Genomic DNA, 45,138 nt, shown 5'->3' on the forward strand with positions numbered 1-45,138 from the left:
CAACGGTTCCTTTCCACAACGTCTTGAACAGCGACTCCAGAACGGGGAAGGGCTGCAAATACGGCTCTACGCAGTGCGGATCGAACGTCAGCACGGTTCGTACATAAGGCTTTCCTGTCTGCTGGGGAGGCACTTCGACTTTGTGCAGCTGATACGGCTGGAACAAAAACAGACACCCCGGCTCGAGGGCAACAGCCGTTTGTTCGACCATCACTTCGCCGTAACCTTCGTGCACATAGAGCAGTTCCATGCCCTGATGGGCGTGGAGCATGCGCCAATGCGACTGCATCGTTTCTATCCTGTACCCGAGCGTGAAGGCCGATGGGCCCAAGTCGATCGGTTCGATCAAGTTCATTCCTCAAACCCTCCACAATGGTCACGATTCGCAACAGAGCTGTATTTTCCCGCAACAGAACGTTATTCCCCGGAGCTTATACTATGGCTATGAAGCGACAATTACCCGAGGAGGAACAAGCAAATGTGGGAGAAAGCGATTGAAACGGCGTTACAAATTACTAAGCAAAATATCGAAAGGTTCGGCAGCCGGTTTCCTCATGTGAGCCAAGGGGACAAGCGTTATGATCTGAACGACAATAACGATTGGACCGACGGCTTCTGGTCCGGCATTCTGTGGCTCAGCTACGAATATAGCGGCGACGCCTCGTTCCGCAATGCAGCCGCCGCTACGGTCGGCAGCTTTCGCAACCGGCTGGAGCAGTTCATTGCCCTTGATCACCACGACATCGGCTTTCTGTACTCGCCGTCGGCAATGGCTCAGTGGATTATCGAAAACGACGAGGAAGCTAAACAGCTTGCGCTGAAAGCGGCCGACGTACTGATGCTGCGCTGGCGCGAAAAGCTGAACATTTTCCAGGCGTGGGGGCGGAAGGACGATCCGAAGAACGGCGGCAGAATTATTATCGATTGCTTGATGAATTTGCCGCTGCTGTATTGGGCGTCGGCCCACACCGGAAACCCCGTTTACAAGGAAGCGGCGCTGCGTCACGCGGAGCTAAGCAGGCGCTTCCTCGTGCGCGGCGACGATTCTTCGTACCATACGTTTTATTTCGACCAAGAGACCGGCGATGCGCTGCGCGGCGGCACGCATCAAGGCTTCCAAGACGGATCGACGTGGACCCGCGGCCAGGCGTGGGGCATTTACGGGTTTGCGCTGGCCTACCGGGGATTGCAGCGTCCGGAGTTTTTGGAAACGTCCAAACGGCTTGCGCGTTACTTTATCGAGCGGTTGCCCGACGACCAAGTCGTATATTGGGACTTCGACGCTCCTCAGCAGCCCGGGACGATGCGGGACAGCTCGGCCAGCGCCATCGCCGCCGCCGGCATGCTGGAGCTGACCCAGCACATGGACCCGTCCGACCCGGAACGGGACCGCTTCCTGCAGGCCGTTCACAGCTCGATGGCTTCTTTGGCGAGCCGCTATGCAGGCAAAGCCGAAGAGGGAGCGGAAGGCTTCCTGGAACACGGCTCTTATTCGGTTCGAGGCGGCGCATCGCCTGACGATTATGTGATTTGGGGCGACTATTTCTATCTCGAGACGCTGCTGCGGCTGGAAAAAGGCATTCCTGGCTATTGGTACGATAGAAACTAAAGCTTAAGCGCAGCCCGTTCTTGGGCTGACTTAATTCTCGCTTGCTGAGCGCTTCTCCGCCACTTCGGTCACGTTCGTGCCGTGTCATTGGGGGAGGCGCTCGGCTTTTTTATTGTACATCCGTATTTCAACCTCTGTCCATGTTGTTGACCGCTATTCTCATTTCTTCATTGGTTAAATGAGTATAGATCATCGTCGTTTGAATCGAAGAGTGGCCAAGCTGATTGCGCAGTTTCGGCACGTCATTGTTTTCTTGATGGTACCTGGTTGCAAACGAATGCCGCAGGGCATGGACGGTAAGCGCCGGCTTGCCGTACGCTGCCGCGTATTTTTCGACCATTTTTCTATCGAACGCTGCGTCAGGCGCCGGCTTTTCCCACTCGGGCCCATCTGGGAGGCGAGGAAGAGGAAGGGCATCGTTTTGTCCGGTTTATAACGTTCTTCGCGAATGAGCAAATATTGTTGCAGATCGCGCAGCGCTTGTTCGCTGAAGTACACGTACTGTTCTTTATTGCCTTTGCGGATAACCCGGACAAAACTTTTCTTCAAGTCGAGGTCCTCGATGTTGCAGCCGGCCACTTCAGACAACCGAAGTCCGGAACCGAGAATGAGGGAGACGATGGCCGCGTCCCGTTCCCGGTTATGGAGATGAAATTGGTACAGTTTTTTATTATCCTTGTACCGCTGGCCGTAGTCGTACGCCACGAATTGGCGGAACTGCTCGAACTCGTCTTCCCGCAAAATTTTGCCGCCGATGCGATTGGCAACGGTTTCCTGATCTTCCTTAACGGCGTTAAGTTCGATTTTGGCCATCACGTTGCGATGTATATACGGCTGTAAATCTTTGGTTTCGGCTTTGTTTTGCAAATAATCGAATAGCGACTTCAGCGCCGACAATTTGCGGTTGATCGTCAACTTGGAGTTGCCGAGCTTAAATTCGAGGAAGGCGAGAAAGCTTTCAATTTCTTGCGTGGTAAGTTTTTCGAGCGTTTCCAACGCAACATCGGACTTGGAGCCGGCGGAGAGGTTTTCGGCAACGAGCCAATCAAAAAAAATAATAAAGTCGTGGCAATAATTCAATAGCGTCGTATGCGAAAGCTTGCGTTTGCGCTTATCGATAAATTCAATCACATACCAAGGCAGTTCGCGAACTTTGTCTTCAATTCGTTCGAAATAACGTTGTTTGCTTTGTTTGTCCACGGCAAAAACTCCTAACTTAAATCGAATGAGAAATTGGATAGATTGGCCAGGATTGGTTAGGACCAGTATAAGCGATATGTTATATTTCGTCAAATTTATATTTTACGTAATAATGTTGCGAGCTCTCTCCGTTACCTCTGACATCCAGAATTGTTTGTACGTTGAAAATCGTACATCCAAAGTTTTCCAAAGCCGTCGTGCTTCTGGACGAACTTCCCTCCAATCTGGATCCCGGCGCTCAGTTCAAATGAAAAATAGATCAGCCTAAAGATCCATACGCTTATTATTGAGCGAATCGGAAGCTGCCCAGCAGACGGCATACCTTGAGCTGGATTGCCACCGAATCTCTCATGTCTACTAATAGCAGCCAACCGCGGTTCTAACCGGTCCTATTCTATCATATGTTAATTTAGAGATTGCTAGATATGATGAAGAAGGTGGACAGAATGAATCGACGCGCATCTGCACGGCAAATGAAGCAAGAGGAACGCGGAGGAATCGGAGTGTTCCTCCTCTCGCAGCTCAACAGAGTTGTATTCGTTCTGCTTATGGCGATGATCCTTCACATGCTCCCAATTCATAATCATTCTCTTCCCTCCTCTGCATCCGTAACTACATCAACGGAGGATCAAATTACAAATCCAACTCCCCAAACTACTTCTATTCAAAACCGGTCCATATTGCCAAATTCAGACCAAGTGGCGGGTTCCCTTCAGCCGTCCGCTACCTCTGCCCAGACGGAGGCACCAGCGACGAAAGATTCTGGAACAGTCAACTGGGTCCGGATGAAAGGAACTACAGAGATTCGAACCGAACCCGATCCGAGCAAACCTGATCTATTAATCGTTACCGCAAACGAAGCGCTGCCCGTGCTCCAGCAAACGGGGGACTGGATTGAGGTAGGTCTCAATACCGATCAGCGAGGCTGGATTCGTAAAAGTGAAGCGACAACGATCTCAGTACCTGCCGCGGACACGCAATTATTGAAAGTAAACAAGAACACTTCGGTTTACTTGGGACCGGACGAAAGCTTCGATCAAGCCTATCGGCTCAAGGCTACAGCTTCCTTTATACCGAAGATGGTCAGCGGAAAATGGATCGAGGTCGCGGAACAAAAAGACGGCAAACCGCTATGGGTACCGACAAGTCAGGCTATATGGACCTATGGCGAACAACCTGCTATAGAAGCATGGAGTCAAGATGTTCAAGCTCTATCCTCAGCTGCTAAGCTGAAACAAAAGTTACCGCTGGAAGGAAAAACAATCGTCGTCGATCCCGGTCATGGCGGCAGCGATCCCGGGGCGATCGCCTCAGGTAAGCCTGTATACGAACGCGACATCAATTTAGCCGCCGCCCAAGTACTCGCCAATAAGCTCAAGAGCGCCGGAGCGAACGTGATCATGACTCGAACGAGCAACGACCAAACCGTGTCACTTGCGCAACGAGTCCAAATATCGAATGACAACAAAGCCGATGTATTTGTCAGCATCCACCAAAATATGTATCAGCAAGACCCGAGCGTATCGGGCACGATCACATATTACGAATCCCCCAACTCAAAGCAATTGGCGGAAAAAATTGAAACGGCAACTACCGGGCAATTAAGCAGCAAGCAAGGGCAACAAAACGAGCAAATCGAAAAAGAACAGCTGTACGTGCTGAAGCATAACACACGTCCCGCTGTTCTTATCGAAGGCTGCTTCTTGTCAAATCCGAGCGAACTGAATGCCAGCCTGCTTCCGTCCTATCATGAGAAATTAGCCGCCGGCATTTATCAGGGGATTTTTTCTTACTTACATGCTTAGTCTATTTCCCGTTTATTTGAGATATTTCATTGGATCGACTGCATCATAATTCAAATACACACCAAAATGAAGATGGTACCCGGTCGCTCTTCCGGTCATGCCGACTTCACCGATCTTTTGTCCGCGTTTCACTGTATCGCCTTTCTTAACTACCATTGAGTCGTTCAGCATATGGCCGTAAAGTGTCATGATGCCGTGACCGTGATCAATGATCACGCAATTTCCATACCCGCCGTACCACTGGGCAACCGAAACAATGCCATCCTCTGCAGCCAGAATATCGGTTCCCTTCGGTGCGCCGATATCGGTCCCGTCATGGAAAGCTCTTTCTCCGGTAAATGGATCTGAGCGATACCCAAACGGTGAGGTAATCGGATAATTGCGGCTGAAAGGCCACGCCAGCTTGCCGCCTTGATAAGTCAGTGTCACCTTCTTGCTCTCTTCAATCAATTTCGATTCCTGGGCGGCAAACTGCATCAGTTCTTTCTCTTGCTCAGCGCTTTGTTCGGCTAAAACCTGCTCCTGCGAATTCAAAGTTGCTAATTCAACCGTCTTCTGAACTTCTTGCGCAGCCAGCTGCTGTTTCAAATTCTGTTCCTGCGTGACTAGAGCCTTTTGTTGTTCTTGATCCTTTTCTTGCTGTGCCTCGACTTGCTCAATTTGCTGCTTGTCACGGATGTTAGCAGCGAGCAGCTCCTTCTGTTTCCCAGCCAGCAAGACTAAATCTTGAACTCGATCCAGGAAATCATTGAAGGTCGTGGAGCCCATCAACACTTCTAAATAGGATTGCGGCCCATTCACATACATAGACTCGATCATCTGCTTTAGCTGCCCAGAGCGGGATGTGATGCGCTTGTCAGCTTCCGTCAGTTGTTCCTTCGACTTGCTCAAATCGTCATCAAGATGCGATAAGTTCGTTTCCAGTGCTGTGAGCTGAGCTGAAGTAGCTTCGAGCTTTTGTTGCAGCTGATCTGCTTCCTGCTGGGTAGCCGCTTTTTCTTGTTTGACGGATGAGAGCTGCTGCGAGGTCTGAGCTTGCTGTTTCTTCACTTTTTCCTTCTGATCGATAACTTGTTGTAGCTGTTGGCTCACTGCGCCATTCGCCGTATTCGCTTCCAAGGCAGCCGGTAATACCAAGCTGATTGCAATTATAGTAGAAATAAGTTTATTTCGAGTCATGAATAAAAGTGCATCCTTCCAATTCTACTATTCCGCTTCTCCCCCTCTCTTTTCGACAATAAGAAGCAAATTCCCTTGTTGTCACGCTGATTTCAACAAATTGTCATTTATCTCTTGCGTTTCTATCCGCCACCTCTCTTCATATTATTTTGGAATTTGCAATCATACAATTACACCTACTAAAATAAATGGTGATGCTTCGACAATCATTCCCGAAACTTGTTTTTTCTTGTTCAGGAGGTTTTATGTTGTTTAAAAAATGGTATTTACTACCACTGTTTCTTTTAACAAGTTTACTTATTTGCTCCCCGGTGTCTGCACATTCTTATAGCGTGGCCTATACTAAAATTGATATATCATCCTCTCAAACCTCGGTCCAGTTTGCTATTGATGACTTGTCCATAATCGAGTGTTTGGATGGAATCGATCTAAATGGCGACTATAAGTTAGATGCGAACGAACTTGCTGAGAGTCAGGCTAAGATAGCAAAATGGATAGATCAGAATCTCGAGGTTCAAATTAATGGGCAAAAAGTAAGCTTGCTTGGAGTTCAGCTTTCATTGGATGACGAACTCCCGTTCAAGAACGACTTTAAGTTTTGGGATGACAAAGGTTATGACGTTCATAGCATACCCGATGTCAAAATAGTTACGGCCAAGATAAATCTCGATAAGATTCCTCCAGGTGAATCGATAACGATTACAGATCACTTTCATGATTCCATTCCTGCTCAATACGGAAATTTTCTCAATATCCTTAATGACGGGCACTTGGAAGTAACGACAGTATTATTTCAAAATATGTGGAGTTATACGTACAACACGCCGGCACAAGCGTCTTCTTCGAACAATTCTGCAACACCTGCACATGCAAATGTCGATTGGCTTCGATTTCTGAAGCTTGGATCCAATCACATCTTGACCGGTTTGGATCATTTATTATTTCTGCTTACTCTCATTTTGTTAAAGATGAAAATTAGAGAGTATACTAAAATCATTACTTCCTTTACCATTGCTCACAGTTTGACCTTGGCACTTACCGTTCTTGGCATCATCCATTTGCCTTCCAAATTTGTTGAAACGATGATCGCGGTCAGCATCATGTACGTTGCGCTTGAAAATTTATTTTTTCGAAAAATGCAAAGTATCGTTGGTCGCTCACATTCTTTTTTGGCCTTATTCACGGAATGGGCTTTGCCGATCTTCTCATGGAGATGCACCTCCCCCCAAGTCAGATAGCGGTTTCGTTACTGAGCTTTAATCTGGGGATTGAGATAACCCAACTAGCGCTGGTTGCCCTTGCCTTCCCCATTTTGTGGTATTGGCATCAAAGTCGATGGTATCCTAAAACATTTAAGATTTTGAATTTGTTCGCGGTCGCAACAGCTCTTATCTGGATAATTCAGCGCATATTGGCGTAAGATATCTTCCGGTTCCTTCAGACTACAAGTGGTTGTATTTGTCAATCGTCAAAATTACCAGCGAGTATGGACGGCAACCGGTGACGGACTTTCCAGTACCGAAATTGCCCTTTTATGGGGCAGAAGTTTTTGGCCTGCATGCGATTGGTAAGGAAGCTGTCGAGCAGCATAATGCCGCCTTGGTCAGTCTGGCAAATGAAGTTCGTTTCGGCCCTGGCATTGGTTTTATCCTGTTCGGGTTGCTGTTGACTGCAGTTGGCTCAATCATGATTGCCTATGCAATATGGAAATCTCGCTTCATGCCAAAATGGAGCGGCATTCCGTTCGGTCTAGGTTTTCTGTTGTACATTCCCCAGTTTGTGGGAACTCAGCCGATCCGAGTGGCTCATGGGTTATTGGTTGCAGTTGGCTGTTTGTGGATCTCGATAGGCATGTGGAAGAAAAGCTACAGAGGACGAAGTGTTGAATAAATCGTATCCTCGTATCGGACTAGCCAGTCCGAGTTTTACTCTCCGAATCCGCCTCTGACATGTCACATGCAGAGTTCCGGCGTTGACCAGTTTTTCTTATTCCCCCTTAGCCTCTCCAGTTGACCCATTTATTTTGAATCTATGGGATCAGTTAACGGAACTAACGGCTTACCGTTCTGAACGCTCCATACCTATTTCTCAAATACATCTTTATCTCACAACTAGCTTAGCGTGTACGTCCATCTATTCCTTAATAATAAAAATTACTACTTGACTGTTTTAATCATAAAGTTTACTATTATCATGTTCGTAATAATTACTAAATAACAAATACATAAAGAAATGCAAGCAATTATTTGGAGGGAGATCCGAAATGATAATCAGGTCTAACATTAATGCCAAAATTACTCTAACATGTGCTACTGCAGCAATTTCTACTGCACTTCTATTGTCGGGCTGCGGCTCAACGGGAACAAAACCAAATGATGCAGCCAGCAAACCTGCGGAAACGAAATCAAACAATCCGGCAAGTGCACCTGCAGGGAAAATTAAAATCGTTGCTGCTGAAAATTTCCTAGGCGAGGTAGCGACAGCTGTTGGCGGAGACCGTGTAGAGGTTACCTCCGTGATAACGAATCCTGATGCGGACCCGCATGACTTTGAGCCCACTGCAGATACCTCGAAGGCGGTAAATGACGCTCAAGTCGTTGTGTATGTAGGCATTGGCTACGATGAATGGATGGACAAACTCGTCAAGGCGAGCTCCGCTTCCAAAAAAGTAATTAACATAGGCGAAGGACTGCTTGGCAAAAAGGATGGCGACAATCCGCATATCTGGTACATCCCAGAATCCATGCCGAAACTGGCGGATGCGCTTGCCGAGCAGCTGGGCACAATTGATGCCGCACAAGCGGACGCCTTTAAGAAACGTGCACAAGATTATAAAACAAGCTTGACACCGCTAACGGACTTAGTAAACAAACTAAAGCAGCCTTCTCCTACGGATATCGCTGTTTCCGAGCCCGTCTTTGATTATATGGCCGCAGCACTTAACTTGAATATCGTCGATCCGAAGTTTGCCAAAGCTATTGAAGAAGAAAGCGATCCGGCTCCTGGCGATGTTGCAGGGCTGCAAGATGCTTTGAAAGGAAAGAAAGTGAAGCTCTTCGTGCAAAATACTCAAGCGGACAGCCCGACTGTGAAAACGATGGTGGATCTTGCTTCTTCCAATCAAATTCCAATCATTCATGTTACGGAAACAGAGCCGCAGGGCAAAAACTATGTACAGTGGATGACTGATCAGCTGTCAGAACTTCAGAAAGCAATTGGCTCCAAATAAGATCGTCCAACCGAATATTCGTTATCGGAACTTCTCTCTTTACGAGAGAATTCTTTTTTTCATACATCATGTTAATATTAGAATTAGGCTTTGTACGAAACTGCGGAAGGAATGAATTGACGATGGGTTGCGAATTGGCGGCACGAGAAGTCAGCGTTCATATAAATGGCAAACCGATCTTGGACCATATTTCATTCTCGGTTAAACCCGGACAATTTATGGGGATCATCGGACCGAATGGCGCGGGTAAAACAACGCTCTTTCGTGTTTTGTTAGGTATGTTGGATCCGACTCGGGGGTCGGTATCGTTCCTGAACGACGATCAACAGCCGGTAAAAAGGTCCTCCGTTATCGGTTATGTTCCCCAATCCCGGCAAATCGATCCGGAAATTCCGATGACGGCGGAAGATTTTATAAGTCTGGGCCTCCCCCATCGATACAGATTCTGGTCGACTTCGAAGGATCGCCAAGCGATATCGGAAGCGCTCCGGCTCACCGATTCATTCCGCTTGGCCAATCAGCCTGTCGGAAAATTGTCCGGAGGTGAACGGCAGCGTATTTATTTGGCTCAGGCGCTTGTACGTCAGCCGCAAATTCTCCTTCTGGATGAACCTACCTCTAATCTGGATCCTGGCGCTCAGGAGCAAATGGCTTCCGTCGTTGACCGGATTTGCCGTGAACGTAATGTTAGCGTTCTGTTTATCAGTCACGATATTAACTTGATCGCCAAATATGCCGATCGCATTCTATATTTAACCCGCGGGCATTATGCGGAAGGACCGGTCGAAGAAGTGATGCGGACCGAAGTGCTTAGCCGATTATACGGAAGCCCTGTGGAAGTAATGAAGGTCGATTCCAAGCTGCGCGTCATTTCTACGGGCAAGAACGCTGCAGTACCAATTTGTTACCACGGCGAGGCTCAGTAGCCAGCGCAAATTAGGAGGCTTCTGTACATGTTTGAGTATGATTTCATGCGACATGCATTCGCGGCCGGTACGATCGTCGCCGTGATGTGCGGCGTCATCGGTGTATTCGTCATTGCCCGCAATTTGTCGTTCATCGCACACACCTTTTCGCATATCGGATTTTCCGGAGCGTCGTTTGCCGTCTATATGGGCTGGCACCCGCTTGCAGGTCTGCTGTTATTTACGGTATCCAGCGCGCTTGCGGTAGGACGAATGGGCATTAAAGTTTTTCGCAGGGATGTTTCCATCAGCGTTGTGCTGAGCATATTTTTGGGCTTAGGGCTGCTCTTTCTTTCTTTATCCAGCAAACAAGCGAGCACAATGTTCTCTCTGCTCTTCGGCAGTGTCGTCGGCATCAGCACGAAGGATGTTTGGGAACTTACATCGCTATCTCTTGTCGTACTGCTCCTGCTGGCTGCCGGTTATCGCATGCTGAAATTCGATTCCTTCGATCCGCTTGGCGCTCAAGCAGCCGGCCTGCCCATCCGCTTCATCTCCGTGGGATTCCTATTGCTCTTATCCGTAGCGGTAGCGGAGGCCGTGCAAATTGTCGGGGCACTCCTTGTCTTCACCCTGATGACGACTCCTGCCGCGGCAGCACGTTATCTGACCCAATCGGTAGCCAAGATGATTTTATGCTCTGCTGGGCTTGCCGTATTGGGAGTTTGGCTGGGACTTACACTCGGTTACTACACCAACGCACCTGTCAGTTTCTATATCACAGCGCTTGAAGGCATCTTCTATTTCGCCGCTTTGGGCTGGTACTCCATGCGGGAAAAGATGCAGACGAATGACGCGTCGCCTGCTCCTTCAACTGCTCCCGGAACTGTGGAATAAAAAACGCCGCGGCTTACAAATACATGTATAGCCGCGGTATTTGTTTTGGCATATACAAAAGAAGCATCCTCGGCGTGAAGCCGACATCTTCATGGAAACCTCTCCACGATCGATATTTTTAAAGAGCAATTCTGTGGCAAGAAAATCGAACTTAGCGGCTTCGTATACCGCGAGGACGATCTGAAGCCGGATCAACTCGTAGTCGGACGGTTCGCCGTCTCCTACTGCAGTGCCGATGCGTCGCCTTACAGTGTTCTTAAGGAGTTTCCTAATGCGAAAGCCTTTGCCAAAGACACATGGGTCAAGAGGACCGGCACCATTGAACAGGGGCATTACCACGACAACGATATCATCAAGGTGCATGCGACGAAAATCGAGAAAATAGCCGCTCCCGCATCCCCATACGCGTACCCTAATATGGATCCGGTAACCGAACTGAAGAAGCAAGGATAAACGACTTCCCTGATTGACATTCAAAAAAAAGAGCAGATGCTATGCGCATTTGCTCTTTTTTTTTGCTATAAAAACAAGATTTTATGACTTGGCCGGCTTCTTGGGAATACCGACTACGGAACTGCCTGTGGGTACTAGCATATCCGAGTAGGAAAAGCTCATATGCTCCCGTAGCGGCTCTCCTTGCAGCAAATGCTCGCTCACAATCCTTCGGCCCAGCTCGGGTGTGACTGCCTTGAACCATGCTCCTTCCGGATAGACCGTCACAACGCAAGTATCTTCACATCGGCCTTGACAGCGGGTGCGAGTCGTATGAATGATGCTGTCTGCACCATTCGCCGTTATTTCGTTCCGAATCGCCTGCGTGACGTCTTCCGCTCCATTGCGCATGCAGGTGCTGCCATTGCACATAAACACATGATGCCGCGTTCCCGTAAGATTCCATGTCGTCATAAACCTGCTCCTTTCCCGTGATTTTAGCGTGTCTCACGATGAAGTGTTACTTTACGTAACCGCGGGCAATATTTTTTCAGTTCCAAACGATTCGGATGCGTTCTCTTGTTCTTTGTCGTCGTATAATTGCGGTCTCCGCATTCGGTGCATGCCAAGGTGACGATAACTCTCATGTTCCCTGCTCCTTCATCATCAGATTTTATTACAAGATAGGCTCTAGCTCTGCAGACGGCATGTTGGGAAACCGGTCAGCAAACGCCGAAGCGTCGAGCGTCATCTCTTCCTCCGTCAACAGACAAGCATCGAGCGACGCAATCAGCTGCGGGCGATCCATATCGATCCCGATAAAGACGATTTTGTTGATTCGATCACCGAACTTGGGATCCCAAACAGCCGCAAGTTCGGGATTTTCGAGCAGCGTTTGCTGCTTTTCCTGCTCGGGCAGTACAGCTACCCAATATCCGGCTGGACCGAATTGGATGGACGGCCCTGCTTGGCTGAAGCTCTGGGCCATATCGCTGCGGCTCGCCAGCCAGACGGTTCCTTTGGCGCGGACGATTTCAGCCGGCCAATCTTCCATCCACGCCATCAAACGCTCAGGATGGAATGGCCGCTTCCGTTCGTAAACGAACGAGGAGATGCCGTACTCCTCCGTTTCCGGCGTGTGATGCCCTTTCTCCATTTCTTGGATCCAACCCGCAGACTGACTGGCATCTTCGAAGTTGAACAACCCCGTATTCAAAATCTCGGCAGGATTGATTCTTCCATACTCCGTTCGGATTAGCTTAGCCCGCGGCTGCAGCTTGCGCAGCACCTGCTCGAGTTCATTCAGCTCATCCGGGTCCACCTTATCGCATTTGTTCAGGATAAGAACATCGCAAAACTCGATTTGGCTGATCAGCAGATCGACTACATCGCGCGTGTCGTCGCTTCCTACGGCTTGCTGGCGATCAAGCAAGCTTTCGCCCGAAGCGTAGTCATGCCAGAACCGATTGGCATCCACAACCGTAACCATGCAGTCCAATCGGCAATATTGCGACAGATCGATGCCCTGCTCCTCATCGATGTACGTGAACGTTTGCGCGACAGGAACCGGTTCCCCGACTCCGGTTGATTCGATCAATACGTAGTCGAAACGTCCCTCCTTCGCGAGCCGCTCCACCTCCCGCAGCAAATCTTCCCGCAACGTGCAGCAGATACAGCCGTTGGACATTTCCACCAGCTTCTCATCCGTACGGGAAAGCCCGCCGCCGCCCTTAACCAGATCCGCATCAATGTTGACCTCGCTCAAGTCGTTCACGATAACGGCAACCTTCAATCCTTGCCGATTATTAAGAACATGGTTCAAAATGGTCGTCTTGCCCGCACCCAAGTAGCCGCTCAGGACGGTTACAGGAATTTTGTTTAATGGTTGCATTTGATTCATAGCCCCTTTGATTATATTGTAATATTTACGAATAACGATAATTTTAAAACCGGACTAAAGCCCGGTTAATAATAGTAAATATTACGAATTAATGACTATTTTACTCGTTCTCGATTCCGGCGTCAAGAGTCCGAATCCAATTGAGGTTGTTCGCTTTCCCGGCGTTTCGCGGCGCATTCGGGGCAATATCCGAAAATCTCGAATCGGTGGTGCATCACCTCGAAATTGCCGGGAAGCTCCGACATTTGAGGCATCGGACAGTAATCGAACGTGACGGTTTTTTCGCAGTTCATGCAAATCAGGTGGTGATGGTGGTGAGCCAGACAGCTCGCCCGGAACTTGAGACCGTCGTTGAAATAAAACTGCTCGAATACCCCCATTTCGCTTAGCAGCCGGAGATTGCGGTATACGGTGTCAAAGCTGACACCAGGGTATTTTTGCCGCATATGCTCATAAACATCTTTCGGAGACAAGTATCCCTTCGCTTCAGCGAATAACGCCGCCATCGTTTTACGCTGCTCAGTCACCCGCCATCCCTTGCTTGCCATGCCTCTGACGATTTGTTCAACAGTTGGTGTATGTGCCATGCCAATATTCCTCCGTACCTATAGTCATTATGATTTCTATAGTGCAGCATCACGGTACGGGAGTCAAGCAGCGGTGAGTGTTGAACGTCGGGCTTTATTCCGATGTTGAATGATCACTTAGTTCCTGAATGGCCTTCTCCACTTGTTCTTTATCGAAATGCTCCCCGATAAAAACGGCAACATTTTGAACTTCCTGTTGTGAATCCAATTTGACAATCTCCATTTCACGGTAAGCGTACTGGAATAAGAAACGATCTTTGCTTTTGGCAAACTGGAGAATGCCTTTCGCGCGGTATACTTCCGCAGGCAATTGCGTGAACAGCTTTTCAAACTTTTTATGATCGATCGGATGCTCAAAGTAATGAGTATAAACCATCACATGGTCATGGGAATGATGCTGTTGCCCGCCGCTCGGTTGTACATGGAGAACCTTTTTCATCGCTATTACGTGCTCGCGGCCGGAAGATTGTTTTGCGGGATTACTGGTCATTTGAATCAGCGAAGTCATGTCCACTTTGCAGCGTATGGTCTCCTCGATTCTTGCCTTGGGATTCAAATCGCGAAGTCGAATGTGAACTTCACTAATATCTTTTTCTTCAATCAAATCGATTTTATTGAGCACGATCAGATCTGCACAACGGAGTTGTTCTTCCATCAACCGGGCTGTTTTACCCTTTTTCCCACGAGATGCATCAAGAAAATGCGGCGCCGAAACCATCGTTATGACTAGCCGTAAATCAATCCCCACAATTAATGAGGTATTCGTTATACCCTCGATAAGCTCTAACGGGTTGGCTATACCGGTTGATTCGATGATGATCACATCCGGATTTTCCTTTTTTACAATGGAAAGCAGGCTCTTGCTTAGATCTTCCCGTATCGTACAGCAGATACACCCGTTAAGCATCTCCGCCAACGGCACATCATCGTCGACCAGCATTCCATCTAAATTGACATCGCCAATTTCATTCATGATGATCGCAGGCCTCTTGTTCTGCTGCAAAAAATAATCCAGCATGTTGGTTAACAATGTTGTTTTCCCGCTGCCTAAAAAACCCGAAAGAACAAATACAGGAATTGTCTCCATCCAGTTCAACCTCACGATAGGCGGATTTCATCTTCATCAACGATCTAAGTGGCACACTCGCTACAGTAGCCGTAAATTTCAAACTTGTGCCTGACAACTCGAAAATGATCGGGAAGCTCGGCGACATAAGGCATCGGACAAAATTCGAGCGGATAGATGCGGTCACATGACAGGCAGATCAAGTGGTGATGATGATGGTTGTGATTATGGGTAAAGCAGCCGATCCGAAACTTGATTCCATCCTCGAAATGAAACTGCTCCAGAACACCCAATTCTTCCAGCACCCTTAGATTTCGGTATACGGTATCAAAGCTCAGACCACTGTGCCTGGATTCAAGCCCCTCGTACACTTCCTTTGCCGTTAAATAGCCTGGCGCCTCCGCAAACAGCCGTGCCAACGTTCTGCGCTGTTCCGTAATCCGAAGGCCCCTTTGCCAGCCATCGTACGGAGCATCTGCTCGATCCTGGGTTCTACCAAGCCGCCCTCCTCCTTTTCATACTATAACCGTTCCAGAGCCGCTTTCACTGTCTCCTTGGAGAAGCTTTCACCGATAAAAACCGCTACGTTCGGGACGTTGGCTTGTGGGGTAATTTTCACAAACTGCATCTCCGGGTAGGCATATTGAAATAGAAAACGGCTAGCCGTATCCGTAAACTGCAAGATGCCCTTGGCGCGAAAAATCTCTTTAGGCAGCTTGCTGACGACTTCCTCAAATTGTTCGCTATGAATGGCGCGATCAAAATAATGCGTATAAGCCATCACATGATCATGGGTATGATGGTGACCGTGGGAGCGGTCATGATCGTGATCGCGATGATGTTCATGGACGTGGCCATCCGCATGCACATGATGATCGTGATGATCGTGCTCATGCTTGCATCCTTCGCCGCACTCGTGCCGCTTCTCCGGCTTCTTCGTCCCGGCATCGTAAACCAAGCCTTGTAATACGCTGAGGTCAACCTCGGAATAAATCGTCGCTTCGATCGGTGCATGCGGATTCCACTCGCGGATGACGCCTTCCAAGCCATGCAACTCTCCGGAGGTGATCTTATCGGACTTGTTCAGAATAAGCCAGTTCGCACAGCGAATCTGATCCTGCATCAACCGGTACGTCTTCCCCTGTTTACTCCGGCTAAGCTCCAGCAAATGAGGCGCGTCAACGACCGTAATGATCGATTGGAGATTTACTTTCAGCAGCAAGGACGCATCCGTGACCTCGTCGATGATTTCTATCGGATTGGCCACGCCGGTACATTCAATAAAAATAACATCGGGCCGATTCTCCAAATACAAGTTATGAATCGTCATCCCCAGATCGCCGCGAATCGTGCAGCAGATGCACCCGCTCAGCAGCTCGGCCGTCGGCACTTCCGCTTCTATCAGCAAACCGTCCAAATTCACATCCCCGATCTCATTCATGATGACGGCAGGCTTCAGACCGGATTCGTTGCAATAATGGATGGCTTTCTGTAATAGCGTCGTTTTGCCGCTTCCGAGGAATCCGGACAAAATATGGATCGGAATGGTTGTCGTCATTCGGTTAAACCTCCAGCACAGTTCCACTAATAGTAAATTTTACGAATATTGATTTTACTATACCTTTGTCGAATGTTGGCTGTCAATACATGGCCTAGCTATACTTATAAATTTTACGAAGGTGACAAGTCTAAACGCTCGTCCGCATAAGATGAACAGGAGGTGAATCTGTAATGGATGTTATGTTTTCTATTCCCGCGGCTATTGGGCTCGGTGCTCTGCACTCGCTGGAGCCTGGTCACGGTAAAGGAGTGATTTCCGCTTATTTGATTGCAACTCGCGGGAAAACGAGAGACGCCGTACTGCTTGGTTTGATCTCTGCTGTCACCCATACACTGTCGATCGTTATCTTGTCTGTGGCAGCAAGTTCCGCCGTCAAGCTGTTTGCACCCGAAAGATTGACACATTGGGTGGAGCTATTCTCCGGGGTTCTGATTACAATCATCGGAGCGCAAATCTTGTACCGCCATGTTCGACCCCGCATCGTCTCCATGGGAAAGCTATCCGCCAAACATCACGATGTCTGCGAGCACCACGACGGACATCATCACCATCATCACGATCACGGGAGACCTTCTTCTCTGGCCGGAATTGTATCGGTCGGCCTGCTGACCGGACTGATTCCATGCCCCAGCGCAATGGCTATATTCCTGGCCTCGCTTACAGCGGATCGCATTCCGCTCGGCCTCGGGCTGGTCGCCGCTTTCTCGCTCGGCAGCGCAGTCACGATGTCGGTGATCGGCATCCTGATCGTCCACGCCGGCCACACAGTCAAACGGTTGGAGCGCATCGGGTTCGTACGCTCTCTGAACCTGCTCTCCTCCTTCCTTATCTTAAGTCTGGGCGTTGTGGTGACGTTGCAGGCACTGATAGAGGGATAGTTTGATATCTCTACACATCGTAATTTTTACTGTTATTTCAAAGGAGCCAGGCCTTCTCGCGCGTTCAGACCGTCGCACTTCCTGTCCCTTCGCTTGGTGTCTTACCTCGCGAACAAATCGAGCAGTTCATCCATCGCTGGAAAGAAACGCTCCTGAGAGCCAAGGGTTATCTGCCTTCTTCCCCGAACGGAGCGGTTCAGCTTATGCAGTATGCAGGCAAGCGGCTGACTTGGACTTCGTCTCCCTACTCAGGCCGGCCTTACATCGTATTCATCGGTCTCGACCTGAATGCCGATCAGTTAGCCGAGGATTGGGGCCGGATGACAGGAATTTGACAAACCGTACTCCATCATTTTATACTGTTTAATAGTAAAAATTACATATAAGAACCTCCATCCAATTTAACAAGGAGTGATTATCATGGCTGAGCAAAAGCTAACAGACGAACGTATTCCAGTTACCGTACTTACGGGTTTTCTCGGAGCCGGGAAAACGACACTGTTGAATCACGTGCTTACCGCCCCTCATGGGCAGAAAATCGCCGTGATCGTGAATGAATTCGGCGAAGTGGGCATCGATAACCAGCTTGTCGTGGGTGCCGACGAAGAAATTTTCGAAATGAACAACGGCTGCATCTGCTGCACGGTACGAGGCGATTTGATTCGCATTCTCGGGGAGCTGATGGATGCCAAACGCGGAATCGGGAACCGAAGCGTCGATTTCGATCGTGTACTGATCGAAACGACCGGCCTCGCCGATCCGGCGCCGGTAGCGCAAACGTTCTTCGTCGACGAAGAGATGGCCGATTTTTACCGGCTTGATGCGATTGTGACCGTAGTCGATGCCAAGCATGCCGGCCAGCATCTGGATGAAGGACATGAGGCTCAGGAGCAAGTCGCCTTCGCCGATGTGTTGCTTCTGAACAAGGTCGATCTCGTATCCGAGGACGAGCTGAGGCAGCTGGAGCAGCGCCTTCGCTCCATGAATCCGGCCGCCAAAATCTACCATACTCAGCAATCCAACATCGAGATCGAGAAGATTCTGGGGATTCATGCCTTCGATTTGGACCAAAAGCTGGAACTCGACCCAGGTTTCCTTGAAGAAGAGGCGCATGAGCATGACGACGAGGTCATGTCTTTGTTTTTCGTCGAGGAGCGACCGCTCGATTTGCAGCGGCTGGAAAAATTCCTTGGCAAGTGGCTTTCCGAGCACGGCGCAGATACGTTCCGCTACAAAGGCGTATTGAATATTCAAGGCGTCAAGCAGCGTATCGTTTTCCAAGGCATCCATATGCTGTTCAGCTCGACTGCCGACCGCGAATGGAAACCGGCCGAAACGCCCAAGAGCGAATTTGTCATCATCGGCCGCAATTTGGACGAAGCGTGGTTCCGCGAACAATTCGCCGGTTGCGTAGCGTAATAACAGAACTTGCAGACTTACGCCTCACCGCACGCGGGTTTGCCTGCCACATGCGGTGGGGCGTTTCATTTTCGAAAAGGAGTTCGGATCTATGACTACTTCTGTGGAACAGCATCGTCAAGAAGCCCCATCCTCCGTACGCTGCATGGTTATAACCGTATCTGATACGCGCACGGCGGAGACGGACAAGAGCGGGCGGCTTATGAAACAGCTGCTCATGGAAGGCGGCTATGAAATCGTCGACTACCGGATTGTCAAGGACGAATATGCGCTCATTCAGATGTTGATACGGGAAGCGGCGGCAAACGATCGCGTGGAAGCCGTACTCCTGAACGGAGGTACGGGAATCGCGATGAGGGATACGACGTATGAGGCGGTTCGCGATGTTTTGGATAAGGAAATGCCAGGCTTCGGCGAGGTGTTTCGATACTTGAGTTATGCCGAGGATATTGGACCGGCAGCTATACTTAGCCGAGCGGTGGCAGGCATATGCGGCCATACTGCCGTCTTCTCGATACCAGGGTCTTCCGGCGCTGTGAAGCTGGCTCTTTCGAAAATCATCGTGCCCGAGCTCGGCCACGTCATGAGGGAAATCTACAAAGATCTCAAGTAACCCGCTTCGGCCGGTATACGACATAACTGGTCGGCGTCTCCCTCACGATGACTTGCAGGCATTGCGGACGATTCTGCTTGCCGGCTAGAAACTGCCTGATCCGTAAGCCGATCGTTTGCGCCAGCAGTTCCGTTGTCGGATGACAGTCACGAAACTCCGGATGCTCGTTGAGCAGCGTATGATCGTAGCGGTCGCACACAAGCTGTTTAATCGCTTTGAAATCCACTAAAATTCCTGTCTCGTCCAGCTCGTCGCCGCCGATCGTGACATTCACGATATACATATGGCCGTGCGTCCGGCTGCACTTTCCTGCTGCTTCAGCAGGAATAAAGTGGGCGGCGGCAAAGTTTATGTCTTTGTTCAATTCATAGATAAAGCTATGCTGCACTTGCGGGTAATATTGGAACATCACATTCTCTTCCCTCCTGCTTTTTTCAGCATAATTCTCCTTTTCGATGAGAGGATGGTCACATCACTTTCAAAAAGGTTTGCATGCAAGCCATGGCTTCGCCCATTTCCGCATTCTTTGCAGTACCCGTATACGTCCATTTTGAAGGTAACCGGCTGAAATTGCTCCGGCACGTCAAGATCGAGTTGATCCGGCTGAACACGGATGGGGAAGTGATTCCCGCATTGCAGGCAAATGTATTGAGTACGTGTCTTCTTTAAGTCGCAATAAGCAAACTTGATTCCCTCTCCTGAGATCGCATACTCGATAATACCGAGCTCGCGAAATAGACGTAAGTTCCGATATACGGTATCAAAGCTCATTCCGGGAAAATACTTGGACATCTCCAGAACCAAATCCATTGCGGAGAAGAATCCGGATGATTCAATCAAGATAAGCGCCAGCCGTTTGCGCTGTTCCGTTACACGAATCTTATTCTTAATAAGTATTCTGATCACTTCCTGAAGCTTCAATTCCGGGGGCAAGTCCTTCACTTCAATCGTCATCATATCGCGCTCCATATTAGTAATTATTACGATATACACATCATGATAGCAGTCATTTTCTGTTTGAGTCAATATATCACCATCGTTTATTTGTAATATTTACGTTTGATATTAGTAATAATTACGTTTATTCCGTTGACAATAAATCACACTCTCTTATATAATGGGCTCGTTGTTATTCGTAATATTTACACATAAACGTAAAGGGAGCTGTTTTTCATTGCCATTCGCAAATTCATTCTCCAAGGTTCGTTCATTATCCATTGCTACTCTTTCTACGGCGCTTCTGCTAAGCGGCTGCGGCGCTGCAGGTACCGGTCCGGCTACCAATAACGCTGACTCCGCCTCAGCCCCCACCGGAAAAATCAAGCTTGTTGCAGCCGAGAACTTCTACGGAGAAGCGGCTAAAGCGGTCGGAGGCGATTATGTGGAAGTCACCTCCATCTTGAACAGCCCGGATGCCGACCCCCACGACTTCGAACCTACGCCGGAAGCGTCCAAGTCCGTACATGACGCGCAAGTCGTCGTTTATAACGGCATCGGCTATGATGAGTGGATGAAGAAGCTGATTGATGCTTCCGGGGACGCCAAGAATAAAGCCGTCATCGCCGTAGGCAGCGACATTATGGGTAAGAAAGAAGGCGACAATGAGCATATCTGGTATAATCCGGATACGATGCCGAAATACGTCGACCGCTTGGCTGAACAACTAAGCAAACTGGACCCAAGCCACAAGGATGCTTATCGGAAACAGGCGGATGCCTATAAAGCATCCCTCGCTCCCTTCACCAGTCTCGTGAAAGAGCTGAAGCAAGCCTCCCCCGTGCCCGTTGCCGTATCCGAGCCGGTTTTCGATTATATGGCCGAAGCATTGAATTTATCTGTGTCCGATAAGAAGTTCTCCATGGCCGCCGAAGAAGAGACGGATCCGGCACCTGCCGAAGTAGCGCAGCTTCAGAACGATATAAAGGGCAAGAAAATCACTATGTTCGTAAACAATATTCAAGCATCCAGCCCTACGGTAAAAAATATTGTGGAGCTGGCAAAGCAAAATGAGGTGCCGGTAATCGAAGTCACGGAAACGCTGCCGAGCGGTAAAAATTACGTGCAATGGATGGTCGACCAATTGAACCAGATTAAGGCGGCATTGAAAAAATGAACGACATTGCTTTGAATGTAAGTCATGTATCGGTCGATTTAGGCGGGAGGCGTATTCTTTCCAATTTGTCGTTTGAAGTGGGTCACGGAGAATTCATGGGAATCCTCGGTCCGAACGGAGCGGGAAAAACGACCTTATTTCGTGTACTGCTAGAACTGCTTCGTCCCACTAAAGGAACAGTGCAGCACTTTGGAGAACGCAGCGGGCAGGAACGGGAGAAAAGCGAAGTTTCGACTCGGAAAAGCACCGCAACAATCGGCTATGTTCCACAGTCTAGGCAGATCGATACGGAGCTGCCGATGCAAGTTCGGGATTTCGTTAGTCTCGGTCTCCCCAACCCGTTTCGCTTCTGGCTATCACGGCGTGACAAAGAAGCTGTGCAATCCGCCATGGAACTGACGGATTGCGCACGCTTCGGCCATCAACCGATCGGCAAACTATCGGGGGGCGAGCGGCAACGCGCCTATCTGGCTCAAGCGTTAGTCCGCAACCCTCAAATCCTGCTGCTGGATGAACCGACATCCAATTTGGATCCAGGCGCCCAGGAAGGGATGGCAGCCGTTGTACATCAGATTTGCCGCTCGCAGAGCATCAGCGTGCTTTTCATCAGTCACGACGTGAATTTGATTGCACGCTACGCCGATCGCATTTTGTACCTTACGCCAGGTCATTATGCGGTAGGAACCGTCGATGAAGTGATGCGAACCGACGTACTGCAACGTTTGTACGGAACCGCCGTAGAGCTTGTACGGATGGCCGGCAAGCTCTATCTCGTTGCAACCGAGCAGGCCATCGGGGGCGGCACCGACATATGCAATTGAATCACGCGACGCAACCGCCGGCAATAACAGCCTTGTAGAAAGGTGATGAGAACTGTGTTTCAATACGATTTCATGCAGCATGCATTTGCCGCCGGCACGGTCGTGGCGATCATGTGCGGCGCCATCGGGGTATTTGTCATTGCCCGCAGTCTTTCCTTTATCGCCCATTCCTTCTCTCATATCGGGTTTTCCGGAGCAGCCTTTGCCGTTTGCATCGGCTGGAATCCGCTTAGCGGGCTGCTCCTTTTCACCTCAATCAGCGCGCTGGCCATCGGAGGCTTTGGCGTAAAAGTGTTTAGACGCGACGTCACGATCAGTATTATCCTTAGCCTGTTTCTCGGTCTCGGCCTGCTCTTCATTGCCCTTTCCACGAAACAAGCGACCGCAATGTACGCGCTCCTTTTCGGCAGTGTCGTCGGCATCAGTATGAGCAGCGTATGGGAGATGCTTCTGCTGTCCTTATTCGTATTGGCGCTGCTCGTCGTGTTATATAAACCGCTCAAGTTCGACTCCTTCGATCCGGTTGGCGCTCAAGCCGCACGTTTACCGGTACGGGTGCTTTCTGTAGCCTTTCTAATTTTGCTTGGAATCGCCTCTTCCGAGGCCATTCAAATCGTCGGCTCCCTTCTTGTGTTCACACTGATGACTGCACCTGCTGCCACGGCCAGATATCTAACCAATACCGTCTTCAGGATGATCATGGCTTCTGCATTTCTAGCTGTAATTGGCGTATGGGGCGGGCTGGTGCTCAGCTACTATACGAATGCACCCGTTACTTTCTTCATCGCAACGCTGGAATGTATATTCTACTTCATGGCACTCGGCTGGCATGCGCTAAGAGAGCGGCGAAAAGCACGTACTGTAGAGGCGGTGACACCTGTATGGCAAAGAGCCTAATCATCGCCGATGAACATGGTACTCAATCGGCGGCTTGGTACAAGCAAAGCTTTGGCGCAGACTATTTAACGATTTATAAGCACAGAGACTGTAACCATGCCAAACAGGAAGTACGGCAAATGATCGATTGGCTGCGCTTGCCTCCAGGCGCAAGAGTATTGGATTTGTGCTGCGGCATGGGGCGGCATTCGTTTACCTTGGCGGAATTCGGCTACGACGTTACGGGGCTTGACCTCTCCGAGGTGCTGTTAAGTGAGGCGAAAGAGCAGGATAGCTCCTCTAGCGTGCGGTGGCTGCAAGGCGATATGCGGCACGTTCCGCTGCCATGCGTACGTTTCGACGCTGTCGTCAATCTGTTTACCTCTTTCGGTTATTTTGACGATGACAAGGAGAACCGCAAAGTTCTGCTGGAGATTGAACGACTGCTGCAGCCCGGAGGGAAATGGATCGTTGATTTTTTAAACCCGTATGCCGTCGTTAGCGGCCTGGTGCCACACTCAGAACGTCGGGAAGGCAACATGATAATTCGAGAAGCTCGTTACGTCAAGAATGGGATGGTCTACAAACAAATTACAGTGTTGGAAGATGGCAGGGACACCCGAACTTACACCGAGCAAGTAAAGCTCTACAAGCTTCCCGACTTCGAGCAGATGCTCAAGGGCTCATCTCTAGTAGTCAAGCAACTGTATGGAGACTATCAGGGTTCGTCCTACAATGCAGCTACTTCCCCGCGAATGATTATGGTTGGCGAGAAAAAAGCCTTTCGGTGCTGACTCCGAAAGGCTTTTGCGTCAAGTATCAAAAGTTGCGTTTCCCGAAATGTACGACTTGATCCGTTTCCCAATAAAGCTCCAGATAACCTCTCGAAGTCCAGAAAGGAAACCTCAATGCTCGTAGATAACCTGATCAATTTCCGATTCTGTATCTTCGATTTTGATCGTTTTGAAATCAAATAAATCGGATGGCTCAATTCCTAACGCTTCCATAATTTTTTCTAATGATTCAATAGAGATGTTTCTTGTTCCCCTTTCCACGTCCCTCCTAGTACGCCGCTGTTGTATTGATCGGATCGCCCCGCGAAATAAGCCCTAATCTAGCCCCTGTTGCGATCCTACATGTATTCGGAACTCAAAGCGGTGGCGTTACTCCTAACTGCGCCCAGCCTTCCTTGGAAGGACCGTAAATCGCAGGTATAGGCAGCTCCGCTTGACGCATGAGGACTGTAACCTGACCCCGATGATGAACGATGTGTTTGATCAATCCCAGGAAGATCGTCGCGTTGGATTCCAATCTTCCGAACGCATTTTGAACGTGCTTCAATGAATCGTCCGTCCACTGCTCTTGAAGAGCTTGGACAACGCGAGAGCTGATCATATTAAAGGTCTCCGCGATCTCCTTTGCGGACGGCACCTCGTTCGGATTCGATACTTTCTCTACCAGGACTCCGAAATTAGTTAAATAATCCGGGATATTCGTGACAAAGTGCCACGCAATCCTTCCCAACGTACGCCCCCCGGGATATACTTGCTGCTGGAGCGCATGATCGGTCAACCCGTCCAACACCTTTTGGGTTAGTACCGCCTCATTTTTCCATTCGACGATCAAATCCTGTACGGTAACGTACATCTTCTCATCCCTTTCCTGTCGTTATATTTCGCTTCAAGCTTTGTCTCGTTTCTCTATATCCATTGCCTGCATACCCTTATGAAATTTGTTCACCGCTAGAAAATAACCGTCTACATCATCGGCATGGACACCAACCAGGTTTGTCTAGCTCGAATCCATCTTAATCGTTAATGGTGACAGCTATCGTCACTAACTATTTTTTTCAACCGCTGATAGTCAAATCACGGATCTCAAGCTTTCGTTGCTGTTGTCCATACAAACCAGCCAACACAGCGGCAATCGCCATAAAGATTGCACTGGATGCTACGCCGAATTGTAAGCCGTACCGTTCGACCACCACACCTCCAACGATGGGACCGATAATCTGTCCAGAGGCAAAAAAGGCAGTGGCTATGCTAAGACATGCCGCATACGAGTCGTGAGGGACATGACGACGAAGAAGCGCAGTCGTCATCAGCGGCGGGGTAATAAAGGAAACCAGCCCAATCGTGGCGGCTCCGAGCACAGTAAATAACATATTATTGGCGGTTACCCCACTCACACCGATCGTCCCCAAGGTTAACCCTGACGCAAGCGTATACCCGCTCGGCCATCGGTCAATGGCTTTGCCTCCGATCCATCCGTTAAACAATCCCGCAAATCCGATTCCGGACCATATCAACCCGGCATAGAGGGACGGAACGCCTTTGCTCACCAAATAGGGAATCAAATACGTGAAATAGATGATATAACCCCACCCGAAGAAAAAATAAGAAACGATTAGGAACAAGAGCCTCTTCGGGTTCAACAGAAGACGATACACATTTTCGCTTTCTTTGTCCCGTGGCTTCGATTCGGTCTGCGAGGGTATTTTTACGTCCCCCCTTTTTCTGGTGACGAACTCAAAACCGAACGCGGCAATGACCCCGAATATACCCATGGTCACCCAAGCATACCGCCACCCCTGCAAGTGTGAAGGATCTATGGTAAAGGGGGCGAATAAACCCGTCACAAGAATGCCGGCAGATCCGCCCAGCCATATAAGACCCGATGCCACTCCTCGTTCCGCCGGTCGAACGGCATCCATTGCAATGGACAGGACTAACACTGTAGCGAATGCTGATAACAAGCCAATTGCAAACCGCCAGAGCCCAAGCCCAGTGAAATGATTACTAAATGCCGAGCCGATCAAAGTCAATCCTAGCAATAAGCACGTCATGCGATTAATGACATGTTTGCGGTCTGGAAACTGCGAAATCAAAGGAGAAAGACACAATGTCCCGACCAAATAACCGATAAAGTTGACTGTGCCCAATATACCCAACTGTCCGTAGCTCCCCCCGATCACCCTCTGTATCCCAGGCAAGAACATGCCGTAGGAGAGCCGGGAAAAACCGAGAATGACGGCAAACAAAAACGATGCCCATAAAGTAATCCAATTTAATGCGGATTTAGTACCCATATAGCCCATCTTCCCCCAAAATAATAAGTTGACCCTATTGTAAAATCTCGAGAATGTTTTGTAAAATTGAATAATATGAATAAATAGTTCGAATATCTTAAATGAAGGTGATGACAATGGATCTTCGATCTTTAAAGACCTTCGAGGCTTGCGTACGTCTTGGACATTTTCTGAAAGCCGCCGAGGAACTCCAATATGCTCCCTCTACGGTAACCCTTCAGATCCAGCGTCTCGAAGCTGATCTAGGCGTTTCATTATTCGTGCGCGACGGAAAACGCGTGATCGTGACCGAAGCGGGCCGATGGCTTCATCATGAGGCCTCGGCTTTACTGAAGTCGATCGGAGCCATGAGGCAGACCGTCTCGGATATTGCTGCGGGAGATAACGGCACGGTGCGTATTGCCGCTATCGAGCCCGTCGCAAGCCAGCAGCTAGCGACCGTTATAGCTGACTTTTGCAAGACTCGACCGAAAGTGGAGTTAACCATGGAAGTAAGCGGCAGCAGATCGATCGCGGAGAGGGTTCGGGCCGGCGAATTGGAATTCGGCGTTTGCTCGGCTCCACCTTCGAAGCTCATGCTGGAGTTTGAGCCGCTGTTCGAGGAAAGATTAGGGGTCATGTTAAACAAGAATCACCCATTAGCCGATCGAGATAGCATCACGGCGAGCGACCTTGCAGGGCTAACCGTTCTAGTCAAAGAACCGACTTGTATCTATCGAGAGCTTTGGGAAACGGCGATTTATCCGACTGGGCGAAACCTGTTCTCTTGTATGGAGGTTGGAAGTTTTTTTGTGATTCAACAAATGGTTAAGGCAGAGTTCGGCATCGGGATTGTTCCGATTTACAGCGGTCTGGAACAGGAAGGCTCCTTGGTCATAAAACCTATAGCCGATTTGAATCCTTCCATCATTATAGGCATCGCTTATAAAGACAAAAACCTCCTAGGCAAGGCAGCATTATTGTTAATGGAAGCAATTAGGGGCATCCGTGAACCCAACCCTACGCTACCAAGTGCAATTTAGCTTAAAGTGACCCGGCGGGAATGAGATAAAGTTCTTGTCATTTGGTTTTGACAAGAACTTTATTCCATAGAACAAAAAAAGCCGCGATTTCCGCGGACTTTAATAAGATAATGTTCTCGTCACTCGACATCAGATATCGCTGCGATCTGGCCCGGTATAGTAAGTCTATCATTTTTTATAAAATCATTCCGGTTCTTGCAAAACAATCTCCGCTTCGAAGCCCAGCTGTTCACACAGCTTGCGAATACGGCGCATGTCCTGTGTGCTGGTAATCCACTCGCAACCCATGGTTGATGCCTCGCGAGCCGCCCATTGCAGGATATATACCAAGGCATCCGCATGGGCTTCCTTCGTAGCGAAGTCCTCCAGCACCAGCGTGCCCCCGCGTACCGAAGCACGCACGTATGCCCAGTGCTGGTCGGCAAAGCTGCGGGCGACAAAACGCGTATCTCCATCCGAATGGACCTGCATTGAGAGCGCTTGCAGCCATTTGCTATAGGCGCCGGAACCTGTCGGAGCTTTCGGGTTCCCCCATTCAAGTGAATCGGCGGCCAGCTTCCGCAATTCATCTTCCCCAGCTACGCTCTTCCACTGCTCATTATGGAAAGAACCTTGGAAAGTCGGTTTGAAACGGACTTGCCAGCTACGTTCGCCTGTTGATATGCCATCAGCATGAAGCAGTTCAGATACGGAAACCACGGCAAGACCTTTGGCGTGAGTATGGTGTACAAGCTATTTAACGCCTGCGGCGTCTCTTTGGCGATTTCATTGGCATGAAACATAAAAATCGATCCATTGACCAGCTTAGGTTTCACCCGCTCCACAAGCTGCGCGCTTGGCGGTCCCGACCAATCGACGGTATCCTCCCCCTCGACGACCAGATAGTTCCACTCCCGGAGCCATTCCAAATTCTCCTCCCGATAGGAGGCGTAAGGAAAACGCATGAAAGTCGGAACCGGTCTTCCCGTTGCTTCTTGATAAGCAAGCTCAGCCAGCTTCAGCTCTTCGAAGAATACGGCCTTGGTCACATCTGCCATTCTACGGTGATGGTAGGTATGCGTTGTGAGCTCATGGCCCCTAGCTAGCATTTCTCTTGCTTTCGCCGGGTACCGATCAAACCACTAGCCCGTTAAATAAACCGTCCCGCACGCGCCTCCCTGCTCCAAGGCATCCAGCCATGCGTCAACAGGAATCCGCATCGGACCGTCATCGAACGTAAAGGCACAGTGAGAAATCGCTGGATTGCCGCGAGTAAATTACCAAGTTTGTCATCATAAATCCCCCTTCTGGGGTATCCTTCCATATGATACCACCTGACCCTATTGTAAAATCTCGGAAATGTTTTGTAAAATTGAATAATATGAATAAATGGTTCGATATATTTAAATAAAGATAATGGCAATAGTCGCTGACAGGCTCGGGCAAGCCTAGAGAATTATCGGAAACGACAGCCGCAACAGGCCGATTAGTAGGAATGTGAGCGACAACGACTCTTCTCGATTCGTAGTTGACAATCCAGAAGAAATCTCGCCGTTCCCGATACATTATAATGGTATAATAGTACTCGAGCCAAATTCGAAAGGAGTACGGTTATGACCAATAAGCTGCCCGCAAGGGCCGACCCACCAGCGAGGAGCTCACAATTACGTACAAACGATATGCGCAACATAATTGAGCCAAACTTGATATGAGGTAATAAATTTGTACACATAAGGAGAAAAAACTATGGAAAAAAACAAATTACTAAGAATGGACAATGTCGGCATCGTTGTAGAATCCCTTGATGATGCAATCTCTTTCTTCGAGGAGATTGGCTTGAAGCTCGAAGGGCGAGCCACTGTTGAAGGTGAATGGGCTGGTCGCGTAACCGGACTAGGTTCTCAGTGCGTAGAGATTGCTATGATGGTTACCCCAGATGGCCACAGCCGACTTGAACTTTCGCGATTTCTCAACCCACCTACTATATCAGACCACCGGACTGCTCCTGTAAACGCCCTCGGTTATCTACGCGTCATGTTCACCGTTGAAGACATTAACGAAATGGTATCCAGACTCACTAAGCATGGTGCTCAGCTCGTTGGCGAAGTTGTTCAATACGAGAACTCGTATCGGCTCTGCTACATTCGTGGAACCGAAGGACTTCTAATCGGTTTGGCGGAACAACTCGGTAACAAATAAGTAACTGACATTTTATAAAAAGCTTTTACTGAAATATACATTGCTGGAGAATAAATAGAAACAGAAAAGCAGTAAGAAAGTAACTCGAAGAAGTCGGGTACGTCATATAACACCGCATTCACGCATCGGGGCCTTTCGGCCCCTCGGTCCCCGGGAGGCATTTCGCTACCATCGTCAGTTGCGCAAGTGAACAAGGGCAAGAGCATCTTCCCGACGGACGAAGCGCTAACTCAAGATGCTGTTTCTGGCTACGATGGATGTTACCCGCAAATGGACGGGCGTACGGGCCATATGCTCCTCCAACTCCGTTTTCTTTTCGGATCGAATCGGTCAACATCTGACATAAAGAAATGATCTCCCCTTCGTGGGAGATTTCCATAAACGAGTTTACACAAAATTATTGACAGACCCTGCGCCGCGCGCTCTGTATGGCTATTTTCGTTGTGATCGAAGCCCAGGCCCTGATGAACGCAATGAAACAACCGAATCGGCGGCGGAGACGCCGCGATCAGCCCTCTCGCAAAATAAGCGAAATAATCGCCTGAACCGATGTGAAAATGAATGTGCCGACATTTGCCTCGTCGAAGCTTATGAAAAAAGCTTATGCGCACGCTAGGCACATAAGCTTCTTGATTTAAATGAAGAAAAACGGCAGTGCAAATAAAAAAGCTAGCGAAGCAAATGGCAAGAAAAACCGGCTGAACCCGAACCCCGGGAAGAAAGCAGAGGTCTTTACTTCTTTCTGCTTCTTTCTCGGTTGTTTTTTCTTTACTGCGTAAGTAGCTACCTCTCCTGCTCTTTGGACGTACCCGTTAATAATTAAATGACCGCCGTCTACTCCTTCAAGTGTGCCATAATAATGGGTGCCATCGTGGAGAACAGCGCATACGCACCTCCCGATGTGGGGCATAACAGCCTCTTCCGTAATCGGAAATATTCTTTCCATTGCCTACCTCCTCCGAGGGATGAACTTCATAGTATTTTATGCCATCCTCCCGTTCAGGATTTGGACGTTTGTCCACGAAATCATTGGACAGAGAACCCAACCCTCATCATGCTTGTACTTTAAGGAAAATAAGAAAAGCCGTACCCCTCACGGTGGATACGACCTAAAAGTCATATATTTGGTTGTGGTTTCCCTTCCCGATGGTTGCGTTTTCACTTTACTGGCTTTCGACGCTTATATGATCAACGATCCGCCTGCCGTCAGCGTCCTTCTCAGCGTCGGGACGTCGACGTCGTGCACACGCTGCGACGCCGAAAGCGCCAAATATGCGGCTACCCCGGCCGCCTCGCCCGTCTGATTCATATTGACCATCACGCGTACTCCGCCGAACGCCTCCTCATCGGCATCGAGCATCCGGCCTGCCGCCAGCACATTGCCGTAAGGGCCCTTCGGCAGCAGGCTGCGGAACGGGATCTGGTAGAACGTCGGATCCACCGCCAGCGGTTCTCTCCAGCGGCCGACCTCCTTCGGATATCCGGGTCGGACGTATACTTCCTCGCCGTTCAAATATTTGAACGTCAGCCCGGGCTTCTCCTGATGGTGAATATCGACGCGATAGCTGCCGTTGGCAATGGCATCGTCGAACCGCCGGCCATAAAGTACGTCCTCCCCCGTGAGCCGGTAGGCGCAGTTAATATGGCGCGTCTCCCTCGTCCCGATGTACGACGGCAACGAAACAAGCGCCAGCTTGTTGTCCGGCCCATATTTGCGAATCAGGTCCATAATGGCCCGGACCTGACGGCGGCCTTCCATCTCGCTGAACGTCAGCTCCTCTCCGTCGGCGCTGTTCGCGTGGTATACCCGGGTCCCGGCATACATGTAGACGTCTTTGCTGCCGGGCACGTGGCGTCCCCAGCCGAACCCTTCGGGAATACCGAATTCATCCTTGTATTGGAGCAGTGCCTGATGCAGATCGATTCCTTTCAGCCAGTCCGAACCGGTAACCGCATTCCCCGCCTGGCCGTGGGCCCCCCAGCCGCTAAACTTGGCGCACATGGTAGACGGCTGGTGGTGCGAGGACACTCGGTGGTCTGCGCCCAGCCGGGCGCACAAATCGCCATCTCCGGTCGCATCGATGAAATAACGGGCCTTAATCGCCCCCCGGCCGGATTTGTTCTCGACGATGACGGCGGCAAGCTGTCCGTCCTCGACATGTGGCGCGACGAACAACGTATGCAAGTAAGGCTTGACACCGGCCTCACGAATGAGCTCGTCGAGCTCGATTTTGAGCTCCTCGGTATTGAGCACATAGCCGACGGAATGGCTGCGCTGCTCTTCTTCCACCGCATCGCGGCGGCGGAGGCGCTCGACCGTCTCGGTCGTCATGCCCGCGATGATCTGCCGCTGGAACACGGTGTCGTATATCGAATGCCACACGTTTACCAATCCGGAGGTGGCGACGCCGCCAAACGCGTTCTGCTTCTCGACGATAACGACACGGGCACCCAGCCGGGCTGCCCTTACCGCTGCAAATACTCCCGTACAGCTGCCTCCCAGCACGCAAATATCCGCCTCGTGAAATACCGGAACTTCCCTTGCTTGTTCTCTTATGAGCATGGCTGACCTCCCCACTCCAATCGTTGTGAATTACTGAATATATCCCGCAGCTTTTAACGATTTCTCGGCTTCCTGCAAATAAAGCGGAAGTTGGTACGTCTTGTTTAAGGTGTCGATAAATTGGCTGTATTCGGCAAGAGGGCGTTTGCCGTACATAAATTTGACGATTTCCTCTTGCTCGAAGCGGTTTTTATCGTCGACAACCACACCGGGCGGATTGGAGATCAGACCGTTGTACACCTTGACGACCGGAAGGTTGGCTGTAAAATCGATAACCTTGGCCTGGTTCGGAAATTTTGTTTTCAGATATGAGCCTTCCGTCCTGCCGGTCAGCTGTACCTGGTAGGAGTAAGCGATTTCGTTGATGGCGGGAAGAAGCTTAATCTCGCCGTTCACGATCTCGTAATGCTTGCCTTTTACGCCGTAGTTGACCAAATTTTGTCCTTCGCCCGGCTCCGTAATGTAGTTTAAGTATTCCAGCACCTTATTCAGTACCTCGGGTTTCTTCTCCAGGCTTTTGGGTAGAGCGATCCTGCTCCAGGCATTGCCTTGATCGTAAAACCCGCTGAACGTGCCGCCAGGGCCGGTTAACGCGCCGACCGGCACCCATTCCGCGTTCGGGTTGATTTTTTTGTAATCCGCGACGTAATTATCCTTCGCCAACTCACCCCAGGCCCGGTAGATGACGCCGGCCATCCCTTGAAACGCTTTTTGCTGATCCTTGAGCCCTTTGTTGGCCATCAATTCGGGATCCACCACGCCAAGCTTGATAAGCTCCGCAATGTACGCAATCGCCTGGGGTGTCCGCGGATCCAGGGTCGAATAAACGACCTTGCCGTTCTCGACCATGTAATTGCCGGGAATTGGCAGCCCGAAGGCGGCGTATACCGGAGTAAACGCATGAATCGGGGTAAAATCTCCTACTCCGGTCAACCCGTACGTATCTTTTTTGCCGTTGCCGTCCGGGTCGTTCTCCGTAAACGCGATCAGCACCTTCTTGAAGTCATCCAGTGTCTTCGGCGGCTGCAGTCCCAATTTGTCCAGCCAATCTTTGCGGATCCACAGCGAGTTTTGCTGCTGAAGCCCCCGCTTCAGCAAGGAATATTGCTTGCCGCCAGCCTTCCCTTTGTTCATTTCTTCAGGCGTGTACGTCTTCTTAACGTTCGGCATTTTGTCGATATACGGTCCCAGATCCAGCAGCAGGCCCTGCTTCGACAGCTCCTCCAGTTGGGTCTTGTTCACCTCGAATATATCGGGCGGCGTCCCTCCGGCGACCTTGACGTTGAGCTGCTGCGCGTAATCGCTGGAAGCTACGTTAAATTCCAAATCCATGTTCAGCGCCTTGTTCAGCTCCTGCAAAATCGGATCCTTGTCCGGACTCGGCACGCCGGGCCCCGAAACAAACACGCTGACCTTGACCGGCCCCTTGGGCGCCGCACCGGCATCCCCTGCTTTGGTAGCCGTCGGTTGCGGAGCACCTCCGGACGAACAACCGGCCAGAATCGACGTCAGCATAAGCCCTGCCGCAACCGTTTTGATCATACCCTTCTTCATTCAACTACCGCCCTTCTGTTATTTGTATGTTAACCCTTAATCGACCCGAGAAGAACGCCCTGCGTAAAATATTTCTGGACGAAAGGGTAAACGATGAGAATCGGCAGCGCCGTCAGCACGACGGCCGCCATCTGCAGCGACTCGGTCGGCAGCGTCTGCTCGAGCGCGGCCTGCTGATTGGGATTCGTCGCGCTCGTAAGAATGCCCCTGAGCACAACCTGCAGCGGTTGTTTGAATGACTCGTTAATGTACATGATCCCTTGAAAAAACTCGTTCCAGTGCCCTACGGCGTAAAACAACCCGATCGTCGCCATAATCGGCATCGATAATGGCAGCACCAGCTGGATGAATATCCGCAGCTCCCCCGCTCCGTCGATCCGGGCGGCCTCGTATAAGCTTTCCGGCAAATTTTCGAAAAACGTTTTCATGATCAGAAGATTGTACGAATAGACGGCGAGCGGGACGATCATGGCCCATACGGAGTTAATGAGCCCCGTCGCTTTTACGATCAGGTAAGTTGGGATGATACCGGCGTTGAACAAAAAGGTGAAGACGACCAGAAACAGCAGCACATTTCTCCCCGGCAGAAACTTTTTGCTAAGCGGATAAGCCATCAGCGAGGTGAGCGCCAAGTTGACCGCCGTGCCAACCACCGTGATAAACACCGTCACGCGGTAAGCATTCGGGATGATCGAGTCGGACAGAAAGATGCGGTAAGCGTCCAGCGTCGCCGCGCTCGGAACGACGACGAAGCCGCCGTGCTTGACCAGCTCGCTGTAAGGAGTCACGGAAACGGAAACGACATACAGCAGCGGAAAAACGATGGAGAGCGCAAAAAGCGTCAGCAGTCCGTAGATGAGCAGCAAATACATCTTTTCTTTGCCCGAGATCACCATACGCCTTCCCCCCATCTCCGCGCGATTCGGTTCGCGCTAACGACCAGCAGCAGCCCGATCAGCGATTTGAACAAGCCTACGGCTGCGCCCAGGCTGAAGTTCAGCTGCTCCAGGCCGACCCGGAACACCCAGGTGTCGATAATATCGGAGACCGGATAAACATGAACGTTGTACATAATGTAGATCTGGTCGAAGCCGGCATCGAGAATATGCCCCAGCTTCAGGATCAGCAGCAGGACAATCACGCTGCGAATGCCGGGCAGCGAGATGTGCCACAGCATCCGCAGCCGCCCTGCACCGTCGCAGCGGGCCGCCTCGTACAGCGTCGGATCGATGCCGGCCAGCGCCGCCAAATAGATAATCGCGCTCCACCCGGCGCTTTGCCAAATCTCGGACCCGACCAAAATCGTGCGAAACCAGTCGGTGGAAGTGAGAAACGGGACCGTGTGGAAGATGTAGTCTTTGAGCCAACGGTTGACGATGCCGTTCGTTTCCGACAGGAAAGCAAACACCATGCCGTAAATGATGACCCAGGACAAAAAGTGCGGCAAGTAGCTGACCGTCTGTATCCACTTTTTGAACCGGGCATGGCGCACCTCGTAGATAAGCATCGCGAGGATAATGCCCGGAGGCATACCCCAGACGATTTTGTACAGGCTGATAAGAAACGTGTTGGCGAGAATTTGCCCGAAATACGGCGAGTTGTAAAAATAAGCGAAATGCTTGTACCAGGGGTTCGCCCAAGGGCTGCTCCAAATCCCGTCCACAATGTTGAAATCTTTAAAGGCGATGACGGACCCCCACATCGGCGCATACCGGTAAACCGCATAATACGCCAGACCGGGCAGAAGCATCAGGTATAACGCCTGGTACCTCCGTATCGATTTTATTGCTTTGGCCATTCGGTTCCCCCCATGCTCTCTTTGCATTCAGCATACTGATAAACTGTATTGTAAGCGCTAGCACACATGCGAAAATATACAGAGCTCCGACGATTTTGTCAGAAAATCAATGGTCCCCGGCTGCGGCTCCGCAATCGTTGATTTTCTGACATTATCGCGGTATTTCGGATATTCGGCCCCTGGGGATTCCGATATAATGAAGATGACCTAAGAAATACAGGGGGGCGGACGATGACTGCCATGACAAAAGTTCTGATTGCCGACGATGAAATTCCGATCCGCGAAAGCATGAGGCTGTTTCCGTGGGAGGAGCATGGCTACCGGCTGGCCGGCGAAGCAAGGCACGGCGTCGAAGCGCTGGAGCTTGTTGAGCGGGAAGCCCCCGATATATTGATCACTGACATCATGATGCCGGTGCTGGACGGAATCTCTTTGATGAGAACACTGAGAGAACGGGAGCTCTCGCTGCCGGTCATTCTCCTGACCTGCCACAAAGATTTCGATTATGTCCGCGAAGCGCTGCTGCTCGGCGCCACCGATTATCTGGTCAAAGGCGTCTACCGCGATCAGCAGCTGCTCGACGCCCTGGACAAGGCCCGCCAGTCGATTGCATCTCCGGCTCAGCCCTATCCTGCCGCCCCGCCGGAGCGAACGTACCGGCTGGAGGTTCAGCAGGCGATCGAGTATGTCGCGCTCCATCTCGGCGAAACGATCAATCTGCCCGACATTGCCGCTCACGTCGGACTCAGCGTCAATTACTTCGGATCCTTGTTCCGCAAGGAAACCGGAGCTTATTTTCACGATTACGTCAAAGCGGTGAAATTGGAAAAGGCAGCGGAGCTGCTCCGCACCAGCAATCTGAAGGTGTACGAAATCGCGGATAAAATCGGCATCCCTAATTACCGGTATTTCACGGAAATTTTTTGCAAGCATTTCGGCAAATCGCCAAGGGAGTACCGCAGCTCATGAAACGGATCGCCGCTTTCCGCTTCGGCATTTTCGCCAAGCTGATGGTTCTGCTGACCGTCCCGACCGTGCTCGTGCTGTTCGGACTGCTGTATTCGGTGAATGACAGCGCGAAGGAAGCGCTCATTGCGCAGAAATCGAACGACCAAACGATGTATATCGAGCGGACCGGACAATATCTGGACCTTTACCTGCAGAACATCCGAAACGTACTGCTCAGCGTGTCGCAGCATCCGGTGTTCTCCAAGCCTTCCAGCACCGAAGAGATCTCCCAGGTGCTGCGAAACTATTCACAAAACAACCAAGGCCTCATCAATTATCTTTTTGTGGAAACCCAGAACGGGCAAATTTACTCCAGCAGCCCGGTGCTCTACGATATTATCGGGCATCCGGAAATCGGCCATTTGTTTAAGATCGCCAACGAAAATCCGGGCGTATTTCGTGGAGCCGCCCTTATTATTCTCCGCTGTCCACCGAACAGACCATCGCCTTCGTCCTGTCGGTCAAGGATGCCCTCGGCAACGACAAGCTGGCGATCGCCGCCGAGCTCGATACTCTCCAATTGTCGCGGGAGCTGGGCCGTTTCCTGTACGATCAGACTCAAAGCTATGCGCTTTTCAATACGTTCGGGGATATCATCGCGGCGGAGGGCGACCTCGTCCCCGTCCGGTCCGTCGGCCCCAAGCCGTTGGAGGCATCTTCCCCTGAGCTGCTGCGGCGGTTAATCGAGCTGCCCAACGGAATTCACAACGTGCAGAGCCCGGTCGGCTCCTTCATGGCGACCAAAAGCAACCGCAACAAGCTCGGCTGGTATTTCGTCTCGCTGACGAAGGAAGAGACGTTCCAACAAAGCGTGCAGGGCTTAACCTCGCGTATTTTGAAGCTGGGCCTGCTTTGGTACGTCCTGCTTTTTGTGTGCGTGCTCGCCATCAGCCGCCAGGTGACACTGCCAATCCGCAAGCTGGCCACCCAGATGGACCGGATCAAGGACGGACGGCTCACCTCCCACACGGACCTTGCCGGGCGCAGCGACGAAATTGGCCTGCTCGCCCACAGCTTCCAGACGATGCTGAAACGGATACAGCTGCTGGTGGAGGATATCGAACGAACGGAACAGAAGAAGAAAAACGTCGAGCTCCGACTGCTGATGAACCAGATCCGGCCGCATTTTTTATATAACACGCTTACCTGCATCTCCAGCCTGTCGAAGCAAAACAAAAACGAGTTGATCGAAGAAACGGTCCGCTCCTTGATCTTGATTTTGACTTACAGCATTGACCGGAAGAACGACTTTGTTCCCCTTCAGCATGAGCTGGACTCGCTCAGGGCTTACGTGCAAATTCAGCAAATGCGTTACGGAAACGGCATTGCTTTTGATATCGACGTACAGGCGGAGCATGAAGCTTATCCGGTTCCGAAAATGATCTTGCAGCCATTGGTGGAAAACGCCATTTTCCACGGGGTTGCGTTAAAGGGTGAGGGACATATTTGCGTAAGGACGGAGACGGACGGCGGGACTCTGCGGATTTCGGTAGAGGATAACGGCCACGGGATGCCCCCGGAGAAACTCGAGTCGATTTTCCGCGGCTTGTCCGGGGACGAAGAACAAACGGCCAAGCCGGACGGCCGGATGACCGGCATCGGCTTGGCCAATGTGATGGAACGGTTGAAGCTCCATTACGGAGAACATTCGGAGATCCTCATCGAATCCGTTGTCGGTCGGGGCACCTTGATCACCTTAGCGATCCCGGCTGATTGGTCGGTACACCTCGATCACCTCAGCGATCCCGGCTGATTGGTCGGCGCTTTGGTGAAGGTACCTGTTTGTACAGCGAGTACATCTATCCAGCACCGGGATTATACGCCCGTTCCGGTCGCTACTTAGGGATTGCCTTTTATCAAAGTCCCTAATACGGGAACGATCCTCGAAAACGGAATCCACAGGCTTGCGGCAAGTAGAAGCCAGCGAAACACCGTTTCACCGACCGAACCGGTATCGATCGACATAAACTTTGGGAGCAGCCGGATATGCAGCTTCAACGGCCACAGAAGTTCGACGCCTCTGTCATTGAGAAGATCGATGAGCGGGTGCGAGGCGTAAGCGATGATAAAAGTCCAGAAGAACAACGGAGGCATTGGAAGCGCCGTAAACATCAATGCCGCCATAAAGAGAATGGAATGGGTCAATGATCGGTGACGCACCTTCAGAATCCTAAGTAGAGCCGAGATAGGAAAAAGCACCTTTGCCATGGTGGAGCCCTGCTTATCAACGTCGGCCAAAGTTCCGGACAAACAGCCGAGCAACAAAGCTCCGGCAGCCTCCCACGATATAGTAGGTATGTCCCGATAAATGAGCACGAGCTCGGCTGCTACGAAGCCGGCAACACTATGAGTTTTTTGCAGCATGATAACGCTCCTATCCAAAATATCCTGTTAGCCTTATAGTATTCGGGCGCTTTCCTGAAAATAGTCCGTCCCTTCTGCCCGTTTAATGTGAAGAGAAAAATAAAAGGAGCTGCCAATTCAGCTCCACCCTTTGTCATATTATGGATCTCAGTTTCAGCAGCTATCGTCCCGTTCAGCTAAACGTTTTTTTCTGCACGGATAATCCCTCGATAATCAATTTACTCCTTAACTCATCAAGAATAATGTGTCAACTGGCAGCGACCGCACCGTGAAGTCCTAAACCGGGCACTGAATAGCTAAAAGCTTCATATCATGGCATCAGCCACATAACGATGATGAAAGGCGGGGATGACATGTTGGCGTACGAATGGCGGCTGCCCGAAGCCGTCGGAAATGTCGGAACGGTATGGCCGCCCGGGATTACCGGCGTAAAGATCTATGGGAACCTTCCTCCGGCAGTGCACTTTATCGGACCGGTACACGGCTACCATTATGTTCCGTATCACATGATCGCACCAATGTACCTTGGCTTTCCGAGCATCGGCACGTATATATATTTATAGGCATAACTGCTGCGGCAGCGTCATGTTGATCTTACGCGGTTGATTCGTTAAATTAATGGTATAGGAATTCGATCATCCAATAACCTCATTTATATTGTAAAAAAATACTGCCCTTATCATACCATTTGAACCGGTCTTATTTAAGTCCCGTTTTGTCGAACAAACCAATAAGGAGCCGCGCAAATGCAGCTCCTGTACTAAAGTCATCCGATAGTGCTTAATCACTTCCGCCAAATACCATAACATATCCGTCTAAATCCTTAACAGCGAAATTTTTCCACTGTCTATTTCCCATGGTTTCTACTTGTGGTTCGAATGCAAATATCGCTCCGTTTGACTTAAATTCGTCGTACAATTGTCCAACGCCGTCAAAATTGCTGTAAAAATAAGAATCCCATCCAGTGGTTAACTTCTCCCAATTCGTTCCGGTTGGTTTCGGGTTAGGCCGAACGTCTTCGGGCTTTTTAGCCTGTTGTAGGATAAAGCCTAGATGATTGCCACGTTCAGCATGTCCCCATCCGTCAACTTTGAAGCCAAGGACATCTTGGTAATACGTTTTTGCCTTTTCGAAATCTGAAACTAATCTTACCTGGAGAAAATTTTTAAGATAAACATGATCAGTATTCAAATGAAACGCTCCTTTTCATAAAAATGTATTTAATGGTGTATTCTGCATCAACGACGAACATCCTTTGATTGAAATTATTTTATTTCGCATTCTGCCCTTCAATATCATTCTTGTTTTAATATCGAATTATTTTGTATATGATTCCTATAAATTTAATCACCTCGCTTAAAACAATAATGTTTCTGCAGGCTTGCTAGTCAACTTTGCGTCCCTTCCCCCCCTTTTTTCAATTTGCAAAAATCCGTCGGGAATAAGAATGGGAAAGGTTCTTGCCATTTGAATTTGACAAGAACCTTTTCCCATAAAACTAGATAGCCGCGATTAACGGCGGCGGCAGCGCATTTCGTGCCGACTGTATCAATGCCAATCAAACGTCCTCCGGCATCTCGAGCAGATTTACCTCTGCGATATCCTGCTCCGTATCCTCCGGTATTCGGAACGTCTTGATCTCCGACCTTCCGAACCGAGCGGTCCACTTGCGGTTAAGCAGCGGTAGTTCAAGCATGGCTTCGCATTCCATGCCTGCTGCCTCATAGCAGCGAAGAATATAATCACTGCCTTCTTCCGCTTTTTTAAATACCGTAACGGTAACATTCTCCGCGCTGATCCGGATTCCCGTCAAAGTTTGCGGAAGAGTTCCCCGATGGTACGTCTCCACAATATGAATAGGAGGAACGTTGAATTGCTGAGCCTTATGGCAGACCCCGGAATCGCGAAGGTGTCCATAATGAGGCACTAGTCCGTAACCGAATTCCTGAATGCCCTGATCCATGAATTCGCACCACTCGTCCCGCATGCCGTAATGATCTGCGAATATCGCGCCGCGGGCCACGGTCATTCTAAGATCGTTGTCCAAAAAGTCAAAGCTGTACTTAGAGTCATTCAGCAGAGCGAGACCGTACATTTGATCTCCCCGCCCCGGAAGGGTGCCGCTTACATCAAGCCATGTCTGGCCGGGTTCCTCCTCTCCGTTTGCCGGTCTTTCGATGAATCCGTACGGAATTTCGTACGTCGCTTTTGGATTTTGCACGTTGACGGGAAAAGACAGCTTCAGCATTTTATGCTCTTCGCGCCAGTCCAGCTTGACTTTAATCTCGATATCCGGTTGGTCCCGGTATAAGATGATATCCTGCCGTAATATCGAGCGGTTATACCTGCTTGTAACTCTCAGCTTCGCCCGCAGAGGCCCGTTTTCCATAACCCTGACTTCGGCATCGGAGAATTTCGCGATTTCATTACGGAATTCGAATACATGGTGTGCCCACGTATCGCAATGGTATTCGTCTATGACAATCGGCACTGCGGCTTTTCCCCGGAATACCTCAACATCGTTAGCTTTATCGATCAATTTGGCGATGTAGCCGGTGTGCGGTTCGATTTCCAGCCGGTACCAGTCATTTTCCAAAGAGAAGGCATCAGCCGAAAGACTGCGTTCCGATTGTGCAGCCGCAAATTCCTTTTCGATATAAATCCAATACACTCGGTACCCCAGAGCGGGCACATTCGCCATGAACAACGTATCGTACTTGTCGTTTCTCCCGTTCGTCCTGGAACCCCGCACCTGCTGAAACGCTAACGGGTTTCCTTGCTCATCCGTTACCCCTTTCACCAGCTTGTTGATTTGAATGGGGGCGTTTACTTCCCGGCTGACCGGATTGAAGACGACCACTGGGCTTCCGAAGTCCTGCTGCTCCCAAAGGGCCCAATGTTTGTCTTTGCTTAATCCCTCGACTCCTTCCTTCATAGTATCGATGGACCACGATATTTTTTGGAGTGCCGCATTTAGGGATACGGCGGCCAGGTTCAGTGATTCTCCGTAGGATTCCCGGGCATCTTGGTAGGCTTCCTTAATGGAGCAGCCACCCATGATGTCGTGGAAGTGGTTAAACATCACATTTTCCCATCCACGGCGAATTTGTCGATGCGGATACTCCAAGCCCAGCAGCCGGTAAGCCAGAGCACTGAACTTTTCCGCGGTCAGCAGCCGGTTCTCGGCTCTGCGGTTTAGCGCTTTCGTCTCCGAATGGGCCGAATAGCAGCCGCTCGCGTGATGCTGCAAGTCCTCCCGCAGCACCGGCAGGCCGGAGGAACTTTTCTCCACTTCTTCAAAATAAGCGTTCGGTGAGCTCATTACGACGCGTCCGTCCCCAAACTCCCTTTGCAGCTCTTGGATCGACTTGAGATTGGCGATTGTCGGTCCGCCCCCATGGTTGCCTACTCCGTAGAAATTCATATATCCATGTCCGTGCTTTTCCTCCAACGCCATAACGGCCTTCGCTTTATCCTTGGTCGGATTGTCCGCTGTGTGCCGGTACCAATTGTTATAGCTGAAGGGAATACGGAACGTGAGAACGCGGCTCCCATCAGCGCTTTCCCACCAGAAGAGATTGCTCTCTAATTGCTTCTCCCGTGCATCCGGACGCATGAAAACGTAATAATCCATCCCGCTTTTCTTCAAAATCTGCGGAAGCATGCCGTGATGGCCAAAGGAGTCTACATTATAGCCGACCTTGGCCATAACGGAAAATTTCTCATGAAAATAACGTTGGCTATATAGACTGTGGCGTGCAAACGATTCGCCCGACGGGATGTTGCAGTCCGGCTGGATCCACCACCCTCCTACGATAACCCACCTTCCCTCGCGAACCCGGGCCCGAATTTCCTCGAACATCTCCGGTGCGTTTTCTTCTATCCATTTGTAATAAGCGGCGCCGGCGCAAGTAAAGACGAAATCCGGGAACTCGTTCATTCGGTCCAGCGCTGAGCGAAACGTGGCTTTAATTTCGGCGTAGCCTTCCTGCCACTGCCACAGCCATACCGGATCCAGGTGAGCGTTTCCGATCATATGAAGCTTCTTTGCGTTTGCCAACAAAATCATCCTCCCATTGCGAATATAATCGTTAACCGGTCAACAACTTGGATTTAGCAAGATGCATGAGCAACCTCATCTGCCCCACTTCCAGTCTCATCGCAGCGGTAGAGCTTAAGCCTGCCTTCCAACAGCGTTTTCCTCGGAATCGGCGATTTCATTACGGTGCCGTAGCCATCAGGACATTATCGTGAAGCAATGTTGGCGCAAGGCTCATATCGCCACCCGTTGTTGTTCCTCATCCCTCGGATTTGCGGTCAAGTGCCCTGCAAGAAACGTTTGTAGGCATCATTATAAATCTTCTCGATTTCAAGCGCCCCGCTGTCCTTCAGCTGCCGGGAGAATTTTTCAAAATCACTCATTGGACGGGTGCCGATAATAAACTTGTCCATTTCCTGATCCACAAGCGTTTCCACCTTGGACAGGAGCGTTTTGAGCCTCGCGCTTTCTTCGAGCGTGAACGGCGGATCGACCACCTCGTAAACGTATCCGTTTTTCGTAGTGATCTGATCGGCCCATTTCTGCAGTTCCGGGGGTGATACGACGCCCATCGGGTGTTCGTCCACGTTCAGCGTGAAGGATTGGAAGCCTACCGCTAGAGTGTTCTGCATATAGCGGTACGGATCTTTCGTATTGGCGTACTCTTTGATGACGCTGTCGGCGATGACAGGTTTTCCGTTCTCCATTTTAAAATGCTGCCCCTCTATGCCGTAATTCGTAATAAGAGTGCCTTCCTCGCTATACATCCAATCGAGAAACTTCACAATGTCTTTGGCGTTCTTCGCTTTGGCGCTGATGACATAGTGGTGCAGCCAATCTTTGGCATACATCCAGTTTCTCGTCTGGCCCTTATCGTTCATCATGAGCGGGAGCAGGTCAAACCTCGCTTTTGGATTCGTTGACTTAAGGGCAGCGTTGAAATTAACGCCAAAGCTGTTGTTGTCGTAATAGAAGAGAGCTTTACCCGCGCTTAGCTTTTCTTTCATCTGATCGCCGGTATTCACGGCATAATCGGGATCAAGAAGCTTCTCCGCATACAGCTTATGCAGAAACTCAAGAGGGGCTTTAAATTCCGCATGCGCTTGTCCGTATAAATATTTGCCGCCCTCCACATCGGGGTCGAAATATATCCGGTTACCCGAACCCATCGCGAAAGCGATCGGACGAAGCAAATTTTTTGCGCTTTCTCTTCCCGTATAAGGGATGGAGTCCGGGTATTTCTCCTTGAATTTTTTAAGCACCTGATACAGCTCATCGAATGTGTTCGGCGGGGCGAGCCCCAATTCTTGTAACAAGTCGACTCTCATCATGGGCGCCTGAGCGAGCTGCAGCTTCCAAGCGCCTAATTGCGGGAACGAATACAGCTTGCCGTCTACCTTCAGCTTGCTAATCTCTTTGTTTTCCTTGACGATTTTTGCAAAATTCGGCGCGTCGGCCATATAATCGCTGATCGGCAGCAGGAGGCCGTTCTTCGCCGCATCGATAAAGAATGGGCTTCCGTAAGGAATTTTCATGACATCTGGCAAGCTGTTGGTGGCGATAATCGTTTGCGCTCTTTGCGTATAGTTGGTAGCGACATACTCCAAATCCAGTCTAACGTTCGTTTTTTCAAAAATATAACCATATACCGGCGACTTCGCATTGACAGGCGGGGAGTTATCATTGGTCATAACTTTAATGGTTGTGGGCTGCGGCAACAGTTTAGTGCCTTGTGCGGCTGAAGACGGTTGCGGATTCGTTTTTGCCGCCGATGGAGGGTTCCCGCCTCCAGGCTTATCCGAACCTCCTGCACCCGAGCATGCTGTAATTAACAGGAGTACGGCACTCATTGAAACGGCCGATAACAATTTTCGCGTGAACATACATACCCTCCTTTACTATTCTCGCCTTGGTTAATTAGCCTTTAAAGTACGATAATCGCCCAATCGTGTTCATCTTTCTTATCATCATTTTCACGGCGGGATGATCCCCCTTCCTGCCAGGTCGTTAATCAACCAGGCGGCCAACGCCAGATAAAGCGCTTACACTTCTGAATATAGCAACGCCGCACAAACACGGCAATTACCATTATGGTATTCCGTTTACCATTTGTGCAGCTATTTAGGTTTTGTTTCATTTTTCTACCTTGTGCCATTCGCGTTCACCGGATGATACAAGGAATCCCTAAAGATTTGGGGGATTTTTAAAGAAAATCGAAAGGATAGCGTCGTGCACGCAAAAAAGGCATCCCTCAGTTCTGAAGTGCACCCCTTAGAATAGACATTGGAAAAACCCCTAGGTTAATCCGATGATTTCTAAGGGGTGCATTTTTATGCAGTCAAGGGTCAGAAGTTTAAAAAGTATCCAGAGGAATTGAAGAAAGAAGCTATTCGCCTTCATATGGAGGAGAAGTGGACGTATCGGCAGATTACTG

At 50.1% G+C, this 45,138-nt stretch carries 46 protein-coding genes and 2 pseudogenes (1 of these 48 cut by a window edge); 22 read left to right on the top strand and 26 right to left on the bottom strand.

Features of this window, described 5'->3' with window-relative positions; translation table 11 throughout:
- A protein-coding gene (locus SD70_RS33250; RefSeq protein WP_052487353.1) for an AraC family transcriptional regulator crosses the window boundary here: on the bottom strand, positions 1-355 show its beginning. It extends 524 nt beyond the left edge of the window; only the first 355 of its 879 coding nucleotides appear in the window; it begins with the start codon at positions 353-355; its stop codon lies beyond the left edge, outside the window.
- 123 nt (positions 356-478) lie between these two features.
- Between SD70_RS33250 and SD70_RS12600 the strand changes: the two genes are divergently transcribed.
- Complete coding sequence (locus SD70_RS12600; RefSeq protein ID WP_041047917.1) at positions 479-1,609, top strand: glycoside hydrolase family 88 protein; 1,131 nt, start codon at positions 479-481, stop codon at positions 1,607-1,609.
- A 127-nt stretch (positions 1,610-1,736) separates the two neighbouring features.
- Here SD70_RS12600 and xerS read toward each other — a convergent pair.
- Positions 1,737-2,740 (bottom strand): annotated as a pseudogene (gene xerS, locus SD70_RS12605) (tyrosine recombinase XerS).
- A 494-nt stretch (positions 2,741-3,234) separates the two neighbouring features.
- Here xerS and SD70_RS33255 point away from each other — a divergent pair.
- Positions 3,235-4,614 (top strand): N-acetylmuramoyl-L-alanine amidase, encoded by a 1,380-nt coding sequence (locus SD70_RS33255; RefSeq protein WP_052487354.1) that lies wholly within the window; start codon positions 3,235-3,237, stop codon positions 4,612-4,614.
- Positions 4,615-4,626: 12 nt separating this feature from the next.
- Here SD70_RS33255 and SD70_RS12615 read toward each other — a convergent pair whose 3' ends face one another.
- On the bottom strand, positions 4,627-5,793 hold the full coding sequence (locus tag SD70_RS12615) for a murein hydrolase activator EnvC family protein (protein WP_052487355.1): 1,167 nt from the start codon (positions 5,791-5,793) through the stop codon (positions 4,627-4,629).
- 245 nt (positions 5,794-6,038) lie between these two features.
- Between SD70_RS12615 and SD70_RS33260 the strand changes: the two genes are divergently transcribed.
- The 6 genes from SD70_RS33260 to SD70_RS40330 all read left to right on the top strand — a co-directional run bounded on the left by SD70_RS33260 (position 6,039) and on the right by SD70_RS40330 (position 11,277).
- Complete coding sequence (locus SD70_RS33260; RefSeq protein WP_052487356.1) at positions 6,039-7,031, top strand: HupE/UreJ family protein; 993 nt, start codon at positions 6,039-6,041, stop codon at positions 7,029-7,031.
- A gap of 220 nt (positions 7,032-7,251) precedes the next feature.
- Positions 7,252-7,683 (top strand): hypothetical protein, encoded by a 432-nt coding sequence (locus tag SD70_RS12625; protein WP_052487357.1) that lies wholly within the window; start codon positions 7,252-7,254, stop codon positions 7,681-7,683.
- 373 nt (positions 7,684-8,056) lie between these two features.
- Positions 8,057-9,022 carry a metal ABC transporter solute-binding protein, Zn/Mn family gene (locus tag SD70_RS12630; protein WP_052487358.1) on the top strand — a complete coding sequence of 322 codons (966 nt, stop codon included), beginning with the start codon at positions 8,057-8,059 and terminating at the stop codon, positions 9,020-9,022.
- A 122-nt stretch (positions 9,023-9,144) separates the two neighbouring features.
- On the top strand, positions 9,145-9,948 hold the full coding sequence (locus tag SD70_RS12635; RefSeq protein ID WP_041047918.1) for a metal ABC transporter ATP-binding protein: 804 nt from the start codon (positions 9,145-9,147) through the stop codon (positions 9,946-9,948).
- A gap of 27 nt (positions 9,949-9,975) precedes the next feature.
- On the top strand, positions 9,976-10,824 hold the full coding sequence (locus SD70_RS12640; protein WP_052487359.1) for a metal ABC transporter permease: 849 nt from the start codon (positions 9,976-9,978) through the stop codon (positions 10,822-10,824).
- Positions 10,825-10,932: 108 nt separating this feature from the next.
- A complete protein-coding gene (locus tag SD70_RS40330; protein WP_082053309.1) occupies positions 10,933-11,277 on the top strand; it encodes a TIGR03943 family putative permease subunit in 345 nt (114 codons plus the stop codon).
- Positions 11,278-11,358: 81 nt separating this feature from the next.
- Here the strand turns inward: SD70_RS40330 and SD70_RS12650 are convergent, their stop codons facing one another.
- The 7 genes from SD70_RS12650 to SD70_RS12670 form a co-directional block, all read right to left on the bottom strand.
- Positions 11,359-11,730 (bottom strand): (2Fe-2S) ferredoxin domain-containing protein, encoded by a 372-nt coding sequence (locus tag SD70_RS12650; protein WP_041047920.1) that lies wholly within the window; start codon positions 11,728-11,730, stop codon positions 11,359-11,361.
- A gap of 23 nt (positions 11,731-11,753) precedes the next feature.
- Positions 11,754-11,903 carry a 50S ribosomal protein L33 gene (rpmG, locus tag SD70_RS34815; protein ID WP_082053310.1) on the bottom strand — a complete coding sequence of 50 codons (150 nt, stop codon included), beginning with the start codon at positions 11,901-11,903 and terminating at the stop codon, positions 11,754-11,756.
- Between the two features lie 29 nt (positions 11,904-11,932).
- On the bottom strand, positions 11,933-13,147 hold the full coding sequence (locus SD70_RS12655; protein ID WP_156158000.1) for a GTP-binding protein: 1,215 nt from the start codon (positions 13,145-13,147) through the stop codon (positions 11,933-11,935).
- 131 nt (positions 13,148-13,278) lie between these two features.
- Complete coding sequence (locus SD70_RS12660) at positions 13,279-13,743, bottom strand: Fur family transcriptional regulator (RefSeq protein ID WP_041047922.1); 465 nt, start codon at positions 13,741-13,743, stop codon at positions 13,279-13,281.
- 94 nt (positions 13,744-13,837) lie between these two features.
- Positions 13,838-14,830, bottom strand: a complete 993-nt coding sequence (locus tag SD70_RS12665; RefSeq protein ID WP_052487360.1) for a CobW family GTP-binding protein — start codon at positions 14,828-14,830, stop codon at positions 13,838-13,840.
- A 44-nt stretch (positions 14,831-14,874) separates the two neighbouring features.
- Entirely contained in the window at positions 14,875-15,228 is a 354-nt protein-coding gene (locus tag SD70_RS34820) for a Fur family transcriptional regulator (RefSeq protein WP_331436771.1), read from the bottom strand.
- A gap of 101 nt (positions 15,229-15,329) precedes the next feature.
- Entirely contained in the window at positions 15,330-16,367 is a 1,038-nt protein-coding gene (locus SD70_RS12670; RefSeq protein ID WP_041047923.1) for a CobW family GTP-binding protein, read from the bottom strand.
- A 173-nt stretch (positions 16,368-16,540) separates the two neighbouring features.
- On the opposite strand from SD70_RS12670, the gene SD70_RS12675 reads away from it, so the two are divergent.
- The 4 genes from SD70_RS12675 (at position 16,541) to SD70_RS12685 (ending at position 19,280) form a co-directional block, all read left to right on the top strand.
- A complete protein-coding gene (locus SD70_RS12675) occupies positions 16,541-17,248 on the top strand; it encodes a nickel/cobalt transporter (protein ID WP_041047924.1) in 708 nt (235 codons plus the stop codon).
- Between the two features lie 29 nt (positions 17,249-17,277).
- The gene (locus SD70_RS40335; RefSeq protein ID WP_082053312.1) at positions 17,278-17,583 is read left to right on the top strand and encodes a CobW C-terminal domain-containing protein; all 306 of its coding nucleotides are present in this window, start codon (positions 17,278-17,280) and stop codon (positions 17,581-17,583) included.
- A gap of 85 nt (positions 17,584-17,668) precedes the next feature.
- The gene (locus tag SD70_RS12680) at positions 17,669-18,667 is read left to right on the top strand and encodes a CobW family GTP-binding protein (RefSeq protein ID WP_041047925.1); all 999 of its coding nucleotides are present in this window, start codon (positions 17,669-17,671) and stop codon (positions 18,665-18,667) included.
- A 91-nt stretch (positions 18,668-18,758) separates the two neighbouring features.
- Positions 18,759-19,280, top strand: coding sequence for a MogA/MoaB family molybdenum cofactor biosynthesis protein (locus tag SD70_RS12685; RefSeq protein WP_041047926.1), 522 nt, complete (start codon positions 18,759-18,761; stop codon positions 19,278-19,280).
- Here the strand turns inward: SD70_RS12685 and queD are convergent.
- The gene (gene queD, locus SD70_RS12690) at positions 19,273-19,692 is read right to left on the bottom strand and encodes a 6-carboxytetrahydropterin synthase QueD (protein WP_041047927.1); all 420 of its coding nucleotides are present in this window, start codon (positions 19,690-19,692) and stop codon (positions 19,273-19,275) included. The genes SD70_RS12685 and queD overlap by 8 nt on opposite strands.
- Positions 19,689-20,237, bottom strand: a complete 549-nt coding sequence (locus tag SD70_RS12695; RefSeq protein ID WP_197081020.1) for a Fur family transcriptional regulator — start codon at positions 20,235-20,237, stop codon at positions 19,689-19,691. The genes queD and SD70_RS12695 overlap by 4 nt, the downstream gene beginning before the upstream one ends.
- A gap of 160 nt (positions 20,238-20,397) precedes the next feature.
- Between SD70_RS12695 and SD70_RS12700 the strand changes: the two genes are divergently transcribed.
- The 4 genes from SD70_RS12700 to SD70_RS12715 are packed head-to-tail and all read left to right on the top strand — an operon-like array spanning position 20,398 to position 23,884.
- Positions 20,398-21,393 (top strand): metal ABC transporter solute-binding protein, Zn/Mn family, encoded by a 996-nt coding sequence (locus tag SD70_RS12700; RefSeq protein ID WP_082053315.1) that lies wholly within the window; start codon positions 20,398-20,400, stop codon positions 21,391-21,393.
- Positions 21,390-22,214 carry a metal ABC transporter ATP-binding protein gene (locus tag SD70_RS12705; RefSeq protein WP_052487362.1) on the top strand — a complete coding sequence of 275 codons (825 nt, stop codon included), beginning with the start codon at positions 21,390-21,392 and terminating at the stop codon, positions 22,212-22,214. Before SD70_RS12700 ends, SD70_RS12705 begins: the two co-directional genes overlap by 4 nt.
- 54 nt (positions 22,215-22,268) lie before the next feature.
- Positions 22,269-23,111: a metal ABC transporter permease gene (locus tag SD70_RS12710; protein WP_041047929.1), complete on the top strand. Its 843-nt coding sequence runs from the start codon at positions 22,269-22,271 to the stop codon at positions 23,109-23,111.
- Positions 23,096-23,884: a class I SAM-dependent methyltransferase gene (locus SD70_RS12715; protein WP_052487363.1), complete on the top strand. Its 789-nt coding sequence runs from the start codon at positions 23,096-23,098 to the stop codon at positions 23,882-23,884. The genes SD70_RS12710 and SD70_RS12715 overlap by 16 nt, the downstream gene beginning before the upstream one ends.
- A 111-nt stretch (positions 23,885-23,995) precedes the next feature.
- On the opposite strand, the gene SD70_RS37965 is transcribed toward SD70_RS12715, so the two are convergent.
- From SD70_RS37965 to SD70_RS12725, 3 genes are all read right to left on the bottom strand, one after another.
- Entirely contained in the window at positions 23,996-24,145 is a 150-nt protein-coding gene (locus SD70_RS37965; RefSeq protein ID WP_231571181.1) for a helix-turn-helix domain-containing protein, read from the bottom strand.
- 94 nt (positions 24,146-24,239) lie between these two features.
- Positions 24,240-24,737 (bottom strand): DinB family protein, encoded by a 498-nt coding sequence (locus SD70_RS12720; RefSeq protein ID WP_041047930.1) that lies wholly within the window; start codon positions 24,735-24,737, stop codon positions 24,240-24,242.
- 202 nt (positions 24,738-24,939) lie between these two features.
- Positions 24,940-26,178 carry a YbfB/YjiJ family MFS transporter gene (locus SD70_RS12725; protein WP_041047931.1) on the bottom strand — a complete coding sequence of 413 codons (1,239 nt, stop codon included), beginning with the start codon at positions 26,176-26,178 and terminating at the stop codon, positions 24,940-24,942.
- A gap of 101 nt (positions 26,179-26,279) precedes the next feature.
- On the opposite strand from SD70_RS12725, the gene SD70_RS12730 reads away from it, so the two are divergent.
- Complete coding sequence (locus SD70_RS12730; protein WP_231571182.1) at positions 26,280-27,200, top strand: LysR family transcriptional regulator; 921 nt, start codon at positions 26,280-26,282, stop codon at positions 27,198-27,200.
- Between the two features lie 183 nt (positions 27,201-27,383).
- On the opposite strand, the gene SD70_RS37970 is transcribed toward SD70_RS12730, so the two are convergent.
- Together SD70_RS37970 and SD70_RS37975 are read right to left on the bottom strand one after the other, a co-directional pair.
- Positions 27,384-27,764 (bottom strand): hypothetical protein, encoded by a 381-nt coding sequence (locus SD70_RS37970; protein WP_231571183.1) that lies wholly within the window; start codon positions 27,762-27,764, stop codon positions 27,384-27,386.
- A gap of 14 nt (positions 27,765-27,778) precedes the next feature.
- The gene (locus SD70_RS37975; RefSeq protein ID WP_231571184.1) at positions 27,779-28,288 is read right to left on the bottom strand and encodes a polysaccharide deacetylase family protein; all 510 of its coding nucleotides are present in this window, start codon (positions 28,286-28,288) and stop codon (positions 27,779-27,781) included.
- A gap of 637 nt (positions 28,289-28,925) precedes the next feature.
- On the opposite strand from SD70_RS37975, the gene SD70_RS12740 reads away from it, so the two are divergent.
- The gene (locus tag SD70_RS12740) at positions 28,926-29,378 is read left to right on the top strand and encodes a VOC family protein (RefSeq protein WP_041047933.1); all 453 of its coding nucleotides are present in this window, start codon (positions 28,926-28,928) and stop codon (positions 29,376-29,378) included.
- A 166-nt stretch (positions 29,379-29,544) separates the two neighbouring features.
- Positions 29,545-29,724, top strand: a pseudogene (locus tag SD70_RS40650) (IS256 family transposase); the annotation flags it as partial.
- A gap of 288 nt (positions 29,725-30,012) precedes the next feature.
- Here the strand turns inward: SD70_RS40650 and SD70_RS12745 are convergent.
- The 5 genes from SD70_RS12745 to SD70_RS12765 form a co-directional block, all read right to left on the bottom strand.
- Positions 30,013-30,324, bottom strand: a complete 312-nt coding sequence (locus tag SD70_RS12745) for a hypothetical protein (protein WP_041047934.1) — start codon at positions 30,322-30,324, stop codon at positions 30,013-30,015.
- Between the two features lie 234 nt (positions 30,325-30,558).
- Positions 30,559-31,941, bottom strand: coding sequence for an FAD-dependent oxidoreductase (locus tag SD70_RS12750; protein WP_052487364.1), 1,383 nt, complete (start codon positions 31,939-31,941; stop codon positions 30,559-30,561).
- Between the two features lie 30 nt (positions 31,942-31,971).
- Complete coding sequence (locus SD70_RS12755; RefSeq protein ID WP_041047935.1) at positions 31,972-33,495, bottom strand: extracellular solute-binding protein; 1,524 nt, start codon at positions 33,493-33,495, stop codon at positions 31,972-31,974.
- 29 nt (positions 33,496-33,524) lie between these two features.
- The gene (locus SD70_RS12760) at positions 33,525-34,391 is read right to left on the bottom strand and encodes a carbohydrate ABC transporter permease (protein ID WP_041047936.1); all 867 of its coding nucleotides are present in this window, start codon (positions 34,389-34,391) and stop codon (positions 33,525-33,527) included.
- Complete coding sequence (locus SD70_RS12765) at positions 34,385-35,293, bottom strand: ABC transporter permease (RefSeq protein ID WP_231571185.1); 909 nt, start codon at positions 35,291-35,293, stop codon at positions 34,385-34,387. The genes SD70_RS12760 and SD70_RS12765 overlap by 7 nt, the downstream gene beginning before the upstream one ends.
- A gap of 231 nt (positions 35,294-35,524) precedes the next feature.
- On the opposite strand from SD70_RS12765, the gene SD70_RS12770 reads away from it, so the two are divergent.
- The 3 genes from SD70_RS12770 to SD70_RS12780 are packed head-to-tail and all read left to right on the top strand — an operon-like array spanning position 35,525 to position 38,054.
- Complete coding sequence (locus tag SD70_RS12770; RefSeq protein WP_041047938.1) at positions 35,525-36,262, top strand: response regulator transcription factor; 738 nt, start codon at positions 35,525-35,527, stop codon at positions 36,260-36,262.
- Complete coding sequence (locus SD70_RS12775) at positions 36,259-36,984, top strand: hypothetical protein (protein ID WP_041047939.1); 726 nt, start codon at positions 36,259-36,261, stop codon at positions 36,982-36,984. Before SD70_RS12770 ends, SD70_RS12775 begins: the two co-directional genes overlap by 4 nt.
- Entirely contained in the window at positions 36,948-38,054 is a 1,107-nt protein-coding gene (locus tag SD70_RS12780; RefSeq protein ID WP_156158001.1) for a sensor histidine kinase, read from the top strand. The genes SD70_RS12775 and SD70_RS12780 overlap by 37 nt, the downstream gene beginning before the upstream one ends.
- 86 nt (positions 38,055-38,140) lie before the next feature.
- Here the strand turns inward: SD70_RS12780 and SD70_RS12785 are convergent, their stop codons facing one another.
- The 4 genes from SD70_RS12785 to SD70_RS12805 form a co-directional block, all read right to left on the bottom strand.
- Positions 38,141-38,665 carry a metal-dependent hydrolase gene (locus SD70_RS12785; RefSeq protein ID WP_041047940.1) on the bottom strand — a complete coding sequence of 175 codons (525 nt, stop codon included), beginning with the start codon at positions 38,663-38,665 and terminating at the stop codon, positions 38,141-38,143.
- Positions 38,666-39,445: 780 nt separating this feature from the next.
- Complete coding sequence (locus SD70_RS12795; RefSeq protein WP_041047942.1) at positions 39,446-39,856, bottom strand: VOC family protein; 411 nt, start codon at positions 39,854-39,856, stop codon at positions 39,446-39,448.
- Positions 39,857-40,223: 367 nt separating this feature from the next.
- Positions 40,224-42,725, bottom strand: coding sequence for an alpha-mannosidase (locus SD70_RS12800; protein ID WP_156158002.1), 2,502 nt, complete (start codon positions 42,723-42,725; stop codon positions 40,224-40,226).
- 257 nt (positions 42,726-42,982) lie between these two features.
- Complete coding sequence (locus tag SD70_RS12805) at positions 42,983-44,587, bottom strand: extracellular solute-binding protein (RefSeq protein ID WP_082053316.1); 1,605 nt, start codon at positions 44,585-44,587, stop codon at positions 42,983-42,985.
- Positions 44,588-45,138 lie beyond the last annotated feature (551 nt).

This window comes from Gordoniibacillus kamchatkensis, assembly GCF_000829455.1.
Classification (GTDB): Bacteria; Bacillota; Bacilli; order Paenibacillales; family NBRC-103111; genus Gordoniibacillus; species Gordoniibacillus kamchatkensis.

Bases quoted from the DNA above. Each gene is read 5' to 3' on its own strand.
- SD70_RS37975 (WP_231571184.1), bottom strand. From the start codon at position 28,288: ATGCTAGCTAGGGGCCATGAGCTCACAACGCATACCTACCATCACCGT.
- SD70_RS12705 (WP_052487362.1), top strand. From the start codon at position 21,390: ATGAACGACATTGCTTTGAATGTAAGTCATGTATCGGTCGATTTAGGC.
- SD70_RS33260 (WP_052487356.1), top strand. From the start codon at position 6,039: ATGTTGTTTAAAAAATGGTATTTACTACCACTGTTTCTTTTAACAAGT.
- SD70_RS12785 (WP_041047940.1), bottom strand. From the start codon at position 38,665: ATGCTGCAAAAAACTCATAGTGTTGCCGGCTTCGTAGCAGCCGAGCTC.
- SD70_RS12775 (WP_041047939.1), top strand. From the start codon at position 36,259: ATGAAACGGATCGCCGCTTTCCGCTTCGGCATTTTCGCCAAGCTGATG.
- SD70_RS12770 (WP_041047938.1), top strand. From the start codon at position 35,525: ATGACTGCCATGACAAAAGTTCTGATTGCCGACGATGAAATTCCGATC.
- SD70_RS12755 (WP_041047935.1), bottom strand. From the start codon at position 33,495: ATGAAGAAGGGTATGATCAAAACGGTTGCGGCAGGGCTTATGCTGACG.
- SD70_RS12760 (WP_041047936.1), bottom strand. From the start codon at position 34,391: ATGGTGATCTCGGGCAAAGAAAAGATGTATTTGCTGCTCATCTACGGA.
- SD70_RS12665 (WP_052487360.1), bottom strand. From the start codon at position 14,830: ATGGAGACAATTCCTGTATTTGTTCTTTCGGGTTTTTTAGGCAGCGGG.
- SD70_RS12600 (WP_041047917.1), top strand. From the start codon at position 479: ATGTGGGAGAAAGCGATTGAAACGGCGTTACAAATTACTAAGCAAAAT.
- SD70_RS12670 (WP_041047923.1), bottom strand. From the start codon at position 16,367: ATGACGACAACCATTCCGATCCATATTTTGTCCGGATTCCTCGGAAGC.
- SD70_RS12680 (WP_041047925.1), top strand. From the start codon at position 17,669: ATGGCTGAGCAAAAGCTAACAGACGAACGTATTCCAGTTACCGTACTT.
- SD70_RS12715 (WP_052487363.1), top strand. From the start codon at position 23,096: ATGGCAAAGAGCCTAATCATCGCCGATGAACATGGTACTCAATCGGCG.
- SD70_RS12730 (WP_231571182.1), top strand. From the start codon at position 26,280: ATGAAGGTGATGACAATGGATCTTCGATCTTTAAAGACCTTCGAGGCT.
- SD70_RS12660 (WP_041047922.1), bottom strand. From the start codon at position 13,743: ATGGCACATACACCAACTGTTGAACAAATCGTCAGAGGCATGGCAAGC.
- SD70_RS12695 (WP_197081020.1), bottom strand. From the start codon at position 20,237: ATGATGACGATTGAAGTGAAGGACTTGCCCCCGGAATTGAAGCTTCAG.
- SD70_RS12650 (WP_041047920.1), bottom strand. From the start codon at position 11,730: ATGACGACATGGAATCTTACGGGAACGCGGCATCATGTGTTTATGTGC.
- SD70_RS12675 (WP_041047924.1), top strand. From the start codon at position 16,541: ATGGATGTTATGTTTTCTATTCCCGCGGCTATTGGGCTCGGTGCTCTG.
- SD70_RS12805 (WP_082053316.1), bottom strand. From the start codon at position 44,587: ATGTTCACGCGAAAATTGTTATCGGCCGTTTCAATGAGTGCCGTACTC.
- SD70_RS12750 (WP_052487364.1), bottom strand. From the start codon at position 31,941: ATGCTCATAAGAGAACAAGCAAGGGAAGTTCCGGTATTTCACGAGGCG.
- SD70_RS12720 (WP_041047930.1), bottom strand. From the start codon at position 24,737: ATGTACGTTACCGTACAGGATTTGATCGTCGAATGGAAAAATGAGGCG.
- SD70_RS12615 (WP_052487355.1), bottom strand. From the start codon at position 5,793: ATGACTCGAAATAAACTTATTTCTACTATAATTGCAATCAGCTTGGTA.
- SD70_RS12640 (WP_052487359.1), top strand. From the start codon at position 9,976: ATGTTTGAGTATGATTTCATGCGACATGCATTCGCGGCCGGTACGATC.
- SD70_RS12725 (WP_041047931.1), bottom strand. From the start codon at position 26,178: ATGGGTACTAAATCCGCATTAAATTGGATTACTTTATGGGCATCGTTT.
- SD70_RS12635 (WP_041047918.1), top strand. From the start codon at position 9,145: ATGGGTTGCGAATTGGCGGCACGAGAAGTCAGCGTTCATATAAATGGC.
- SD70_RS33255 (WP_052487354.1), top strand. From the start codon at position 3,235: ATGATGAAGAAGGTGGACAGAATGAATCGACGCGCATCTGCACGGCAA.
- SD70_RS12765 (WP_231571185.1), bottom strand. From the start codon at position 35,293: ATGGCCAAAGCAATAAAATCGATACGGAGGTACCAGGCGTTATACCTG.
- SD70_RS12685 (WP_041047926.1), top strand. From the start codon at position 18,759: ATGACTACTTCTGTGGAACAGCATCGTCAAGAAGCCCCATCCTCCGTA.
- SD70_RS12740 (WP_041047933.1), top strand. From the start codon at position 28,926: ATGGAAAAAAACAAATTACTAAGAATGGACAATGTCGGCATCGTTGTA.
- SD70_RS12745 (WP_041047934.1), bottom strand. From the start codon at position 30,324: ATGGAAAGAATATTTCCGATTACGGAAGAGGCTGTTATGCCCCACATC.
- SD70_RS12655 (WP_156158000.1), bottom strand. From the start codon at position 13,147: ATGCAACCATTAAACAAAATTCCTGTAACCGTCCTGAGCGGCTACTTG.
- SD70_RS12700 (WP_082053315.1), top strand. From the start codon at position 20,398: ATGGGCTCGTTGTTATTCGTAATATTTACACATAAACGTAAAGGGAGC.
- rpmG (WP_082053310.1), bottom strand. From the start codon at position 11,903: ATGAGAGTTATCGTCACCTTGGCATGCACCGAATGCGGAGACCGCAAT.
- SD70_RS12630 (WP_052487358.1), top strand. From the start codon at position 8,057: ATGATAATCAGGTCTAACATTAATGCCAAAATTACTCTAACATGTGCT.